Below are 55,858 nucleotides of genomic sequence, written 5' to 3' on the forward strand. Positions count from 1 at the left end.
GTCCTATTGGACCGCCTGATTTTCGAGAACGACTGAATCAGTCGGAAATCGCGGCCGACAGCTGCTCGATCTGCTCGCTCAGTTCCAGCCAGCGCTCTTCCAGGCTGTCGATCTCGTCGTTGCAGGCCTTGAGGCTGCGGCCCGTCTCGGCCATGTCGGCGGGCGAGATGGGCTGGCTCAGCAGGCCTTCGAGCCGCGTGCGCTCGGCCTGCAGCTGGGGCAGGCGCTTGTCCAACTGCTCCAGTTCCTTCTTGAACGGGCGGGTCTTTTCGGCCATCTGCTGGCGGGCCAGGGCGGCCAGGCGCCGTTGCTCGCGCTGGTCTCCGGCACTGGCGGCCGGCGGCGTGGGCGGGGCAGCGGGAGCCGGGGCCAGCGCAGCAGCCACGGGGGCCTGCACTGCAGGTGCAGCAGCTGCTGCGGGCTCCACCTGCGCTGCCGCCTTGCTGGTGGCCGCAGCCGCCTGTTCGGCCTTGCGGGCCTCTTCGCGCAGGCGGCGGGATTCTTCCAGCAGGTAGCGCTGGTAGTCGTCCAGGTCGCCGTCGAAGGGGCCGACCACGCCACGGCCGACCAGCCAGAAGTCCTCGCAGACCGAGCGCAGCAGCGCGCGGTCGTGGCTGACCAGCATGACGGTGCCGTCGAAGTCGTTGATCGCCATGGCCAGGGCCTCGCGCGTGGCCAGGTCCAGGTGGTTGGTGGGTTCGTCCAGCAGCAGCAGGTTGGGGCGCTGCCAGACGATCATGGCCAGCACCAGGCGGGCCTTTTCGCCGCCGCTCATGCTGCCCACGGCCTGCTTGACCATGTCGCCGCTGAAGTTGAACGTACCCAGGTAGCTGCGCAGATCCTGCTCGCGGGCCTGCGGGCCGGTGGCGCCGGTGTCCCGTGCCAGGCGGATCATGTGCTCCATGGGGTTCTCGCCGGGGCGCAGCACGTCCAGTTCCTGCTGGGCGAAGTAGCCGATGTTCAGGCCCTTGCCTTCGGTCACGGTGCCGGCCAGGGCCTTCATTTCGCGCGCAATGGTCTTGACCAGGGTGGACTTGCCCTGGCCGTTGGCGCCCAGGATGCCGATGCGCTGGCCCGCCAGCACCGAGCGGTTGACGCCGCGCAGGATGGTGGTCGCCTGGCCTTCGTCGTCCAGGTAGCCGAATGCGGCGTCCGTGATCGCCAGCATGGGGTTGGGCAGGTTGGCCGGCGGCTTGAACTCGAAGGTGAAATCGGCGCTGGCCAGCATGGGTGCGACCTTTTCCATGCGCTCGATCTGCTTGACGCGGCTTTGCGCCTGCTTGGCCTTGGAGGCCTTGGCCTTGAAACGGTCGATGAACTTCTGCAGGTGGGCGATCTTGTCCTGCTGGCGCTCGAACGAGGCCTGCTGCAGCAGGATCTGCTGGGCGCGCAGTTCCTCGAACTTGCTGTAGTTGCCGCCATAGCGCGTGACCTGCGCGTTTTCGATGTGCAGCGTGGTGTTGGTGATGGCGTCCAGGAATTCGCGGTCATGGCTGATCACGACCAGGGTGCCGGGGTAGCGCTTGAGCCAGGCTTCCAGCCAGACCAGGGCGTCCAGGTCCAAGTGGTTGGTGGGCTCGTCCAGCAGCAGCAGGTCGGAGGGGCACATCAGCGCGCGCGCCAGCTGCAGGCGCATGCGCCAGCCGCCGGAGAAGCTGTTGACGGGGTGCTCCAGCTCGGAGACCTTGAAGCCCAGACCCAGGATCAGGGCCTGGGCGCGCGGCACGGCATCGTGCGCGCCGGCGTCGGCCAGGTCCACGTGGGCGTGGGCAATGGCCATGCCGTCCTCGCTGGCCTCGGCGGCCGCGAGCTGGGCGTTGAGCTCGCTCAGGCGGGTGTCGCCGTCCAGCACGAACTGGGTGGCCGTCTCCGAGGTCTCGGGCATGTTCTGCGCGACCTGGCCCAGGCGCCATTGCGAAGGGATGGAGAACTCTCCACCGTCCTCGGCCAGGCTGCCGTTGAGCAGGGCGAACAGGCTGGACTTGCCGGCGCCATTGCGTCCGACAAGGCCGACTTTTTCACCGGGGTTGATGGAGACGGAGGTGCTGTCCAGCAGCACGCGGGTGCCGCGGCGCAGGGTAATGTTGCGAAGGCTGATCATGAATGGGCAGGATTATCCCAGCGATTGCGCCAGGACAGGATTGCCGCCCGCCATGCCCGTGCCCGGCCACGGTGCAAAGCCCTGGTACCAGGCCCTAGATCGGCTGTATGCCCACGCGCTGCATCATGGACTGGGTGAACTGGATCTCGCGCTCGAAACCCTTGGCATAGGCGTCGGCGCTGGTGATGGCGACCTTGCCGCCTTCCTGCTCCAGCAAGGCGATGACCCTGGGCTGCCTGAGCACCTCCTCCAGCGCCGTGCGCAGCCGCTGGACGATGGGCTCGGGCGTGGCGGCCGGCACGGACACGCCGCCCCAGGACGTGAGGTTGACGTTGGGCACACCTAGCTCGGCCAGGGTCTGCACCTGGGGCAGCTTGGCATTGCGCTGCGGCCCGGCAATGGCCAGCGGCACCAGCTTGCCCGCCAGCACCTGGGGATAGGCCACGGAAAACAGCGGGGCGCCGAAGGCCACCTGCTGGCCCAGCACGGCATTGACCAGCTCGGACGCGCCCTTGTAGGGCACATGGTTGACCTGAAGGCCCATGCTGGAGGCCAGCATTTCCACGCCCAGGTGCGATGGCGTGCCCACGCCGCCCGAGGCATAGTCCAGCGCGCCGGGTTTGGCCTTGGCGCGAGCGGCCAGGTCGTCCAACGTGCGCATGCCAGAGTCGGCATGCACGACGACCAGGATGTCCGAGCGCGACATGCCCAGCACATGGCGGAAGTCCTTGAACACGTCGTAGCCCGGGCTTTTGTACATGCGCATGGCGGCGGCCATGGGCGAGCCCGAGTACAGCAGGGTGTAGCCGTCCGCTGGCGCCTTGGCCACCTGGCGTGCGCCGATGTTGCCGCCTGCGCCGGCGCGGTTGTCTATCACCACGGGCTGGCCCAGCTGGGCCGACAGCGCCTCGGCCACGATGCGCGCGGCCGTGTCGGGGCTGGTGCCGGCCAGGTAGGGCACCACCCATTTGATGGGGCGCGTGGGCCAGGCGCTGTCGTGTGTGGTGGCTGTGGCGGCTGTGGTGGCCCAGGGCAGGCCTGCGGCAAGCGATGCGGCGCCCGCAGCGCGCAGGAATCGGCGTCGGTCCGGCCTTTGGGATGGATTGTCTTGCATGGCGTTGTCTCCTTGTCTTTTCGCTTCTATGCCGGCCGGCCTCAGGCGCCGGCCCGCTCCAGCAGTTCCTTGGCGATGGTGTTGCGCTGTATCTCGCTGGTGCCCGTGAGCACGCGGTACATGCGCAGCATGCGGAACAGGAATTCCACGCGCCGGCCCTGGACGATGCCTTCGCCGCCATGGATCTGCACGGCGCGGTCGGCAATGCGGAACGCCGTCTCCGAGCAGAACAGCTTGCTCATCGAGGCCTGGGCGCGCGCATCGATGCCGGCGTCGATGGCGCGGGCCGTCTGCACCATCAGTGCGCGCGCCGCCATCCATTCGGTGGCCATGTCGGCCAGCATGTGCTGTATGGATTGGAACTGGGCAATGCTGCGGCCGAATTGCTGGCGCCCCAGCGCATAGTCGCGCGCATCGCGCAGCGCCACCTGGGCCAGGCCCAGCATGGCCGGGCAGTGCAGCAGGCGGTTGACGGTGATGCGGCCCAGCGCCAGGGCCAGGCCCCGGCCCGGCTCGCCGATCAACTGGGCAGCGGGCACGCGGCAGCCGTCGAGCACGATGTCGCCCGTGCTGGACTGCCCGGCCATGGTCTTGTAGCCGCTGACTACCTGCACGCCCGGTGCATGCAGGTCCACGAAGAAGGCGCTGATCTCGCGCTGCGGGCTGCCCTCGGGCGCGGTCGAGGCCATGAGCACAGCCAAGTCGGCGAACGGCGAGCCCGAGATGAAGCGCTTGCGGCCGTGGAGCACGTAGTGGTCGCCTTCGAGCACGGCGCGCGTCTCCAGCGCGCCCGCGTCCGAGCCGGCCGCCGCCTCGGTCAGCGCAAAGCAGATGGATTTCTCGGCGCGTGCCACGGGCAGGATGAACTGCTCCATCTGCAAGGGCGTGGCCTTGCGGATCAGCGCGCCTATGCGCGGCGGGCCGCTGAGTTCGCCCAGCACATGGGGCGCGAAGGGCGAGCCCGTGGCGTAGATGGCCTCCTTGACCAGCACCTGGTCGAGCACGGTCAGGCCGGCGCCGCCCATGGCCTCGGGCAGGGTCATGCCGTAGAAGCCGCGCGCATGCGACAGCTTCCAGACCTGGCGCAGCAGCTCGGTGGAGGCGCTGTTTTCATGGTCCACGCCATGCGCGCGGGCGAGGTCCGCCAGTTCGCCGTGGATGAAGGCGTTGAGCGCGTCGATCAGGCCGGCCGCGCGCTCGGAGCCTTCAAAGGGCATTTCCAGCAGGGCGGCGTTGGCGGCGGGGAGAGTGTCCTTGGCGTTCATCTCAGTTCACCTTGCGGGCGTGGTTGGCCCAGTAGGGCGCCTGCACGGCGCGGCGCATGACCTTGCCGTTGGGGTTCTTGGGCAGTTGCTGTACGAATTCGATGTGGCGCGGGCGCTTGAAGCCGCCCAGGCGCTCGGCGCAGAAGCGGTCCAGCGCGGCGCTGTCGCCGGCCAGGCCGGGCTTGAGCACGATGTGGGCGGCCACGGCCTCGCCCCATTTGTCGTCGGGGATGGCGAACACGCAGGCATCGGCCACCGAGGCATGTTCGTAGAGCACGGACTCCACCTCGGACGGATAGACGTTGAAGCCGCCGCTGATGACCATGTCCTTCTTGCGGTCCACGATGTAGACAAAGCCCTGCTCGTCCATGCGGGCCAGATCGCCCGTGTGGTAGCGGCCGTTCCTGAGCACCTCGGCTGTCAGCTCGGGCGCGCGCCAGTAGCCTGCAAAGATATCGGCGCCGCTGACCACGATTTCGCCGATCTCGCCCTCGGGCACCGGGCGGCCCTCGTCGTCCAGCACCTCGACCAGGGATTCCAGGAAGGGCCGTCCGCAGGAAGCCAGCCGCTCGGGGCGCGATGCACGCGCCTGCAGGTGGTCCTGCACCGTCAGGCCGCAGACGCCGGAGGTGGTCTCGCCCGCACCGTAGCCCTGGGACAGGATGGGGCCGAACACGTCCATGGCCTGCAGGATGCGCGCGGGCGCCATGGGCGCTGCGCCGTAGCCCAGGCGCAGCAGGTCGGGCAGGGGGCGGTAGCGGCCGCCGATCTCGGCCAGCAGCATGTTGATCATGGTGGGCACCATGAAGGTATGGGTCACGCGCCGCGCCTGCATCTCGGCCATGAAGGCGCCCGGCTCGAAGCCCGAGAACAGGTGGATGGTGGCGCCCGTGCACAGCGCCGGCACCATCTGCATGCCCGAGGCGTGCGTGACCGGCCCCACCAGGCCCAGCACGTGGCCGGCCTGCATGCCTTCGCCGCGCATCAGGAATTTGCGCAGCTGGGCCAGGCGGTTGCCGAAGGTCTGCATGGCGGCCTTGAGCACGCCCGAGGAGCCCGAGGTGTAGTGCAGCACGGCCACTTCGTGCTCCTGCACGGCCACGGGCTGGAAGCGGTCGCTGGCGCGGGCGAGCAGGGCCTCGTAGCTTTCGCCGGCGGGGCCGTCCAGCAGCAGCAGGCGCACGTCGGCGGACTGCAGGTGCGGCTTGAAGGCCTCGGCGCGCGCTGCGGTGGTCACGATGACGGCGGCATCGCTGTTGGCTGCGATATCGCCCACTTCGCGCGGCGAAAGGCGTGCGTTGAAGGGCGCCTTGATGAGCCCGGCCTTGTAGCAGGCGATCTCGATCTCCACGATTTCCACGCAGTTGGGCAGGTAGATGCCCACGCGGTCGCCACGGGACAGGCCCAGCGCCGCCAGCGCATTGGCCAGCCGGTTGGAGCGCTGTTCCAGCTCGGCATAGCTGATGCTGCGGGCGGCGCTGGTCACGGCCGGCTGCGCGCCATGGGCCCTGCAACTGCGCGCGACCAGTTCGCCGACATTGAGGATAGGAAGGGAGTGGGAATGGGGATGGCCTGCGGTGGGCCGGGATGTCTCGTGCATGGCATTCCTTGGCTGAAGCCGCGCGTTTTGCGCGGCGTGCCATGCACTGTTCCAGAAGAGGCCTGGAGCGGGGAAATACCGTTTAGTGATTCAGGCGCATCAGAAAAATTGATGTCCAGATCAACCCTTGCGGTATTTGCTGATGGCCCGTGCCCAGACCCCTGCGGTCATGCCGTCATGCCTGCTGCCAGCGTGCCTGCCAGATGCCGGCCGTGATCAATTGCCGGGCCTGTGCCATCAGCGCCTGCTGAACCACCTGCAGTGCCGGGTCGCTGCTGCGGTTGGCCTGTACGGCCAGGAAGTAGCGGCGCAGCAGTTCGGGCGCCGTGACCTGGGCCACGATCCAGCCGTGCTGGATGGCCGTGGGCGCAGCCTTGGCTTCCTCGCGCAGCCAGGCGGGCGCATCGCTCAGCGAGCAGGCGGGCGTGAAGGTGAAGCCTGCGCCGCAGTGGTAGAGCGAGCGGATGACGCGGGCGGAATCGTGTTCGTGGACGATGTTCAGCCGCAGGTCCCGTGCGTCGGCCGCGGCCTCCACGGTCTGGCGGATGGAAAAGCGCCGCGATTGCAGCACCAGCGGCAGTTGGCAGGCGTGGGCAAAGTCCATGTGCGGCAGGCCGCTGTCCGGCGCGGGGCGCAGCAGCGGCGCCACGCTGCCATCGACATCCTGGCCGCAGATGTAGATGGATTCCTCGGCCATGGGCTGCACCTGCATGTCGTGCAGGCTGGCCGTGTCCACAAGAATGGCCAGGTCTGCGCGCCGGTCCAGCATGGCCTTTTGCACCATGAGGCTGAGGTCGTCGAGCACGAAGATGCGTATGCGCGGGTGGCTGTTGCGCAGGCTGGCGATCACGGGGCCGGCCAGCAGGCTGGTCAGCAAAAAGGGCAGGGCGATGGTGACCGAGCCTTCGGGGCCCTGGGGCAGGCGCTGTATGCGCTCGCGCATGGCATCGGCGTCGGACAGCAGCCGGCGTGCGTCCTCGTACAGCTGGGCGCCGGCCGGCGTGGGGGTCACGCCGGCGTGGCTGCGCTCCAGCAACTGGGCGCCCAGCTCGCTTTCCAGCTTTTTGATCTGCGCCGTGAGCGCGGGCTGGGCCACGTACAGCGAGTGCGCGGCGCGCGAGAGGCTGCCCGCCTCCAGCACCGCGATGAAGTAGCGCAGCGCCCGCAGGTCCATCTCAGCCCAGGGGGCGGTAGGTGGGGCGCAGGGCCTCGATGTCGCCCTCGGTCCAGGCGCGCAGCGCCTCCTGGGTGATCAGCAGCACCTGCTCGTCGCCCGAGCTGGTGTCCAGCCAGAACACGGGCAGGTCGGGAAAGGCGGCTTCGAAGAAGTCCTTTTCATTGCCGATTTCCAGCACGACCACGCCTTCCTTGGCCAGACGCGACGGCAGATCCAGCAGCAGGCGGCGGATGAAGTCCATGCCGTCGGCGCCGCCGGCCAGCGCCAGTTCGGGCTCGGCCTGGTATTCAGCGGGCAGGCGCGACATGCTGTCGGCGTTCACATAGGGCGGGTTGCACAGCACCAGGTCCCAGGGGCCGGGCAGGGCGGCCAGTCCGTCGCTCTCCAGCAATTGCACGCGCTCGGCGAGTTCATGGCGGTCCACGTTGATGCGCGCCACGGCCAGCGCGTCGGCCGAGATGTCGGCGCCCGTGACCTCGACCTCGGGCCAGGCCATGGCCGCCAGGCAGGCCAGGCTGCCGTTGCCGGTGCACAGGTCCAGCACGCGGCGCGTGCGGTCGGACAGCCAGCCGTCGATGCTGCCGTCGGCCAGCAGCTCGGCAATGAAGCTGCGCGGCACGATGGCGCGCTCGTCCACGTAGAAGGGCACGCCCTGCAGCCAGGCCTCGCGCGTGAGGTAGGCGGCGGGCTTGCGCGTTCGGATGCGCTCTGCAAAAAGCTCGGCCACTTCGGCCTGCTGCTGGGCACTGACGGCCTGGTCGGCCAGGGATTCGGGCGCGCCGGGCGCCAGTTCGCTGTCCAGCGGCAGGCCCAGCTTCCACAGCGTGAGCCAGGCCGCTTCGTCTTCGGCCGTGGCCGTGCCGTGGCCAAAGGCCACGCCGGCCGCCGTGAGCGCTGCGGCGCCCGAGGCCACGAGGTCGGCGATGGTGCTGCCCGAGATGGCGGGAATATTGGCAGGGGTGGGGGCGGATGTCATCGTCGGCTCCTTGGTCGCGTTCAGATGGCCTGCTGTCGCTGCAGCTCCTGGAGCGTGCGGCGGTAAATGTTCTTGATGGGCTCGATGTCGGCCACCACGATGTGCTCGTCGATCTTGTGGATGCTGGCGTTGGGCGGGCCCACTTCCACGACCTGGCTGCAGATCTGGGCGATGAAGCGGCCGTCGCTGGTGCCGCCCGTGGTGGACAGCTCGGTCTCCAGGCCGGTCTCGGCGCGGATGGCGGCCTGCACGGCATTCACCAGCGTGCCCGGCGTGGTCAGGAAGGGCTGGCCGCCAATGGTCCAGGCCAGCTCGTACTCCAGCCCGTGACGGTCCAGCACGGCGTGCACGCGCTGCTGCAGCGATTCGGCCGTGGACTCGGTGCAGAAGCGGAAGTTGAAGTCGATGGTCACATGGCCGGGGATGACGTTGGATGCGCCCGTGCCGCCATGCATGTTGCTGATCTGCCAGCTGGTGGGCGGGAAGAAGGCATTGCCCTCGTCCCAGCGCGTGGCGGCCAGCTCAGCCAGGGCCGGCAGGGCCTGGTGGATGGGGTTGCGCGCCAGCTGCGGGTAGGCGATGTGGCCCTGGATGCCCTTGACCGTGAGGCGCCCGCTCATGGTGCCCCGGCGGCCGTTCTTGATCATGTCGCCCGTGCGCTCCACCGAGGTGGGCTCGCCGACGATGCACCAGTCCAGGCGCTCGCCGCGCTCGCGCAGCAGCTCGACCACGACCTTGGTGCCGTCCACCGAGGGGCCTTCCTCGTCGCTGGTGAGCAGCAGGGCAATGTCGAAGGAGGGGGCCGGTGTCTCGGCCAGAAATTCCTCTAGCGCCACGACGAAGGCGGCGATGGAGGTCTTCATGTCACTGGCGCCGCGGCCGTACAGCTTGCCGTCGCGGTGCGTGGGCACGAAGGGCGGGCTGCTCCACTGCTCCAGCGGGCCGGTGGGCACCACGTCGGTATGACCGGCAAAGACCAGCACGGGCCGGTCGGCGCCTGTCCCGGAGCGCCGGGCCCAGAGGTTGCGCACGCGAAAGCTGTCGGGGCCGCTGTCGATGCGCTCGCAGGCAAAGCCCATGGGCTGCAGGGCATCGGCCAGGAGTTCAAGGCAGCCGGCGTCTTCGGGAGTGACGGAGGGCAGGCTGATCAGCTGCTCGGTCAGTTGCAGGGTGCGGGACATGGTGGGTGGAATCAAAAAACAAAAAAGTCGGAGGGCCGGCTGCCGCCAGCGTGCTCCGACATTGTGAACGCTGCGGGGCTGGCCGATCAGTTCGGCTTGACTTCCAGCATGATTTCCGTGAACGAGGGCATGTCGTCCTCGCCGGGGGTGGCCAGTTCGGCGAACTGACTGGACGGCGCGGCATGGCTGGCCTTGACCACGTCGTTTTCCAGGCGCCACATCAGGTTGGTGGGCGAATCGGCGAAGGCCAGGGCTTCGGCGCGGTCGATGCGGCCGGAGCGGACCAGCTGCGCCAGCGCCTCTTCAAAGGTCTGCGAGCCTTCGGCCATGGATTTTTCCATGGCCTCCTTGACGCCCGAGAAGTTGCCGCGCTCGATCAGGTCGGCGATCAGCTTGGTGTTGAGCATGACCTCGACGGCCGGCATGCGGCCGCCGTCCACGGTGCGCACCAGGCGCTGGGAGATCACGCCCTTGAGCGCTGCCGACAGCTCGCCCAGCATGGTGGGGCGGATTTCCTCGGGGAAGAAGGACAGGATGCGGTTGAGCGCGTGGTAGCTGTTGTTGGCGTGCAGCGTGGCCAGGCACAGGTGGCCCGACTGCGCAAAGCCCATGGCCGAGGACATGGTCTCGCGGTCGCGGATTTCGCCGATCAGGATCACGTCGGGGGCCTGGCGCAGCGCATTCTTGAGCGCGATCTGCAGCGATGCCGTGTCCGAGCCCACTTCGCGCTGGTTGACGATGGAGCGCTTGTTGCGGAACTGGTATTCGATGGGGTCCTCGATGGTGAGGATGTGGCCCGTGAGCTTTTCGTTGCGCGCATCGATCATCGAGGCCAGCGTCGTGCTCTTGCCCGAGCCCGTGGAGCCCACGACCAGCAGCAGGCCGCGCTTTTGCATGATCAGCTCGCCCAGCACGGGCGGCAGGTTCAGCGTGTCCATGGCCGGAATGTGCTGGGCGATGAAGCGGATCACCACGGCGCAGCTGCCGCGCTGGTGCATGGCGCTGACGCGAAAACGCCCCACGCCGCGCAGCGGCACGCCCATGTTGAGCTCGCCCGTTTCGTCCAGCTCCTGCAGGCGTTCGGCCGGCACGATCTCGGCCAGCAGGCTGCGCGGCGCGTCGGGCGGCAGCAGCTGGTTGTTGATGGGCACGCATTCGCCGTTGATCTTGATCAGCGCCGGCGCGTTGACCGCCAGGTAGACGTCGGACGCCTGCTTCTCGCCCATCAGACGCAAAATCCTCTCCATCGTGCCCATGTTTTCCCCCAAATTCGTGTACTGCCGCTGTTCTTGGATCGTCTGCACGCTCTTGTGACGTGAAACGGGCGTCCGCTGCCTGGTGGCCGGGGACGCCCTCGAGAGTATGCCTTGCTCCATCCCCTGAACAGGGGATGTTTTGGCGCCGCAACCACGCCTTTGGCGCGGTGCGGATGCGGATCAATCGCGCAGCAGGTCGTTCAGGCTCGTGGTGGAGCGGGTCTTGGCATCGACCTTCTTGACGATGATGGCGGCGTACATGCTGTAGCGGCCGTTGTCCTTGGGCAGGTTGCCCGACACCACCACCGAGCCGGCGGGCACGCGGCCATAGCTGGTCTCGCCGGTCGCACGGTCATAGATGGGGGTGGACTGGCCGATGTACACGCCCATGGAGATCACGGAGTTCTCTTCCACGATCACGCCTTCGACGATTTCGGAACGCGCGCCGATGAAGCAGTTGTCCTCGATGATGGTCGGGTTGGCCTGCAGCGGCTCCAGCACGCCGCCCAGGCCCACGCCGCCGGACAGGTGCACGTTCTTGCCGACCTGGGCGCAGGAGCCCACGGTGGCCCAGGTGTCAACCATGGTGCCTTCGTCCACATAGGCGCCGATGTTCACGTAGGAAGGCATCAGGATCGCGCCCTTGGCAACGAAGCTGCCGCGGCGGGCCACGGCCGGGGGCACCACGCGCACGCCGGTGGCGGCGATCTCGGCCTCGGTCATGCCGGCGAACTTGGTGGGGACCTTGTCGAAGAAGTTCAGGTCGCCGGACTGCATCAGCACGTTGTCCTTGAGGCGGAAGGACAGCAGCACGGCCTTCTTGATCCACTGGTGCACGGTCCACTGGCCCACGCCTTCGCGCGTGGCCACGCGCAGCTGGCCGTTGTTCAGGGCTTCGATCACGTGGTCCACGGCCTCGGTCACTTCCTTGGGGGCGGCAGCGGGGGAGAGGCTGGCACGGTTGTCCCAGGCGGTGTCGATGATGGATTGCAGCTGTTGCGTCATATGGCTTTGGTGATCAAAGGGTTTGTGAGGAAAGGGGAGCGCAGGGCTGTCTCAGCGCTGGCGCGATTCTATGAACTGTGCAATGCGCTGGGCGGCTTCCAGGCATTCTGCGGTCTCGGCCACCAGGGCCATGCGCACGCGCCCGGCGCCGGGGTTGCGGCCATTGGCCTCGCGCGCCAGGTAGCTGCCGGGCAGCACGGTCACGCCGGTGGCGGCATACAGCTCGCGTGCAAAGTCGGCGTCGTCCAGGCCCAGCGATTCGGGAATGCCGGCCCACAGGTAGAAGCTTGCGTCGGGCAGGCGCACATCCATCACGCGCGCCAGCACGGGCGTGACCTGGTTGAACTTCTCGCGGTACAGGCGGCGGTTTTCCTCGACATGGGCCTCGTCGCCCCAGGCCGCCACGCTGGCCGTCTGCACCACGGGGCTCATGGCACCGCCGTGGTAGGTGCGGTACAGCAAAAAGGCCTTGATCAGGGCCGCATCGCCCGCCACGAAACCGCTGCGCAGGCCGGGCACATTGCTGCGCTTGGACAGGCTGGTGAACATCAGCAGGTTTTTGTAATCCGTGCGGCCCAAGCGCTGCGCAGCTTCCAGGCCGCCCAGGGGGGCGGTGCCGTCGAAATAGATCTCGCTGTAGCACTCGTCGCTGGCAATCACGAAGCCGTAGCGGTCGGACAGCGCAAACAGCTTTTCCCACTCGGCCAGCGGCATCACGGCGCCCGTGGGGTTGCCGGGCGAGCACACGAAGATCAGCTGGGTCTTTTCCCACACGTCGGCGGGCACGCTGTCCCAGTCCACCGCGAAGTTGCGTGCGGCGTCGCTGGGCGCGTAGTACGGCTGGGCGCCGGCCAGCAGGGTGGCGCCTTCGTAGATTTGATAGAACGGGTTGGGGCAGATCACGCGCGCGCCGTCCTGGCTGGCATCCACCACCACCTGGGTGAAGGCAAACAGTGCCTCGCGCGAGCCGTTGACGGGCAGCACCTGGGTGGCGGCATCCAGGGCAATGCCATAGCGCTGGCGTGCCCACTGGGCGCAGGCCTCGCGCAGCGCGGGCTCGCCCGCCGTGGCGGGGTACTTGGCCAGGCCGCCGAGGTCGGCGCTCAGTGCCTGCTCGATGAACGCCGGCGTGGCATGGCGGGGCTCTCCGATGCCAAGGCTGATGGGGCGCACGCCCGCCGGTGGCTGGACCCCGGCGAACAGTTTGCGAAGACGCTCAAACGGGTAGGGCTGGAGTCGGGAGAGCAGGGGATTCATGGGCTCGCATTATGGATTGATGCGCTTTCGGCATGCCGTTGTCACAGGTGACTGCGGGTCTGCACGCTGGATTTTTTGCATTCTGTTACCTATTCTGGCATGGTCTCGACTGGGGCCATGCCATCTCGTGTGGCGGGGCCTCGTGAACGGTGAATTCCAGATACCAATGACTAGAGAGGCAATCAGCTATGCAGGCAGGCGCTGGCATGGAAAAAGTGGGGAACAGGCATCGTAAGCATACATCCGGCCCCGGGGCTGGCTTCCTTGTATGCGCCGTGTGGGCATTGGCGGGGCCGCCGCTGGCGTTGGTGGCCGGTTCGGCGGGCTTGGGGCCCTGGGTTTGGGGTGCCTTGCTGCTGTGGGCCGGACTGCTGCTGGGCGGCATGCACAGGCTCTGGTCGCGGGTGATCGGCGAGCGCGAATTGCTGCAGCAGGCCATGCAGGGCATCGCCCAGGGCGACCTGAGCCAGCGCGTGACCGTGGAGGCTGCCGCCTCGCAGGAGGGTGCCGGTGCTCTCCAGACGCCCAAGGCGCTGCTGGGAGGCATGGTCACCTCGCTGTCGGGCATGGTGGCCGATGTGCGCAGCAATGCGGCCCTGGTGGCGCAGGCCGGGCAGCAATTGGTGAACGAGCACCAGGCGCTGTCCGATCGCACCGAGCTGCAGGCCACCAACCTGGCCCAGACCGTGGTCAGCGTGGAACAGTTGAGCAGCGCCGTGCAGCACAACGCCGATGTGGTGGGCGTGGTCCATCACCAGGCCAGCGCCGTGCGCGGTGCCGCCGATGAAGGCGTGGTGGCCATGGGCCGCGCCGTGGAGTCGGTGGAGACCATTGAGAACAGTGCCGGGCGCATGCGGGAGATCATCGGCGTGATCGACGGCATTGCTTTCCAGACCAATATCCTCGCGCTCAATGCCGCCGTTGAGGCCGCACGGGCTGGCGAGCAGGGCCGGGGCTTTGCCGTGGTGGCCAGCGAGGTGCGCTCCCTGGCCGGCCGCTCGGCGGAGGCGGCGCGCGAGATTCGCCACCTGATTGGCGATGCGCTGACCCAGGTGGAGCACAGCACCGAGTTGATCCGCACGGCCGGGCGTGGCATGGAGCGCGTGACCGAAGGCATCCGCCAGGTGGCCGAGCACATGGGCGAGCTCTCGCAATCGACCGGCAGCCAGAGCACGGGCCTGGCCGAGATCAGCCGCGCCGTGCACCAGATCGACGAGATCACCCAGCACAACGCGCAGATGGTGGGCCACGCGCTGGACCAGGCACGCGCGCTGCAGCAGCGCGCGCAGATGCTGTCAGGGGCGGTGTCGCGCTTTCGGCTGCAGCAGGGCACGGCGGAGGAGGCCGTGGCCCTGGTCGAGTCGGCCCTGGGCCTGGCGCGGCGCGGCGTGGCCACCGAGGCACTGCTGGCCGCCGTGAACGACCCCGGCCAGCCCTTCCATGACCGCGATATGTACGTGTTCGCCCTGGCCGCCGACGGCAGCTACCGCGCCTTTGGCGGCAACCCTGCGCGTGTGGGCGTGCGCGTGCAGGAGCTGCCAGGCGTACGGGGTGAGCAGCTGCTGGCCGACATCATTGCCCAGGCCGAGCGCGGCCCAGGCTGGGTGGAGTACGACTTCAGAAACCCTGCCACGCAACAGGTACAGACCAAGATGTCCTTCGTCTGCAAGCATGGCGGGCTGTACTGGGGTTGCGGGGTCTACAAGAGCCTGGCGCTGGCTGCGTAGGCGGGTCTCGCTGCCCGCCCGCATCCACTCAATGCCCGTTGGGCGTTGAGGCGCCACCCGCACGCTGGGCGCGTGCGCGGGCCAGGATGGCTGCGATGGTGGCTTGCTTGCTGTCGGTCGCCAGTGGGGGCGCCGGGCAGGGCGTGGAAGGGCTGGCGTCGTCGGCCATTTCCTGCTCACCCAATGCAAGAGGCATCTGCGCCCGGGCGGCACCCAGGCGTTCGCGCTCCTGTTCACGCTCTCGGCGCAGCACATAGCGCTGTCGCGCATGCTCGGCCTGCTGGGGGCTCCAGGCAGACCAGCCTGTGGCCGGGCCGCTGGCATTGTGCAGTTCGATGCAATCGACCGGGCACACGGGAATGCAGAGTTCGCAGCCCGTGCAGTGGGCGGCGATCACCGTATGCATGAACTTGTTGGCGCCCAGGATGGCATCCGTGGGGCAGGCCTTGATGCACAGGGTGCAACCGATGCACCATGCCTCGTCGATCACGGCCACGGTGCGCGGGGCTTCCGTGCCGTGCTCGGCGCTCAGTGGGACAGCGGGCCGGCCCGTCAGTGCAGCCAGCCTCTCCACTCCCGCAGCGCCCCCGGGGGGGCACTGGTTGATGCCGGCCTCGCCCGAGGCCACGGCCTGGGCATAGCTGGCGCAGTCGGGGTAGCCGCAACGCGTGCACTGCGTCTGCGGCAGCGCCGCGTCTATGCGTGCTGCCAGATCGTCGCGGGCAAGGATTGCGAAGGCGGACATGGCGTGCCGGGCTTGCTCGGTGCTCAGCCTGCCTGCACCTTGGCACCGCGCTTGCGCGGCTGCTCGGTGGCCGAGGGCGCGTCATCGCTCAGGCTGCTGGTGTGACCTGCCGCGCTGGCGGCCGTGGCGCTTTCGGGCTGGTGGGCACTGATGAATTCGCGCACCTGCGGGTAGACGATCTCTCTCCAGCGCCTGCCGCTGAAAATCCCATAGTGTCCGGCGCCCGGCACTTCAAGGTGCTTACGCTGCTCTGCCGCGATGCCCGTGCACAGATCGTGCGCTGCACGCGTCTGGCCCGAGCCGGAGATGTCGTCCAGCTCGCCTTCGACGGTCAGCAGGGCGCTGCCCTTGATGTCCTGCGGGCGCACCAGCTCGGCCTGGCCTTCGGGCGAACGCACTTCCCAGGTGCCATGGACCAGCTTGTAGTCCTGGAACACCGTGGCGATGGTCTCAAGGTAGTAGTCGGCATCCATGTCGAGCACGGCGTTGTACTCGTCATAGAACTTGCGATGGTGCTCGGCGCTGGCGTCGTCACCCTTGATCAGGTCCTTGAAGTAGTCGTAGTGGCTATTGGCGTGGCGGTCCGGATTCATGGCCACGAAGCCCGAGTACTGCAGGAAGCCCGGGTACACGCGGCGGCCTACGCCCGGATAGCCTTCGGGCACGCGGTAGATCACGTTGTTCTCGAACCACTCGAAGCTGCGGTTCTGCGCCAGGTTGTTCACCGAGGTCGGCGAGCGGCGCGCATCGATGGGGCCGCCCATCATGGTCATGGACAGCGGAGGCGTCTCGCCACGGCTGGCCATCAGCGACACGGCAGCCAGCACCGGCACCGTGGGCTGGCACACGCTGACCACGTGGCACTGGCCGTACTTGCCCTGCAGGTAGCGGATGAACTCCTGCACATAGTTCACGTAGTCGTCGAGGTGGAACTCGCCATCGGCCAGGGGCACCAGGCGGGCGTTCTTCCAGTCGGTGATGTAGACCTTGTGGCCGCCCAGCATGCTTTGCACCGTATCGCGCAGCAGCGTGGCGTAGTGGCCCGACAGCGGCGCCACGATCAGCACCACGGGCTGGCTCAGCATGGTCTGCAGCGTATCGGTGTCGTCGGAGAAGCGCTTGAAGCGGCGCAGCTCGCAAAACGGCTTGTCCACTTCGACGCGCTCGCGGATGGTCACGTCAACGCCGCCCACATCCACACTGTGCAGGTTGAATTCGGGCTTCTCGTAATCCTTGCCAAGGCGGTAGAACAGATCGAACCCGGCGGCCATGCGCTGGGACATCGGACCTTGGCTCAGCAACGAGTGGGGGTTGCTGTAGAGCTTGGCTGCAGCTTGCGCGAAATCGGCAAAGGGCTCGACCATGGCGCGCTGGATTTCGTAGAGCTGATAGAGCATGGATACAAGGGGTTGTTTGGATATGTTGCAGTGCAATATATCAGCAGCAAGCTAAGAAAATTGGTAGTAAAACCCCTTTGATGCTGTCGCGTAAGTGATAGTTTTTACCGATAGGCCTGGGCGAGCGGCCGCCTCAGCCCTGGCCATCCTGCAATGCAGTCCCCCGCGCTAGGCGGCAAGCGCCGCCTCGGCCGGTTTGGTGCGCGCAAGCCGCATCACCTCTGAAGGCGGCAATTGCTTGAGCTGGTGATTGCTCCACACCTGGCGCCAGCGGCGCGCCCCCGCCAGCCCGTTGCGCAACCCCAACATATGCCGCGCGATGGAGTACCAGTGCGTGCCATGCGTGCGCGCCTCGCGCTCCATATACGCCACCATCTGCTCCTCGATGGACTCGCGCGTGTGCTCCACGCTCGCATCGCCGTAGTAAAGCGCATCCCACGAGGCCAGCCACCAGGGGTTGTGATAGGCCTCGCGGCCCACCATCACGCCATCGACCTGCTGCAGAAGCTCTTGCACCGTGGCATCGGCCTTGATGCCGCCGTTGATGGCAATGGTCAGTTCCGGAAAATCCTGCTTGAGCCGGGCCACGATCTCGTAGCGCAGCGGCGGGATCTCGCGATTTTCCTTGGGCGACAGGCCCTTGAGCCAGGCATTGCGGGCATGCACGATGAACACGCGGCAGCCCGCATCCGCCACCGTGCCCACGAAATCGCGCACGAACTCGTAGCTCTCATCCTTGTCGATGCCAATGCGGTGCTTCACCGTGACGGGCACATCCACCACATCCACCATCGCCTTCACGCAATCGGCCACCAGCGGGGCCTCATTCATCAGGCAGGCGCCAAACGCGCCGCGCTGTACTCGCTCGCTGGGGCAGCCGCAATTGAGGTTGATCTCGTCATACCCCCACTGCGCCCCCAGCCGCGCGGCCTGCGCCAGATCGGAAGGCTCGCTGCCACCGAGCTGCAGTGCCACCGGGTGTTCCTCGGCCTCGAAACGCAGATGCCGCGGCACATCACCGTGCAGCAGAGCGCCCGTCGTCACCATCTCTGTGTAGAGCAAGGTGTGGCGGCTCAGAAGTCGGTGCAGGTAGCGGCAATGTTTGTCGGTCCAGTCCATCATGGGCGCAACGGACATGCGCCACATGCTGGCAGGTGCTTGATTTTCTACGTTTGTCATTGATCTGATTGGGTTTTTTGCTCTGGCGTCGTTGCCGGACTCTTCGCCATCCAACCCCGTTTTTGCTGATTTTCTCGCTGGCTTTGCCACATCCTTCACCTGTAACAAAACAGATGGGAGCATCACTTCACGCAAGCGCGCACACGGCTTGCTTGCTCGCTTGCCTGCACCGCACAGATCCGGCTGATGGAGAACGGCACGTTCGTCCACCGCGAAAGCCAGACCTACCGTCGGAAAGTGCTGGCCAACGAGTGGCTGCGCAGGCGCGAGTACGAAATTGACCAGGAGCGCGCTTCCTGCCAGGCTGTGCACAAGAAAATTTCAGTGGGGGAGCCACTGCGGGATTATGTCAGTGCGGCCGAAAACGTGACTGAGTGGGGCCGTAGCAAAAAGGCCGACATCGCGCGCCTGCAGGCCTCTGGTCGGGCCGACCTACAGGCCACCAAGCTCACGGTGCAGGATCTGATGGGCTACACCAAGAAGCGGCGCACGGAAGGCGAGGCCGGCCCGGCCACCGTGCTCAATGACATGGTGTGGCTGCGCCAGGTCTTCCTGCATGCTTCGGCCGCGCGCGGCGTCGATGTGCCGCTGCAGGTGCTGGACCGTGCCAAGTCCGGGCTGCTGCGAACGCGTGTGATCGCCAAGCCGGCTCAGCGCTCGCGCCGGCTGCTGCCCGAGGAAGAGGCCAGGCTGCTGGAGCACTTCGCCAGCCGCGACGGCCGGGCATCATCCACGGGAAGGGGGACCGCAGGAAGGCCGACGACCACTACAGCGCCTGGGGCTGCGCCGCCTGCCATTCCTGGCTGGACCAAGGGCCTGCGCCCGCCGCGCGCAAGGAAACCACGTTCATGGCCGCGCATCTGCGCCAGGTCCTGGCATGGCGCGCGCTGGCCTACGCCCCGAACATCGATGCCCGCGACCGAGCCGCTGTGCTGTGGGCGCTGGGCCTGTTCAACGCCACGCCGATTCTGGATTTTTGAAAGAGGACCATCTTGGAAACCAAGGCCGCGCACACGAACCGCGACGACACGCAAAAGAAGAAGGTGGCACCGCTTGAGCTGCATGGACTGGCTGGCTGGCCAGCTGGAGGGCTGGCACGAGGAGGGGGCGCGACACAACAACCCGCGCCCCGCGGGCGTCATCCGCCCGGGCAGTGGCACCGACGTGCTGCTGCGGTTTCTACGCCAGGCACCCGGGCGCTGGTTTTTCCATTCCGAGCTGGTCCTGGCCCTGGGCCGCAGCAAGGGGGAGATCGATTGGGCGCTGCAGTACCTGGTGCGCGAGTGCCAGGTGGAAAGCCGGCTCACGGAGCTGCCGGCGCGCAAGCCAGTGCATCGCTACAGACAGAGAGAAGGATCGACAACATGACCACGACAACGGAACGCCAGCCCCAGGCGGGCGACATCTACGCATGCTGGGAGGCCGCCAGTTAGGTAGTACGCTAAAAGTTGATAGTTTTCAACAAATGAAACAAAACTATCATTTGTTAATTTTTGTTAACTTATCCCTATTTTGTATCTGATGATCATGCCGCTTGGGTGTGCACAGGGGGTTGCATGCTCGCTTGAAAACTTAGGGGCATGACGCCCCGTCGCGGAGATCATCAAATGGTAGGACTTGGTAAGCGTAGCGTTGCTTCGCTGGTTCTGAGCGTAGCGGTGTGTGGATCGGCATGGGGGCAGATGGTCATGCCGCCGGGGAGCAGCATTGATCTTGCTGGAGGCTCTTTCCAGCTTCCTTGCACGGCGGTCATCATGCAGGGCGAGTTGACTTTGGGTACGGGGAGTTTTGACACCGGCTCGTTCGCTTTCGACTCAGGGGCCACGGTTACTGGGACGGGGGGGCAATTGAACGTCAGTGGAGACCTTACGAGCACCGTCCCCTTGAATCTTGGGGCCAGCAGCGTAGTCCTGTCGGACAGCTGTGCGCCCGGTTCTGTCCTTCAGCTGAGTGGCAACATCGTCGTGAAAGATCTCACGCTGATCAGCACCACAGCCACCCCGCCCACCGTCGTCCTGCCGGCGGGCACCAACCTGACGGTTCTTGGAACGCTGACCCTGGGAACTCCTGGTCGGCCGGTCGTGCTGACTTCGTCTGGCCCTGGCACTGCCGTCGTCACGATGGGGCCTGGCGCCACGCTGTCGAATCCCAGCGGTAGCGCCGTACCTGGAAATGTGCAGATCGGGGCACCGGTGGTGACTTCTCCGGCAAGCATTCCCACGCTCAGTACCTATGGGCTGATGTTGATGAGCTTGATGCTTGGTGGCTTGGCTCTTCTTCGCCAACGCCGCGGCCGCACATCCTCCTGAATTGTTCATCCCTTCCCGGCATCCTGGGCCACAGGTTTGGTACAGGGTGCTCAAGTGCTTTTATCCCAACCGCAGTTGAACCATGTTCCGTAAAGAAACCACCATACCTTCTCGCCTGATTTTTGCTTTGTGTCTGAGCGCTGGCTTCCTCGCGCCTGTAGCGCACGCTGCTGATGTCAGCATCACCATGCCTCCAGGCGGCAATTTCATTATCAAAAATTCGGCGGGGGCCGAGCGCCTGCGTGTACAGAACACAGGTGAAGTGGTGGTTCCGGCTTTGCCGGCCGATACGGCCACTGGCAGTCAGCTGCTGTGTGTCGATGGCGTGACGGGACAACTGGTGCATTGCGCTCCAGGCATTGGCGCAGGAGCCACGGGTGCGACGGGGGCAACAGGACCCACGGGCGCCACAGGGGCTGTCGGTCCCGTAGGTCCGACAGGCGCCGGGGTGACGGGAGCCACGGGCTCGACAGGTGTTACTGGATCGACAGGCGTAACAGGTCCTACAGGCGCCACGGGTGTGACGGGAGCCACGGGTCAGACGGGTACCACAGGCGTGACAGGTGCGACAGGTCCGACAGGGGTGACTGGCGCTACTGGTGCCACCGGCCCTACGGGCAGCACTGGTGCGACGGGCCCGCAGGGTCCTCAGGGCATTCAGGGTGTGCAAGGTGTTACCGGCATGACGGGAGCATCAGGAGGTTTGGGAGCGACAGGGCCACAAGGTATCCAGGGCGTTCAAGGCGATACGGGGGCCACGGGCGCGACCGGGCCTGCTGGTCCTGCCGGCGGCGGCGTGACCTTGGTTGACGCCAACAATGTGACCCTGGGTAAGGTGGTGAGCGCGGCGCGGAATAACATCACCCTTGTGACCAGCACGGGCCACCTGATGGTGATGTCTTGGGATGGGACGCTTCCCAACTCTCAGATCTATTACAAAGGCACGGGCCCTGGCAACTGCTCAGGTGAAGGTTACTTGAATTCAGGCAGTCCCACGACGGCAAGCTCCATCTACGCCAAGACGGTTGTATGGTCGCTTTCGCTGGGCTCATTCATGGTGACCTCGGCGACACCTCAGTCCAACGGAACGGTCCTGGCCGTTATGCCGACAGGTATCACAGGGTTTGACAATTCGAGTTGCGGAACCTCTACCGGGGGCCAGTACGGCTGGCTGCTGCAGCCCGTTACGGCAGCTCAGATTGGCCTTCCCTCGCCGATCGTTGCGCCCTTGAGGCTGCAGTAGGCGCAAAAGCTAGTCTGTGATGGAAGCAGGGCCCGCAAATGCGGGCTTTGTTTTTTGCGCATCGCCAGGACTTCATGTGTGGATCGGCACAGGGCCGGCGTTCAGGGCGATTGTTTTGCTAGTACGCCTGCATGCCCTGCGACAGAGCATCTTCCTCAGGGTTGCGTTGCGTTATGCCGTCCCAAGCCTGTCAGCTTCGGGAGGATGAGCAAGGAACAGAAGCACACTCCCCAGTGGGAGCGCATCGAGCTGGACTACCGGGCCGGCATCAAGAGCCTTCGGCAGATCGCAGCAGAGCAGGGCATCAGCGAGGGAGCGATCCGCAAGCGCGCGAAGCGTGACGACTGGAGCCGGGACCTGTCGGAGCGCATCCAGGAGAAGGCCGAGCAGCTGGTACGCAAGGAGGCGGTACGCAGCGAGGTACGCGCGGAGCGTACTGCGTCCGAACGTGAGGTGGTGGACGCGAATGCGCAGGCTGTGGCCACGATTCGGCTAGCGCACAGGCGGGACATCCAGCGGGCGCGCAAGATCACCAATGCGCTGCTGGATGAGCTTGAGCAGATGGCGGACGCGGACACGGTGGGCTACCTGCAGGAGCTGGGCGAGATGTTGCGTTCGCCCGACGACAACGGCATGGACAAGCTGAACGACCTCTACCAGAAGGTCATCAGCCTGCCGGAGCGCTCCAAGACCATGAAGGTGCTGGCCGAGAGCTTGCGCATCGTGGTGGACATGGAGCGCCAGGCCTTCGGCATGAACGACAAGGACGCGGGCAAGGGGCCGAACGGCGGCGGCAACGTGGGCCACTTCGAGCTGCACTTCGTGGATGCGCCGGCACGGGAGAACGATCCGCGAGACGGGGAGGGGGCATGAGTCTGCTGTCCGCAAGCCTGCAGGCCGCGCACTTGGCCGATGAGGAGCCGGACTTCGCAGAGGACTACGAGGTAGACCGCTCGCGCGTTCGGGTCGAGTTCCCCTCGAAGCTGCGCGGCCTGTTCCAGCCCAAGCGCTTCAAGGTCATGTACGGCGGGCGCGGCGGCGCCAAGTCCTGGTCCGTGGCCATGGCCCTGCTGGTGATGGGCAGCAACCGCCCCCTGCGTATCCTGTGCGCGCGCGAGATCCAGAAGTCCATGCGGGACTCGGTGCACCGCCTGCTGTCCGACCAGATCGCGGCGTTGGACCTCCGCAAGTTCTGCCGCAGCGTGCAGGCTAGCGACGCACCGAACAAGCGCGATCAGGTCAAGGCGATCAGTCAGGAGATTGAGGTTTCCATGCATCTGTTGAATCAGGAGGTGCACCTAACGCTGGAAAAAGCGAAAACCCAGCGCCCATGACAACAAAAACGCGAACGAGTTCTTGATCGAAGATTTCAATGCGTTGCATATTGTTTCAGTTGACAATACTTGACACTTTTGGCGCATTACTGTGACTGTGCCGTGCGGTCTTGATGCCCAGCGGAGCTTGTTTGATGACTTTTTCACTTTCGCGATGGCTGGCCGGGGTTGGCTTGGCTTTTCTGCTGTCCTCCAACGCCGCTGCCCAGTGGTCCTATCCACCGGGCAGCTCTCTGGTTGTCCCGCCCGGGGGCGCCGTAGACCTGTCCTGCTCTGCGCTGGACATGCAGGGAACCTTGGATCTGGGCGGCGCGCTGACCGTCGATTCTTCGGCTACGTTCGCAAGTACCGCCGCCATAACCAACAGTGGTGGAACGCTGTCGGTGGGTGGTGACCTGCAGATCAACGGATCGCTGAATGCCGGCAACAACACGATCGAGCTGCGCGACGGCTGCGATCCGGGCAACACCAGCCAGCTAAGCGGCACCTTGGTCGTGCAGAACCTGACCATCAAGAGCAGTACGGGCCGCACCTTTGTGCTGCCTGTCGGGGCAAATATCACCGTGCTCGGTACGCTGACCGTCGAGGGTGTGCCTGGTCAGCCCGTGGTGCTCCAGGCTGCCAGTGGCACAGCGGTCATCAACCTGGGTCCTGGCGCAACGGTGGTGCGTACCAATGCGACGGTTCCGTCCACCGTGCAGATCGGTGCTGGTCCCAGCGTGTCTGCTGCAGCGATTCCCACGCTGAGCGAGTACGGGTTGATGCTCCTTTCTCTGCTCATGGCACTGGCGCTCTGGCGTCAGCGCCGCGCTGCACAACGTTAATCACTCCACATACAGACCATGAAAACCATGAAATTCACGCTGCGCTCTGTCTCTTTCGCTGCGGCCATCGTCTTGAGCGGCGCTGCAATGGCGGCTCCTGGCGGCGCCGACATCACCATCACACCGCCGGCCAATGGTGGATTCGTCATCAAGAACAATGCGGGCAATGCAGAGCGTTTCCGGGTCATGGAAACCGGCGATGTGTACCTGCCCAACCTGCCCAATACAACGGAAGCTGGCAGCGTGGCCTGCTATGACGACGCGACGGGGCGACTTGGCAAATGCGCAGCAGGTGCGATTGTGGGAAGTCCTGGTCCGACAGGAGCAACAGGAGCCACAGGACCAGCCGGCGTCACAGGAGCGACCGGCGCTACTGGACAAGCCGGTCCGACGGGGCCGACCGGTCCGATCGGCCTTGCAGGGCCGACAGGTCAGACAGGCGCCCAAGGCCCCATTGGTGCCACGGGCCTGCAAGGCCCGACAGGAGCCACGGGTGATATTGGCTTGCCTGGTCCCACAGGTCCCACCGGACCAGCAGGGGCTGGAGGAACTACTGCCACCTCAATGGCTGCTCACAATACCTCCGCTCCCGTAATTGCTGTCATTCTCGGCGGAACTAATATCCCCTTGCCAAATGAACAAAGCATTTCGAGTTTTAATTCTGATGGCACTAACACGGTATTTACAATTTTGTCCAGTGGCAGATATAGAATAAAATATTCTATTAAAATAACAAATAGTTTGCCTCTCTCTGCGAGAGTAATAGTTAACGGGGCGCAGGTTTCCTCTCTCACTGAAATTAATAATGCTGGTGTTTCCAAATTTGATGGAGAATCAATATTGAACATGGCTGCTGGAGATACCATGAGCCTCCAGTTCTTTGGAATGCTCGGAGCCGTTACTCTGCAATCTGGTGCCGGAGCTACTTTAATTGCCGAGAAGTTGAGCGATTAGAGTATTGAGATTTCTCATGAAAGCGAACTTTCGGGTTCGCTTTTTTGCGTCCAGGCGCCTTCTATGCCCAAAATCTGTCCAGAGTAGGCTGAAGTATGGTGAAAAGAAATGATTTCGAAAACACCAGACGCGTGGCTATCGTTGCAAGTGTTTGATTGGAAAGGATTTTTCTTTTGTGCCTATTTCGGTGGGTCGGAATTTTAATCCGTTGGTTGCGGCTCCATGAGCAGGTTGTATTTCCAGGCGGGTCTATGCTCCTTTCTTTTCAAAGGCTTCCGGGCTTGGTTGGTCCCCCCTTATCGGTCGGTACATGCAGACACCCGGATCTACGCACCATTAGAAGCGCAACTGAGCCAGCGATGCTGCAAAGTTGCTACGGAGGGTCACGGGCATACATCTAAGTTACTGTCAGATAATGATTTTCTTCAAGAATCAATCCAGTCCATCATGGGCGCCACGGACATGCGCCACATGCTGGCCGGTGCTTGATTTTCTACATTTGTCATTGATCTGATTGGGTTTTTTGCTCTGGCATCGTTGCCTGATTCTTCGCCATCCAACCCCGTTTTCCTTTTTGTTCAACTCTGAGCACTCAATGGGAATGGTCACCGCACACAAGCGGGCAGGCGGCTCGCTGGCTGACCGCCAGGCCTCCAAGCCCACGGTCCAGTTCGGAAGGTCAATCTCCAAAGAAAAAGCCCCTGGCGCGCACGCACCCCGGGGGCTTGAGGCGCCGCCTAGACTTGGCGCGCACCTCCTTGCTTGGTGTATCGGCTGCACGCCGCCTAACTTTTGGCCTTTTCGATCAGGAATTGCCTGTCGTTCTTGCCGTTGATCCAGTTCGGCGGCTTGCTGCGGCCGATCCGGGTAGCACCTGTCTCGGGGGGGGGCGCGGAATCTGGGCATGGCCACGAAGCTCTTCGCCTTGGAGCCGCTGGCAGGGAACACGTTCTGCTCGGTCAACTGGCAGTCTTGAATCAGGGCGCGAACCTCTTCCACCGCACCGGCCTTTTCTGTTTCCATCATTTCCGCGATGCGTGCATCCGGCTCGGCCTTCCAAGCGAGTGGCATCACTGACGCAAAAATCATCCATTGCGCGAGGCTGCTTGCTGTAACTGCTTGTAATTTAATGAGAAGACTTAAATGAATTTGATCTTCAATTGCGTGATGCTAGTAAATAATTACTATCTTCGCCAATGCCTTTCGATGTCATATTCTTGAGACTCATCGATCGACGCATCGAATAATGCAATTGGAGGCATGCCAAATGAATGCTGAAGAGAAACAAGAATCATTTGCACAGCAATCGCGGTTGCAGGCGTTGTTGATTGACCCGGAGGTGGAGGACTTTGCAGGGTTAAACCTGTTGCTTGGTCAGGCTGGATATGATCTGCGGATGGCAGCAAGCTCGCCAGAAGCATTGGCGGAGTTTTCTGGTGGACGAATTGACTTGTTGATATGCAATACGCATGTGCTTGACAAGGATGGCGGACAGTGGTTGGAGAGCCTTGTTGGACAGTTTCCTGACCTGTTTGTGATTTTTCTTTCGGAATACGGCAGAACTGTGATTCCGAAAGGCATTGGTCGTTTGATGGGTTTGTACCGTCACATAGTAAAACCTTGGAATAGTGAGCAATTTTTGGATGCTATTGATCAATTAAACGATCAGAAAATCACACGCCATGAGAATATCCGTCTGGATCAGAAAAATAAAGCGCTGACGAAGGAGCTGGCAGAATTAAATGCAACTGTTGAGCTTACTGCCCATGAGCATGACGACGAACTGTTGGAGGCGCATAGGAAGCTTAAGAAGAATTTCGTCGCAGCTATTCGGATGTTTTCCAATCTTCTTGAGTGGCGGGGCGGGCTGCTTGCAGGGCATTCTAGACGCGTTGCGGATCTGACCCGCCGAACCGCAAATATCATGCAGCTAAGCGAAGAAGATCAGCAGAATTCTTTTGTTGCTGCGCTCATTCATGATATTGCCCATATTACTCTTGCCGATGGGATGTTGAACAAGCCTGTCCCAAGCTTGAGTCATGAAGAGCTGGAAAAATATAGGAATCACAGCAGCTTGGGAGAACAGTTGCTTCTGCCGATAGATGATGCGCACCCGGTCGCTACTCTCGTCAGGTCCCACCATGAGCGATTCGACGGGGCAGGTTTCCCTGATGGCCTGAAAGGGAAGGATATTCCAATAGGAGCTCGGATAATAGCGGTTGCTGATTTTTACGATGACCTGATGATAGGGCATTTAAGCAGCAAGCCCCTAAATTGTGCAGAGGCAAGAACCCTCATTTCGCATGGCAGAGGAACACAATTTGATCCAGAGGTTGTCGATGCTTTCTTGCAGACTTTGATACAGGCAACCCCCGTTGCCGACCCAGCCCCACTTTATGTTCCCTGTTCGGAGCTCCGGCCAGGAATGATTTTGGCTCAAGACTTCGTATCGAGGGAAGGTTTGGTATTGCTTACGGCAGGTCGAGTTTTGACGACAGACTTGATACGCAGAATGCAATTGCGTGTTGATCTTGGCCGGAAATTGCCGATTCGTGCCATGGCCTCGGCTGTTTGATGATTTTTGAGATTTTGTAATTGTTTTGGTATTGATTTGATCAAGTTGTTAATGGTTTTCGCTCTCTGCTCGTCTTGAAGAATTTCAGCAGAATTTCACCGTTGGATGTAATCGCTTGTTTTTCTGATATATCAGCTATATGTGAAGGTGGTACTTCTGTGGAATATAGTTTGCTGTTGCTTATTCTGTATAAAATTCTCTTATCTCCGACTATGAATTCATCTCCTTCAATCAGTCCTATATACCGGCCATTTTTGGTATAGGCTTTCCACCATCCGCCTTCTATCATTTTATGCCTCGCGATACTATGGTTTATTGTTGACGCCCAACACGTCAATGCTTAAGGATGAAATGCTAATCTGAGAGTTGTGCGATTTTGCAAGCGATGCAAAATTTGACAAAGTAATTGATGTTGATAATCCATTATCAGATTCTCATCGAACGAGAGTGACATTCACATATGTGGGCGGTTTGGTGGGTAACTTTTGATCAAAGTATTCACACGCTGCATGCGTTCAAAAAAAGAGGACCCTGGTTCCCCGGGGTCAAGCCATGGCTGCTGGCGGCAGGAGTCCTGCGTGATTTACCTGCCCACGCCCTTGCCCAGCGACAGTATTTCGCTCGCATGGACGATGGCCTGGGCAATCTCCTCCACCGAGCTGCGCCGGCTCATGGCCTGGGCGCGGATCATGTCGTAGGCCTGGTCTTCGTTGATCTGGTGGGTCTGCATGAGGATGGCCTTGGCTTCGGCCACGCGGCGCTGGCCCAGCAGCTTGGCCTGGAGCTTGGCGATGCGCTGCTGCTGCTGGCGTGATTCCTTGTGGTTTCTGCGCGCCAGCACCAATGTGGACAGCAGGCCGAAGGAGCGGATGGGCGAGGGCAGGATGGCTTGCACCTGCAGCTCCAGCACGGCGGAGACGATGGTGGGGTTCTCGTAGTTGACCACGGCGATGGCGGTGGGCGGGCTCTCTCCCTCGCCTTGGGTCCAGGCGTAGTTCAACTGCAGGTGATCGGGTCGCACGGCCAGGAATACCACGTCCGTGCCCTCGGGCAGGCAGGGCTGGGGCGGCCAGATGGCCTGGACCTGGCAGCCTATGCGCTGCAGTTGCTGGGCCAGCAGTCGGCCGTCCGCGTCGTCGGGGTGGACGACGGCAATGCGCAGCTGGCGCAGTTCCTTCAGTTGGGGCGAGGTGGCACGCAGCAGCGGTTTTCTTTCCAGCAGCGGCCGGCCTGTGGCAGCGCTGCCGGTGTCCTTGTTCGGGGCGGCATCCACGCTCAGGTCTCCAGGGCGCCGAGGCTGGCGGTCCAGTCGCCCAGGGAGTGGGTGACCAGGTAGGGGTCGGGCGAGACGGCCCGGGTGGCCTGGCGCACGATGGTGAAGCCGCCCTGTGCATTGGCGCGGCCCACGCGCGGGTGCAGCCAGGTGTGGTGGTTGTCGGGATCCAGCCGGATGCGGCCCTGGGGCGCGTCGAATTCGCTGCCCAGCAGATGGGGCAGCAGCTCGCCTATGCGGTCACTGCCGGCCTGGCGGAAGGCATTGGCGAACAGGTGCATCTGAAAGTAGGCGGCCTCCCAGCACAGGTTGGGCCGGCAGTCGTCGCCCAGGCGCTGGCGCAGCCGGGCCAGGCAGCGCGCATTGGCGGGCGAATCGATGGACTGGAAGTAGGGCGCGGCCGTGAAGTGGCCGGCCGCCACATCGGCGCCCATCTGGGCGATCTCGGCCTCGGAGGTGGTGAGGCTGGCAATCGGCATGGTCTGCGGGTTGAAGCCTGCGTCGGCATAGGCGCGGTAGAGGCTGGCCGTGGAGTCGCCGACCACGGTGGAGAAGATGAAGTCCGGCTGCCTGGCGCGGATGTCCTGCATGATGGCCGCGTAGTCGCGCTCGGTGGCATCCAGCGGCAGGTAGTGTTCACCGAGCTTGCCGCTGCCCGGGTGCTGCATGACCAGCTCGCCCATGATGCGGTTGGACTCGTAGGGATAGATGTAGTCCGAGCCGATGAGGTAGACCCGCGCGCCGAAGCTGCTGGTCATGTAGTCGGCCAGTTGCACGCTGTTCTGGTTGGGCGCGGCGCCCGTGTAGATGACGTTGCCCGAGAACTCGAAGCCTTCGTAGAGCGTGGGATAGAACAGCAGCTTGTTCCATTTCTCGATGATGGGGATGACGGCCTTGCGGCTGCTGGACATGTAGCAGCCGAAGATGACGTTGATGCCGTCGCGCACGATGAGTTGCTCGGCCAGGGCCGCATAGCGGGCCGGCGTGGAGGCCGGGTCGTAGCGCACTGCCACCAGTTCACGCCCCAGCAGGCCGCCCGCCTCGTTGATTTCGTCGATGGCCAGCTGCGCGCCCTGCAGCTGGGACTGGCCGATGGTCGATGTGGTGCCGGTGGCCGAGTAAAGAATGCCGACTCTGACGGGGTCGTTCATGGGTTCCTTCTGTGCCAGGTGCTGGCGTGCGTTCTTTGCAGGCTTCAGGTTAATCGAGATTTCCGTGGCGCTTGCCGTGGTCAGCGGCCGGCTGCGAGCCTTGCGCCCATCTGGGACAGCCGCCTTGGCAGATGCCGTGCGTCGTCGGCAATGCCGTAGTTGCGCCCGCCAAAGATATGGCGCACATAGCCGTCTGCCTGGCTGTCCACGGCCAGGCAACTGATGCGTATGCCTGCGGCGCGGGCCTGCTGCACGGCGTGGCGCGCGTCTTCGATCAGATAGCGATCGTCATGCACGTCGATGTCGGCGGGTGCGCCGTCGGTGATCACCAGCAGATGGCGCTGGCCAGCAGGCTCGGCGGCCAGCAGGCTGCTGGCGTGGCGCAGGGCGGCGCCCAAGCGGGTGGAATGGCGGCCCTGCAGCGATTGCAACCGGGCGGATGCCTCATCGGCAAAGGGTTGGCCGAAGTCCAGCAGGCGCAGGTATCGGACTTCGGCGCGCGTGTTGGACGAGAAGGCGTGGATGGCCAGGCGGTCCACGCCGGTTCTGTGGCCTGCGCGCGATTCGGCCAGCATGAGGGCCGCCTGTTTCTCCAGCTCCAGCAATCTGGCGCCGTGGGGGCCGGGCGTGTTGACCGATTCGGAAGCGTCCATCAGCACGAGCACACTGGTGGGGCGCGGGCCTTTGCCGGCCCGCATGAAAAGGCGAGGTTCCGGTCGCAGGTTCAGGCGGCGGTCCACCTGGACCTCGATGGCGGCATTGAAGTCCAGGTCATCGCCTTCCCACTGGCGGCGCAGGCGCTGGCGCCGGTCCAGCTGGCGTGCGGGCGGCAGCGGCAGGGGCGGCAGTGTCTGTCTGCCGGCCTGGGAGCCTTTGCCGGCCAAAGCCTCGGCCTGCCATGCGGGCAGGGTGTCGATGACGGTGCACCAGTCCGTCTTCAGGCGCTCCGACCTGCGGTCCCATTCGGGATAGCTGTGGCGCGACAGCTCCAGCCCTGGGTTCAGCTCCAGCGACTGCCCTTCCTGGGCATCGGACTGCTGTCCTGCGCCGGCCGATGGAGGCGGAGCCGCGCGCGCAGCGGACTGCTGCAGCGCGAGTGTGTCTTCCTCGCCCTGAGGCGAGTCCGGATGCTGCCAGAGATAGCTGTTGTCATCACGGTAGATGCTGGGCACGGCATGGTGCTGCGGGTCCATGCGCACGCGCATCTGTCCCAGGTCGTTGGCCAGGATGGAGGCAATGGCCCGGAATGCGGCGTAGTCCTCCAGCCCGTGGCGCGTGGCGGTGTTCTCGAACAGGTCACGGGCCTTGTGGATCCAGTGGTTGCCGTCCATGCGCTCTGGCCACAGCAGCATGCGGTCCAGCCGGGCCATGAAGGCGGCAAAGCCCAGGTCGGATGGGTCGGGCTCGGGCGCGATGCAGGCATCGAACCAGCGGCGCACGCCGGGGTGCTGCAGGCACAGCAGCCGCTCCACGCGCGCATCTTCCAGCGCGCCCACCACGGCCTGGCCCATGGGCTTGAGGGCGCTGCTGTCCTGGCGGGCGGGCGAAAAGCGCAGATGGGCTGCGGCATGGGCCATTGTTGCTGCGTTCAGGTGTGCCTGCATGGGCAAGTTGGCGGGAATCAGCAGCCGGGCAGGCTGGCTGATCAGCACGGCGCGCGGCGGCAGGGCGTGGGCCTGGCCTGGCGCCGGGGCACTGGCCGGCATCCTGGCCAGCGCCTGCACGGCGACAGGCTGGCGTGCCAGGCCGCTGGCCAGCAGGCCCAGCGTGTGCAGCAGACGGGACTCTTCGGGCAAGGCAACGGAGATGATGGCCATGGCGCGCGGCCCTCAGGCGCCGAACTCTGCTTCGACCAGCTGGCGCAGCGCGGCGGCGGTGTCGGGGTCGTCGGTCAGGGCGCTGGTGATGGTCATGTCGCAGCTGTCATGCACCGGCATGCCGTCGCGCATTAGCAGGCCCGCGTAGATCAGCATGCGGGTGGAGGCGCCTTCGTCCAGGCCCCGGTGGCGCAGTTCGCGCGTGCTGCGCGCCAGGCTGACCAGGCTGCGAGCGGTGGCCGGGGCAATGCCGGTCTCGTGGGCCACGATGTCCGCCTCGATCTCGGGCGCCGGGTAGTCGAAGTCCAGCGCCGCGAAGCGCTGGCGGGTCGATGGCTTCATGTCCTTGGCGCTGCTCTGGTAGCCGGGGTTGTAGGAAACCACCAGTTGGAAGTCGGGGTGCGCGTGGACCACCTCGCCCTTCTTGTCCAGCGGCAGGGCGCGGCGCGCATCGGTCAGCGGGTGGATGACGACGGTGGTGTCCTGGCGGGCCTCCACCACTTCGTCCAGGTAGCAGATGCCGCCGTGGCGCACGGCCAGGGTCAGCGGACCGTCGTGCCAGGCCGTGCCGTCGGCATCCAGCAGGTAGCGGCCCACCAGGTCGGAGGCCGTCATGTCCTCGTTGCAGGCCAGCGTGACCAGGGGGCGCTTGAGCGCCCACGCCATGTACTCCACAAAGCGCGTCTTGCCGCAGCCCGTGGGGCCCTTGAGGATGAGCGGCATTCGGTGCTGGTAGGCCTGGCGGTAGAGCTGGACCTCGCGGCCCGAGGGGCGGTAGAAGGGTTCTTCCTCGATGCGGTAGGCCGCCAGCGGGTCGGCGGCCTGGTTGGCAGGAGCGTGCAGCGGGCCTGTGGTTGTTGTCGTGCTCATCTTCACTCTTCACCTTTCCGTGTTCATGGGCGGGCCTGCCCCCAGGCCTGCAGGCTGCGGAGGCAGGACGCTGTCAGCGGTGCCTGGGCGCCTCGTGCGGAATGCCTTCGATGGGGCATTCGGGCGTGCCCACGGTGGTGCGCGTGAAGGACTCCACCATCTCGCGCGTGCCCTCGGGGTCGTTGACCCACTGGCTGTAGAAGTTGTAGGGGCAGGCGGCCACGCCCTTGTCCCCGTCGCCGGAGTTGATGGTGCCGGTATAGCCCCGGTGCACCAGCTTGAACAAATGGTTCTGAGACTGGCCGTTCTTGCGCGCATCGCGGATCAGGTGCTTGGACAGTTCGGCGTACTGGATGCCCATTTCCTCCTCGCCGGTCTCGCCCAGGGTGCGGCCGTCGAAGCCGATGATGGCCGAGTGCCCGAAGTACGAGTACACGCCGTCGAAGCCCGCCGCATTGGCCACGGCCACATAGCAGTTGTTCATGAAGGCCATGGCCTTGGAGACCATGATCTGCTGCTCCTTGGCCGGGTACATGTAGCCCTGGCAGCGCACGACGAGCTCGGCGCCACGCATGGCGCAGTCGCGCCAGATCTCGGGGTAGTTGCCGTCGTCGCAGATGATGAGGCTGATCTTCAGGCCCTTGGGGCCTTCGCTCACATAGGTGCAGTCGCCCGGGTACCAGCCCTCGATGGGCACCCAGGGCATGATCTTGCGGTACTTCTGCACGATCTCGCCCTGGTTGTTCATGAGGATGAGGGTGTTGTACGGCGCCTTGTTGGGGTGCTCCTCATGGCGCTCGCCCGTCAGCGAGAACACGCCCCAGACGTTGGCCCTGCGGCAGGCGTCGGCGAAGATTTCGGTCTCTTCCCCCGGGATGGCGCTGGCCGTGTCGTACATCTCCTTGGCGTCGTACATGATGCCGTGCGTGGAGTACTCGGGGAAGATCACCAGGTCCATGCCCGGCAGGCCGCGCTTCATGCCCACCAGCATGTCGGCGATCTTGCGGCAGTTGTCCAGCACCTCGGCCTTGGTGTGCAGGCGTGGCATCTTGTAGTTGACTACCGCCACGCCGACGCAATCGTTGCTGCTGGAAATATCTCCGTGTCTCATGCTGCTGCTCCTGAAGGGGTTGAGGGGGCGGCGTGCGGCATCGCAGCCCCCTTCGATTCCCGGCCAACAAAAAAAGGCCCGAACCGCTCCGGTTCAGGGAGCGGTTCGGGCCTTGTTGCCCGACATCGGCGCTGGCAGCTTTGGCAGCGGATGTCGTCTTGTCGGTGATGCGGGAATGAATCGGGGCGATGCCTTATCGCCGTGCATGCATTGTTGCCATGCACCCGCGCCGCGCATATACGTCATATGCCGGTTGTGGCGGGCGCGAGGCCGTGGTATTTCCCGCGCGCGCTCTTCGCCCTGGTTCCTCAGAAGGACCCGAACATGGTGCCGAGCGTGATCACCAGCACCAGGGCCAGCAGGGGCGCGCCTATGGTCATGATGGCGATGTTGCCGTACGACTGGCGGTGCGTGAGGCCGCAGATGGACAGCAGCGTGATGATGGCGCCGCTGTGCGGCAGGGTGTCGAAGCAGCCGGCCGCCATCACCGCCACGCGGTGCAGCAGCTCGGGGCTGATGCCCAACTGGGCGGCCATGGCCAGGTAGTCCTTGCCCAGCGTGGACAGGGCAATCGACAGGCCGCCGGACGACGACCCCGTGATGCCGGCCAGCACGTTCATGGCCACGGCCTCGGAGATCAGCGGGTTGTGGGGTGCGACGTTGAGCACGGCCTCGCGGATGATGGCAAAGCCCGCCAGCCCCGCGATGACCGCGCCGTAGCCCACTTCCGAGGCCGTGTTGAAGATGGGCAGCATGGAGCCCAGCACGCCCTTGTTCACCGACTCCTTGAGATTGCGCCAGCGGCCCAGGCCCAGCAGCACCAGTGCGGCGCAGGCCACGGCCAGGGCCATGATCAGCGCCCACAGGCCCGTCTGCTTGGCAGGGTCCACGGCAGGAAAGCGTTCCTTCAGAAAGCCGAAATCCATCTGCGGGAACACGCCGTAGGTGAGCAGCGCATTGACCGCGATCACCAGCACCAGCGGCAGCAGGGCCAGCAGCAGCGGCAGGTCCCGGCGGCTGTGCAGGGCGGGATCGCTTTCTTCATGCAGGCCCTGCTCGACGGCATCGTCATGGTCGCCGTAGCCTTCGCCGGCCACGCGCGCCTTGGCCGCGCGCGACTGCAGCCACCACAGGCCCAGGGCCAGCATGGTCATGCCGCCGATGATGCCCAGACCCGGCGCCGCGAACACATTGGTGCCGTAGTAGGGAATGGGAATGGCGTTCTGGATGGACGGCGTGCCCGGCAGCGCCGTCATGGTGAAGGTGAACGAGCCCAGCGCGATGGTGGGCGGTATCAGCCGCTTGGGCACATGGGCCGCGCGGAACAGCGACTTGGCAATCGGATAGATGGCAAAGGCCACCACGAACAGCGACACGCCGCCATAGGTGAGCACGGCGCAGGCCAGAACCACCGTGAGGATGGCGTGCTTCTCGCCCAGCACGCGCATGATCCAGTGCGATATCGCGGTGGCTGCGCCCGAGTCCGCCATCAACTGGCCGAACAGCGCGCCCAGCAGGAACACCGGGAAGAACTGCAGCATGTAGTTGCCCAGGGCGCCCATGAAGGTGCTGGTGTACAGCGGCAGCATGTGGCCCAGGTCGCCGGACAGCAGCACGGCCACGGCGGCCATCAGGGGTGCCAGCAGCAGCACGGAGATGCCTCGGTAGGCCAGGAACATCAGTCCCGCCAATGAAATCACGATTGCCAGGGTACTCAAATCGTCTCCAGTCCAGTGGTTCTAGTCAAAAAGACAGAATAAATGCGGATGGGTGACAATTTGTCGTAATTGGCGTGCTTTGTAGATGATTTGGCGCAATATATCGCCACGTTTACCCGGCCTGTGCGCCGCTGCGCGACTGCAGCCGCAGTCTCAAGGGCGTGGATGGCCGCAGCGTGACCTGCAGCACAGGGCGAGGGGCGCCGGCACCTTCGGGCACGCTCAGCCGCAGGCGCTGCAGCACCATGGCTGCCACCACCGTCATCTCCGTGCTGGCCAGGTGCTGGCCCAGGCATACGCGCGGGCCGGTGCCAAAGGGCATCCAGCTGCCGCGCGGCGCGGCAGGGGCTCCGTCCTTGTCGGCATCGGCGAAACGCTGCGGCTGAAAGGCATCGGGTTGCGGGAACCAGCGCGCATCGCGTTGCATGAGGCCAGGCGCAATCATGAACAGGGTTCGTGCGGGCAGGCGCCACGGACCCAGCTGCACAGGCCTTGTGCAACGCCGGCTGATGAGCACGGGCGCGGCCGGGTACAGGCGCATGGCTTCCTGGAGGCTCCAGCCCAACCGGCGCAGCGCGGGCAGGTCCTGCGCCGTGGGCGTGCGGCCCTGCAGTTGTTCGTGGATCTCGTCGGCCACCTGCTGCTGCGCCTCGGGATGGGTGGCCATGCACCAGGACCACCAGGTCAGGCTGCTGGCCACGGTTTCGTGACCTGCCAGAAAGGCCGTCATGCACTCATCGCGCACGGCCTGCAGTGTCCAGGCCTGGGCGTCGCCCCGGTGCAGGCGCAGCAGGCGGCTGAGCAGATCCTCGGGCCAGTCTGCCTCGGCCTGCGCCAGCCGGAGCCGGACCTGCCGGTCGATGAAGCCGCGCAGCCAGGCAAGCGCCCGGCGCTTGCTGCGCTTCCATGGCATGGCATCGGGCCAGCGCAGGGGCCAATAGAACTCGCTGTTGGCGGCATGGCTGACTTCGCGGATGGCCTGCTCCGCGGAGCGCGCATCCTCGCCGATGGCGCCGGAGAACATCAGCCGCATGATCACATCCATGGCCAGGGCGGTCAGCGCCTGTTCCATGGGAAAGTCCTCGGACTGCTGCGGCCAGGCCTGCAGCGCGGCCTGCGCGGCTGCGGCCAGGGCCGGTATCTGGGCCTGCACGGCCTTGGGGGAGAAAGCCGGCAACAGGGCCTGCCGCTTGCTGCGCCAGGGCTGGCCTTCGCTGACCAGCACGCTGTGGCCGTGCAGTTGGGCAAAGACCGAGATGCCGTGCTCCCAGCGCACCAGCGCATCGTGCTGGCCCACCAGCAGTTCGCGCACCAGTTCGGGATCCGTGACGACGACCTGGTGCTCTGGCCAGATGCGCAGATGGATGGCATCGCCGTGCTCGCTACGCCATTGCGCCAGCGTACCCAGCAGGTCGCGCGACATGCGGCGCAGCAGGCCCCAGCCCATGAACCCCGGTGCCGGGCCGGGTGGCCAGGCCGTGGAGGCCGTCTGCTCGGGTTGCTCGGGTTGCGGCGGTTGTGCGGATTGCGGCGCTTGCGTGGCGAAGGGGCAGGAGGCCGCATTCGACGGCGCCGGTGTGCAGGTATCTTGCGTGGGATTCGGGCGGTTCATGTTCCCATGCTCGCTGGTCACGCCGCCCGTGGTCTTGAACGAAAGCGTCATGGGATCGGCGGGCGGCAAGGCCTACACTGCGCCTCCATGGATGCCGTCGTGATGCCCGGAGCCGAAGCCGCAATCGAAGCCTGTACGCCCAGTGCCTTTGCTGCCTGTCCCCCTCTGGATGCCAGGGGCGCACGCTGGGCAGGCCAGGGGCGGCAGCCGCACTCCATGCTGTATCCCGCGCCAGCGGGGCTGCATGGTGCGGTGGTGGCCGTCGTCTGTCGCGATACGCGGGGCGTGGTCCTGGACGATGCGCAGCGGCTGTCGCATTTTCCCGCCACCCCCATGGTCTGCCTGTCCTGGTACCAGGACATGGCCGCAGGCCTGGTGGGCGTGCACGGCTGCGAGCCCTTTGAGGCATCCGTCATGCTTTCTGGCAGCCAGACCGCGCCCACGGCCAGCTGGGCCAGCGGGCCGGGCCGTGGCGGCATGGTTTGCCTGCACCTGGATGCCGCGCTGCAGCTGTTCGGCCCCGGCGTGCTGCAGGCGCAGGATGGCTTTGTCGCGGCATCCGGGGTGCTGGGGCCGTCCTGGTCCGCGCTGTGCCAGGCCCTGCTGCATGCGCAGGACGATGCCGGCACCCTGGACGCGTTGCAGCGCCACCTGGCGCCGCGCTGGCGCGAGGTCCGGGGGAGCGCCCTGCAGGAGCTGCCCTCATTGCGCGAGCATGGGCGCCACTGGGTGGCCTGGCTGGGAATGCAGGCGCTGCAATGGCAAAGAACGCTGGGCGCGCGCCAGGTGGAGCGGCGCATCAAGCAGTTCAGCGGCCGCTCCCTGCGGCAGTGGCAGGGCATGGTGCGCACGGAAAGCCTGTTCCATGCGGCGCGGCGCCACCATGAACAGGGACAGGCGCTGGACTGGGCCGCGCTGGCGCTGGATGAGGGCTTCTCCGACCAGGCCCATATGTGCCGCGCCGTGCGCCAGATCACGGGGTTTTCGCCGGGGGAGTTTGCGCGGCGCTTCGAGCACGATGAATCGTTCTGGATGTATCGGCTCTGGGTTTGACCCGGGGGTCTGCTCCGCTTGCGTGTCCGTCACGCTACAGCATTTTTTGCATGGTAGAAAACGCGGGGGCTGCAAGCCGTTTCCCTGTGAAAACAGGTCCCGAATGCCGCTGTAAAACCCTAAGTCTTCTACAAGACTTAAAAAATGTGGCGGGTTCCGCTTAGAATTTTGTATTGTGGGATCGCATTGCAGAAAACGCCGGGGCAGCATGCTGGCGCGACGGGGCATTGCGTGACGGTCCTACTGCCTCAGGCTGCACCGGCCCCGTTTCCCCTAGCGGATGCCCGGTTCGACGGCCTGCGGCGCGACCCCTACCTTTTCACTACCTGAGACAAGAGATGAGCACGCAGCAACCCACCATCATCTACACCCTGACCGATGAGGCTCCGCGCCTTGCCACCAGTGCCTTCCTGCCTGTGGTGCGCGCCTTTGCCGCACCCGTCGGCGTGAATGTCGAGACCGCCGACATCTCCGTGGCCCACCGCATCCTGGGTGAGTTCTCCGAATTCCTGGCCGAAGACCAGCGCGTGGCCCACACCTTGTCCGAGCTCGGCAAGAAGACGCTGGAGCCCGATGTCAACATCATCAAGCTGCCCAACATCAGCGCCTCCGTGGCCCAGCTGACGGCTGCCATCAAGGAGCTGCAGGGCAAGGGCTACGCACTGCCCGACTACCCCGAGAATCCGACCAACGACCAGGAAAAGGACATCAAGGCACGCTACGGCAAGTGCCTGGGCTCGGCCGTGAACCCCGTGCTGCGCGAGGGCAACTCCGACCGCCGCGCTCCTGCCGCCGTCAAGAACTACGCCAAGAAGCACCCCCACTCCATGGGCGAGTGGAAGCAGTGGTCGCAAACCCATGTCTCGCACATGGAGCACGGCGACTTCTACCACGGCGAAAAGTCGATCACGCTGGACGCCGCACGCGACGTCAAGATGGAGCTGACCACCAAGAGCGGCAAGACCGTGGTGCTCAAGTCCAAGGTGGCACTGAAGGCCGGCGAGATCATCGACTCCATGTTCATGAGCAAGAAGGCGCTGTGCGACTTCTATGAAAAGGAACTGGACGACTGCCGCGACGCCGGCATCCTGTTCTCGCTGCACGTCAAGGCCACGATGATGAAGGTCTCGCACCCCATCGTGTTCGGCCACTGCGTGAGGATCTACTACAAGGAAGCCTTCGAGAAGCACGGCAAGCTGTTCGACGAGCTGGGCGTGAACGTCAACAACGGCATGTCCACGCTGTACGAGAAGATCGAGACGCTGCCCGCCTCGCTGCGCGAAGAGATCATCCGTGACCTGCACGCCTGCCAGGAACACCGTCCCGCGCTGGCCATGGTGGACTCGGCCAAGGGCATCACCAACTTCCACTCGCCCAACGACGTGATCGTTGACGCGTCCATGCCCGCCATGATCCGCCAGGGCGGCAAGATGTGGGGCGCCGACGGCAAGCCCTACGACTGCAAGGCCGTGATGCCTGAGTCCACCTTTGCCCGCATCTACCAGGAGATGATCAACTTCTGCAAGTGGCACGGCAACTTCGACCCCAAGACCATGGGCACCGTGCCCAACGTGGGCCTGATGGCGCAAAAGGCCGAAGAGTACGGCTCGCACGACAAGACCTTCGAGATCGAGGAAGACGGCGTTGCCAACATCGTCGATCTGGCCACCGGCGAAGTGCTGATGAGCCAGAACGTGGAGCAGGGCGACATCTGGCGCATGTGCCAGGTCAAGGACGCTCCCATCCGCGACTGGGTCAAGCTGGCCGTCACGCGTGCCCGCAACTCCGGCATGCCTGCCGTGTTCTGGCTGGACCCCTATCGTCCGCACGAGGCCGAGCTGATCAAGAAGGTCAACACCTACCTGAAGGACTACGACACCACGGGTCTGGAAATCCACATCCTGTCCCAGGTCCGCGCCATGCGCTACACGCTGGAGCGCGTGGCCCGCGGCCTGGACACCATCTCGGTGACCGGCAACATCCTGCGCGACTACCTGACCGACCTGTTCCCCATCATGGAACTGGGCACCTCGGCCAAGATGCTGTCCATCGTGCCCCTGATGGCCGGCGGCGGCATGTACGAAACGGGTGCTGGCGGCTCGGCTCCCAAGCACGTGCAGCAGCTGGTGGAAGAAAACCACCTGCGCTGGGATTCGCTGGGCGAGTTCCTGGCACTGGCCGTGTCGCTGGAAGACCTGGGCATCAAGAACGACAACGCCCGCGCCAAGCTGCTGGCCAAGACGCTGGATGAAGCCACGGGCAAGCTGCTGGACGAAGACAAGTCGCCTTCGCGCCGCACCGGCGAGCTGGACAACCGTGGCAGCCAGTTCTACATCGCCCTGTACTGGGCACAGGCCCTGGCGGCGCAGACGGAAGATGCCGAACTGGCCTCCAAGTTCGCTTCGCTGGCCAAGCAACTGGCCGACAACGAGTCCAAGATCATCGAAGAGCTGCGCGCCGTGCAGGGCAAGGCCGTGGACATCGGTGGCTACTACATGCCCGACGTGGCCAAGATGGATGCCGTGATGCGCCCCAGCGCCACGTTCAACGCAGCCATCGACGCGCTGCTGTAAGCCACTGTGCCGGGGCCGGGCCCCGGCAGGCTTCAGCCATGACCGGCCGACCCGCAAGGGCGGCCGGTTTTTTCATGCTTGCAACGGCAGGAAAGAAAACCGCAGGCGAAAAAAAACCGGCCCAGAGAGCCGGTTTTTGGAAGCTGCGCCGTGATCAGTAGCGACCGCCGCCGTGGCCGCCATTGCCATAGCCGACGTCCGAACGCTTGCCGGCGTAACCCTGCGGGCTGTAGCCACCGGAGCTGCGGCCTTCTTCACGGGGACGGGCCAGGTTCACGACGATCGAGCGTCCGTCCACGGACATGCCGTGCAGGCCGGTGATGGCGGCCTGGGCGACTTCGGCAGAAGCCATTTCCACAAAGCCGAAGCCCTTGGAGCGGCCGGTTTCGCGGTCCATCATGACCTTGGCGGAGGCCACGTTGCCGAACTCGGCAAAGTTGCTTTCCAGGCTGGAGTCGGTCACGGAGTAGGGCAGATTGCCCACGTAGATTTTGGTGGTCATAGGAAAACCTCTTCGATTGGATGTGCGCAAAAGGGCGCACCGTTGGCATGCATGCGGCGGACTGTGCAATCCGCGGCGGTGAATGGGTGGGAGGGCGGCAGGCGGGCCGTCAGCACGCAGGCGGATGCTGCATGCAGGTCTGGAGCCAGCCCTGGGTGACGGCAAACAGCCGTGCTGCTTCGCGGGAGGCGAACGCCTTGTCGAAACGGAATACGCGGCAGTAGCTGCCGTTGCCTTGGGAGCGATGGACCGCGAAGGAGGCGCGGAAGCGGCCGCAGTCGGTCGGGTGTGTCGAGGGCGAGACGACGTACTTGCCCATGGGAATGCCAGTGTTTGAAATGTGGTTCAGTCAGGTTCGCAGCCTTGAACAGGCCTGCGTGAGCATCTGGGAACTCGGTTGGCTGCAGCTCTACAGACCAACTGTGCGACAAAGGTCGCAAGAGACATCCTGCGGGGAGCGGCGGACAGCCGTTGTGCAGGGAAGGGAAGTGGGCGGCTCAAGCGCTTGGCCTCAACAACGGAGCTGACTATAACCTGTTGTGTATTTAGGCGCAACTTAATATTCTTTTTAATTGTAAAACAGTGCGTGGCCACCGATTTTGTTATGTTATAACGTAACTGTTTTGATGCAGGGCAAGGTCGCTGCCCGCCCTTTTTGACCAGGAAACCACCATGTCCCACTCCCTGACCACCAAGCAACAACGCGTGCTCGACACGCTGCGCCAGGCCGGCGCGCCGCTGACGGCCTATGCGCTGCTCGACCAGTTGCGGGACCACGGTTTGACGGCCCCTACCCAGGTCTACCGCGCGCTGGACAAGCTGGCCGAGCAGGGCGTGGTCCATCGCCTGGAGTCGCTGAATGCCTATGTCTGCTGCTCGCATCCGGACGAGGGCAGCCATGATTTCTCGGCCTTTGCGATCTGCGACAGCTGCGGCCAGGTCGATGAGTTCGTGGACGATGCACTCAACCGCTGCCTGGGCAGCTGGGCGCATGGCAATGCCTTTGCGCTGGCCCATTCGAACATCGAGCTGCATGGCAAGTGCTCCGCCTGCACCGCGCTCCCCGCCTGAGACCCCTTCCTGCGCATGCGGCCGCAGTGCCCGCCGCGCGATCCCTGTCCCTGTTCGAGAGATTCCATGATGCATACCGTAGCGCCGGTTCAGCCGCCGCATGCCCGATTGCCTGTGACCGTGCTGTCGGGCTTTCTGGGCGCGGGCAAGACCACCTTGCTCAACCACATCCTGCACAACCGCGAAGGGCGGCGCGTGGCCGTCATCGTCAATGACATGTCCGAGGTCAACATCGACGCGGCCCTGGTGCGCGATGGCGGGGCCGACCTGTCGCGCACCGACGAAAAGCTGGTGGAGATGAGCAATGGCTGCATCTGCTGCACGCTGCGCGAGGACCTGCTGCTGGAGGTGGCGCGGCTGGCGGGCGAGGGCCGCTTCGACCAGCTGGTCATCGAGTCCACGGGCATCTCCGAGCCGCTGCCGGTGGCCGAGACCTTCACCTTCGCGGGCGAGGACGGACGCAGCCTGGGCGATGTGGCGCGGCTGGACACCATGGTGACCGTGGTCGACGCCTTCAACTTCCTGCACGACTATGGCTCGCGCGACAGCCTGCGCTCGCGCGGCGAATCGCTGGGCGAGGAGGACCGCCGCACCGTGGTCGATCTGCTGATCGAGCAGGTGGAGTTCTGCGATGTGATCGTGCTCAACAAGATCGACCTGGTCACCGAGGAGGACTGCACGCGGCTGATGGCCATCCTGCGCGGGCTCAACCCGCGTGCCAGGCTGGAGATCGCCTCCTTCGGCCAGCTGCCGCTGGATCGCGTGCTCGATACCGGGCTGTTCGATTTCGAGGAGGCCTCCAGGGCGCCGGGCTGGCTGCAGCAGTTGCGTGGCACGCACCAGCCCGAGACGGAGGCCTATGGCGTTGCCAGCTTTGTCTACCGAGCCCGCCGCCCCTTTCATCCCCGGCGCTTCTTCGGCCTGGTGCAAAGTGAATGGCCGGGAGTGGTGCGCTCCAAGGGATTTTTCTGGCTGGCCAGCCATCCGGCGCTGGCCGGCTCCTGGTCGCAGGCCGGCGCCGTGGCGCGCCATGGCCCGGCCGGCCACTGGTGGGCCGCCGTGGAGGCCGAGCGCTGGCCGCGCGACCCCGAAAGCGTGAAGCGCATCCTGGACAAATGGGTCGATGGCGTGGGCGACGCGCGCCAGGAACTGGTGCTGATCGGCATGGGCATGGACGAGGACGCGCTGCGCGCCCGCCTGGACGAGTGCCTGCTGACCGATGCAGAAATGGCCCTGGGCCCGCAGGCCTGGGCGCAATGGGACAACCCGTTTCCCGACTGGAATTGAACGAATACCGCGCCGGCCTGGGTCGGCGCGGCCACTGGAGCCCCGAATGCCTGCACCTCTTCCCGATGTTTCCCTGACCGATCCCGCGCCCAGCCTCAGCCCGCTGCAATGGGTGGGCATGCAGGGCATAGACCTGCCCGTGACCGTGGCCGAGCCCGGCTACTGGCGCGAGCTGCATGCGCGTGCCGATGTGCAGGTCGATCTTCCTGCGGCCCATGTCAAGGGCATACACATGTCCCGGCTGTACCGGCAACTGGACAGCCTGGCCGAGGAATCCGCGCTGTCTGCCCTGGCGCTGCGCCATGCGCTGCAGGCCATGATCGACAGCCACCTCGACTGCCAAAGCCGCAGCGCCCGAATGCGCCTGTCGCTGGACCTGCTGGCCCAGCGGCCCGCCCTGGTCACCCACGATCTGTCGGGCTGGAAGTCCTATCCCGTGCGCCTGGACGCCACGCTGGCGCAGGGCGTGTTCCAGCTGCGGCTGCAGGTGGGCGTGGGCTATTCCTCGACCTGCCCCTGCTCGGCGGCACTGTCGCGCCAGTTGCTGGAGCATGGCTTTTTGCAGGCCTTTGCGGGCGAGCCACTGGTGGAGCCGGACCAGGTGGCCTCCTGGCTGCGCCGGCATGGCACGCTGGCCACGGCACACAGCCAGCGCAGCGAGGCCCAGGTCAGCGTGGACCTGGCCTGTGATGCGCCCGACCTCGGCATCCTGCCCCTGATCGCCCGGGTGGAGCAGGCGCTGGGCACGCCCGTGCAGACGGCCGTCAAGCGCGCCGACGAGCAGGCCTTTGCCGCGCTCAACGGCCGCAACCTGATGTTTGTCGAGGATGCGGCGCGCCGCATACAGGCCGCGCTGGAAGGCATCTACGCCCGGCCGCGCGTGCATGTGCGCCACATGGAGAGCCTGCATCCGCACGATGCCGTGGCCTGGGCATGACCGGCGAGCCGGCACCCGTTTCTCTACAACCCAAGGAGTTTTCCATGCAAGTTCTCTCGTCCCTCAAGGAAGCCAAGCTGCGCCATCGAGACTGCCAGGTGGTGCGCCGGCGCGGCCGCATCTACGTCATCTGCAAGAGCAACCCGCGCTTCAAGGCCCGCCAGGGCGGCGCAAAGAACAGGCGCAAGGGATGATCCGCAAGAACCCGCGCGGCGACCTGCCGCGCATCCATGCCAGCGCCTTCGTGGACCCCACGGCCATCCTGTGCGGACTGGTGGTCGTGGAGGAGAACGTCTTCATCGGCCCCTATGCGGTGATCCGTGCCGACGAGATGGATGCGGACGGCCACATCGACCCCATCGTGATCGGTGCGCACTCCAACATCCAGGACGGGGTGGTGATCCACTCCAAGTCCGGCGCGCGCGTCAGCGTGGGGCAGCACACCTCGATCGCCCATCGCGCCATCGTCCACGGGCCCTGCACCGTGGGCAATGGCGTGTTCATCGGCTTCAACAGCGTGTTGTTCAACTGCGTGGTCGATGACGGCTGCGTGGTGCGCTACAACGCCGTGGTCGATGGATGCCACCTGCCGCCGGGCTTCTACGTGCCATCCACTGCGCGCATAGGCCCGGAGACCGACCTGTCCACGCTGGCCCAGGTGCCCGCCGACGCCAGCGATTTCTCCGAGGACGTGGTCCGCACCAACAACGAATTGGTGCGCGGCTACAAGGCCATCCACAATGAGTTCTAGAACAAAGCACCCCCTGAGCGGCTACGCCGCTTCCCCCTCTCTCGCTGCGCGGGAGGGGGACGACACCCTCGGTGCGGGGCTGCCCTTCCTCGGTGTCCCTGGGCTGGGGTGCGCCAGTCTCGTGGAACGTGGACGGTTGGTAGTGCGCAGTGACGTGAATCACTGAGACAAGAAAGGGCTGCATGTCCGATTCCGCTGACCTCAAGAACCTGGGGCTGAAGGCCACGCTGGCGCGACTGTGGGTACTGGACATCTTTCGCCACGGGGACCAGCGGCATCTGGCGGCGGAGGAGGTCTATCGCCAGCTGCATGACCAGGGCCGGGGTACCAGCCTGGCCACGGTCTACCGCGTGCTGGCGCAGCTGGAGCAGGCCGGCATGCTGCGCCAGCAGCGCTTTGCGGCGGGCAAGGCGGTCTATGAACTCGACGACGGCGAGCACCATGACCACCTGATCTGCACGCGCTGCGGCCTGGTGCAGGAGTTCCACGATGCGGTGATCGAGCAGCGCCAGAAGCTGCTGGCGCGCTCGCATGGCTTTGCCATCGTGGAGCACTCGCACATTCTCTACGGGCGCTGCATCAAGCCCGACTGCGAGCGGCTGGCGGGCCGGCCGGAGGCTAGCTCTCCTTGAGGCTGCGCTGCGCACGCTCGCAGATGCGGCGCGTGGCGGGCACGGGCGATTCCTCGAGCCATTGCGCGCACAGGGCGCGCACCCAGTCGGGCCGGCTCTTGGCCGCGTCGTTGAGCCAGTTGGCCACCGAGTCCTGCACATAGGGCGAGGCATCGGCGCGCAGCCGCTGCAAAAGGGGCAGGGCGATCTCCGGCTGCTGCTTGAGTGCCTTGATATGGCTGCACCAGACGCCGCGCGGCCGCAAGGCCTCGCTGGCGAAGCGGCGCAGGCGGTCGGAGGGCCGCCTTGTCCACCGAGACAACTCGGCCACGGCCTGCGGCAGGTCGCTGGCCAGATGTGGGCGCACGCCCATCCACGACCATTCGCGCACGCCGAAATGCGAGTCATCGGCCAGCGGCTGCAGCAGTTCCAGGCGCTGGCTCAGGGTCAGGCCCGGCTGCGCACCGGCCATGAAGCAGGCCCAGCCGCGCACCGTGTCAGAGCGGTGCGTGAGGCAGCGCTGCCAGCCGGCCTGGCCCAGCGCCTGCCACAGCAGGCCGCCAATGCACTCCATGCGTTTGAGAATGCCAAGCTGGCCCAGCGCCTGCGCCGTGTCCTCCAGTTGCGGCCACGCGTCGGGAAAGACGGCCTGCAGCAGCCGGGCCTGGTCCACGGCCAGGCTTTCGGTCAGCGTGGCGGTCTCGATCTCGCCCAGGGACAGGGCCTGCAGCAGTTCGGGAGTGATATCGACTTTGCGGTTGGCGCCCTTGCGCCGGGGGGTGGGCGCCGTCATTCGCTGGCCTCCACGCCTGCGGCGGCCTTGGCCAGCAGCTTTCCCAACTGGCCGCGTTCGGCGGGCGACAGGTTGGAAAACAGGCCGGCGATCCATTGGCTGTGCCGGGCAAACAGCTTGCGCGCCAGCTGGCGGCCCTTGGCGGTGAGCTGCACGCGCAGCGCGCGGCGGTCGTCCGGGTCGGGCAGGCGCTCGGCCAGGGCCTCGCGTTCCAGGCCGTCCAGCAGGCCGGTCACGGTGGCGCGGGTGATGCCGGCCTGCTCTGCCAGGTGGTTGGGCGCCAGCCCTTCGCTGGCGGATTCCAGCAGGAACAGCAGCACGAAGCGCCCTTCGGACAGGCCATGGGGCGCCAGCAGCGCGGCGCAGTCACGGTCGATGCGCGCAGCCAGGGACAGGGTCTGGAAGCACAGCCGCATGCTGTCCACGTCGTCCAGCTTGCGGCGTTCGGCTTGGGCCAGCAGGGCCTGGTATTTCTGTTCGAGTTGCATGCGGCAAGCATACAGTATGGTGGCTAACCATGTGGCTGGGCCTCCAGGCAAGCAGTGGCCTGTGCGCGATGGCTGCGCTTGCGGCGCAGCCTGCGCACGCCTATGAGCACGCCCGTGGCGCTCATCAGCAGGCCGCCCAGGCTGAAGGCCAGCAGCAGCCCATCCCATAGCGGCCGGCGCTGCAGCAGCGGCAGCCAGTCCCAGCTGTGCAGCATGGCGAACAGCCAGCGCTTGAGGCGCTGGGTGCCGTCCAGCCGGCCCAGCACCTGGCCCGTGTGCGGGTCGATGTGCACCCAGCTGGCCGCAGCATCGCCAAAGACCACGCGCAGCACGGGCAGGGGCTTGTCATGGCCGCCCATCATGGTGTGCTCGGCGCGCTCATACCAGTACAGGTCGTGCGCGGTCAGCCATTCGCTGCGCAGCACGGGGGCGTCGATCAGCACGGCCGCGCGGTCCAGCAGGGCCTCGCGCGAATGGGCCACGGGCGCGGCGCTGGCGCTGTCCAGCACCAGGGGCGTACCGGCTGCGGGCTGGGCCAGCACCTCGGTGCGGCCTGCGGTGCGCAGCCAACGCAGTTCGCGCACGGGGCCGCCCGCTGTGGCAATCAGCGACTGCGGCGTGGCGTCGTCCCCGGTCAGGCGCAGCGGGCCCTGCTGCCACCGGGCCATGTGCAGTGGCGGCGTGCCCGTGTCGAACAGACGCCAGGGGTTCATGGACATCAGGCCGCTGAAGATCCAGGCCAGCGTGGTCAGCGCAAACAGCAGGCCCGCCACATGGTGCCAGCGCATGGCGCGGCCCGGGTAGGGCGTGCGCCGGCCGCTGCGGTAGGGCTGCCTGAACCGCCAGCGCATCACCCCGACCACGGTGCCGGTGATGGCCACGGCAATGCCGACCAGCGACAGCACGTTGACGATGTCGGCCCAGGCGCCGTCAAAGGCATTGCCCCGGAACATGTACAGCCAGTGCAGCCAGGCGCCCAGGTAGTTCCAGCCGCGCTCGGTGCGCGTGGCATCGCGCACCACCTCGGCCGTGCGGCCGGAGATGTAGAGCAGCGTGCCCTGGGCATCGTCCAGTTGCACGCGGTGCAGGGGGCGGTGGATGTCCAGCGCGCGCGAGTGGCTGAAGGCATCCTCATCCACCGTGCCCAGGTAGTGCAGGCCCGTGCCGTCCCCCGCGAAGGCGCGGGCGCTGGCCAGGGCCTGCGCCTCACTGGTGGCGGGCAGCACCTGGCCGCTGGCCGCATCAATGGCCACGGGCTGGCGCCGCCCCTCGGGCGTGGCCAGGTAGCTGGCACGGCCGGCGCTGCCGGCATGCAGGCGCAGATCCTTGAGCGGGCCGTCGATGCCGGCCGCGCGCAGCGCCTCGGCGGGCGCGAGCAGGGCGGCGTTGCCATCGAGCGGGGGCAGGTGGCGCAGCCGTTCGGCCTCGGTGAGCTTGGGGTAGCCCACGTACATCATCACCATGCCCGAGACAAACCACAGCGCAAAGAACAGGCACACGGCAATGCCCAGCCAGCGGTGCAGCAGGAACAGCCAGCGTTTGAGGTGAAGGCGCATGGCGCGGCCCTCGCTCAGAACGCCACGCGCAGCGTGATATCGGCCGTGCGCGGCGCCCCCAGGTAGGCCATGGTGCTGGTCAGGCTGGCGGCGTAGACACGATCGGTGGCATTGCGCAGCCGTGCAACCACGGTCATGCGCGGGTCGATGCGGTAGCTCAGGCCCAGGTCCAGCAGCGTGTAGGCGGGCCAGGACAGGGTATTGGCCGCATCGGCATAGATGCCTCCCACGCGGCGCAGCCCGGCGTTGACCTCCAGGGCCGGCGTGATGCGGTAGCTGGTCCAGAGGTTAAGCACGCTGGCGGGCGTGTTCGTGGGCCGCTTGCCGGCCAGGGACACGCCGCCTTGCTGGTAGTTGTCATAGCGCGCGTCCACATGGCTCCAGTTGCCCTGGACCGACCAGCGCGGCGTGGGCGCCAGGCCCATGGACAGCTCCACCCCGCGCGAGGACTGCTGGCCCACCAGCACCGTGCGCGTGCTGTCCTGCGGGTCCTGGGTGGAGATGTTGCGGCGCGTGATGTGATAGACCGCCAGCGCCGCCGTTCCCTTGCCCTGCCAGAACGACAGCTTGCTGCCCGCCTCCACCTGGCGGCCCGTGGTCAGCCCGGTGTTGTTGATGGCGTCGGCAAACGAGGCGCCCATCAGCATGCCCGACGGCGGATCGGCCGCCGTGGAGAACTGCGCGTAGAGATTGGCCTCGGGCGTGGCATCCCAGACCAGGCCCACGCGCCCGGTCGTCGGGCTATAGCTGCGGCTGTAGCTGGCGGGCAGCGCGGGCGTTACATCGCGCCGGTTGGTCAGGTCCACATCGATGCGTTCATGGCGCAGGGCGGTCAGCAGGTGCAGGGCCGGGGTGAGGGCCGTGCGGTTTTCCAGGTACAGGGCGGTGGTGGTGACCTTGTTGTCGCGGTCAGGTCTGAAGCCGGGCGCCATGCCGGGAATGTCGTAGAAGTTCTCTGTCGTGAAATCGTAGGGATTGACCGTGCTCACCGTGCCAGACAGGCTGTTCGGAAAGCGTGTCTGCCGGTTCACGCTCACGTCCAGGCCAAAGGCCCATTCGCTGCGCCGGCCGGCCAGCTCGCCCAGGTAGCTGCCTTCGATGCGGTCGCCCACCATGCGCTGGTCATGGCGCTGCAGCAGCGCGGCCGAGCGCACCACCGCGCTGTTGTCGGGCGTGAAGCGGTAGGTCTCCACGTTGCGGTAGTCGCGCAGCGCGTCATAGGCGTAGAAGGTGTTGCTCAGCTTGAGCCGGTCGCTTGCCCGCCATTCGGTGATGGAGCGCAGCCACTGCACGCGCTGGGCGTACAGGCCGTCGGCGCTGTTGTAGTTCTTGCCGAGGGTGGCCTCGTCAATGCGCGCCTGGCCGCGCAGCGGGTTGAGCAGCGGCGTTCCCCAGTACGGGCGGTCCACGCGCTCATGCTGGGCTTCGTAGGCCAGGGTGTGCGTGAGGCCGCCACCCAGGTCGGACAGCAGCGAGGCCGCCAGCTGCGTGGAGCGCGATTGCGTGCCGCCCACCCAGCTGCCAGCATCGCGGTGGTTGAGGTCCAGGCGCAGGTAATGGGTCGTGCCCTGGCTGTCGGTGGCATCGCCCAGGCGGCGGTTCAGCCCGACGGAGGCTTCCTTGAGCCCGTAGCTGCCCAGGCGCAGCTGGCCTTCGGTGAAGCTGTCGCGCTGGGCCAGCTTGGTGATGTAGTTCAGCGTGCCGCCCACGCCGCCTGCGCCGTAGAGAAAGCCGGAAGCGCCGCCAATGGCCTCGACCCGGTCGTAGATCCAGCTGTCCACGGGCCGGGCCGCAATGGAGTACTGCAGGTTGATGCCGTTGAACAGCTGGCTGACCGACCCCGTGCCGAAGCCCCGGTAGCTGATGCCTATGTTGCCGGGCGGGCTGTAGGCCGTGACGCCCGGAATGGAGCGCAGGATCTCCTGCGTGTCCTGGGCGCCACGCGCCTCGATGGCGGCGCGGTCCACGATGTGCACCGAGGCCGGTGTCTCGCGCGCCGTCAGGCCCAGGCGGCTGGCCGTGCCCACGGTCTTGTTCAGCGGCAGCAGTCCGTTGGCGTCGGCCGTGGCCTGGTCGGAGACTTCGACGGCGGGCAGTGCCGCCTCGGCCAGGGCCTGCGCGTGCGCGGCAGGTGCCCATGCGGCGCCCAGCGCGCAGCACAGCGCCGTGGCCAGGGGATGGAGACGAAAGGCGTGCGTGGACGCGCGCACCGGCGCCGCCATCGCGGGGAAAAGGGAAGAATTCACGAACTGACTCCGGGTCTTGCACCGCGCATGCGGCGCAGTCCTGGGCCACAGGCGCGGCACAGGCGGGCCGGGCGCGCATCAGCAGGCCCGGCGGCGATTCAAGAGAACACGGCAGTCAGCGGGGGAGGGCCGCGCGCCGGCAGCGGCGCGCGTGTGACGGAGGCAATGTGCGCCGCCACCAGCGGCAGCAGCGCGTGGGCCAGCGGTTGCTGGTGGGGCACGGCCATCGCCGGCAGGGCCGGCGGCGGTGCGCCAGCGGGCAGGCACATGGGGCAGTCAAGCTGGTGGTGGCCCATGCCCGGGGCTGCGCTGTCGCCCAGCGCCACCAGCTTGACGTCGCCGCTGGCCGTGCAGACCAGCTCGAATCCCTGGGGATGGACCAGGGGCGATGCCACGGCAACGCCCAGCGTCACGGCAAACCAGGCCAATATCAGCCGGGTGAGCCAGAACGAGGAGCGAAGCGCTTGCATGGGGCGTGATTATGGCTTGGGGGCTGTAGTCGGTGTGAACAGACTGCCGCCCAGCTTGACGCCAGCCTTCAGGCCGCGCTTGGCGAACCAGCCCTGGTTCATCTCCAGCACATAGCGCACGGGCTTGGCCGAGCAGTGCGAGTCCTCGGTCATGGGCTTCATGTCTGCCAGGTTCACGATGGTGCCGTCATCCGCCACGAAGGCGGCGGTCAGCGGCAGCAGGGTGTTGCGCATCCAGAAGCACTGCACGGCAGGCACCTCGAAGACGAAGATCATGCCCTCCTGCTGGGGCATTTCCTGGCGGAACATCAGGCCGATGGCGCGCTCGCGGTCCGAGGCGGCCACCTGGGCATCGATGCGGTGGATTCCGGCCGTCAACTCCACGCGGCGCAGATTCATCTGGGGGCTGCCCTGGGGCTGTGCGCCTGCCGATACGGCGGCGCCAGCCAGGCAGGCGGCCATGAGCAACCGCTGCAGCGCGCGGCGGGAAAGGGATGTGTGGAGGGGTGTCGAAGGCTTCGTCATCTTGCACATTCTGTCGCAGGGGGCGCGTGGCCGGACGCAAAAATCGGCCTGGCCGGGCCATCATGGCCGGGCTGGCGGCAAAAAGCCCGCAGTGCATTGCTGACTTGCGGGCTTTTTTGAGGGGATGCCGGCTGGCATCCCGGGGCATGGATCAGGCCACGGCCTTGTGTGCCTTCTTCGTGGAGCGCTTGGCGTGCTTCTTGCCGGAGTGCTTGCCGCTCTTGGCGACCTTGGCCTTCTTGGCTGTGTGAGCGGGAGCAGCTGCGGAAGCGGCCGTGGGAGCCGACATCGGCGCTTCGGGTGCTGCGGCGGCCTGTGCGAAGGCGCCTGCGGCAAACGAACCGGCGATCAGGACAGCGAGGAGTTTTTTCATATATGCCATTTCCTAGAAAAGCGGTAGAAGCCAAGTTGAATCAGACAACGGTGCGAAATTCTTGATGCACCGCACATGCTCAACGCGCTTACTGTATCGCCGTTGACAGGAGGGCGGCCCGATTGTCGTTAGAATTTTCTGCACCAAATTCGTGCCCGATCCGGGCATTCACTCTTGCCTCGTGCACCAGCCAACGGAGACCCGTCCCCATGAACCGCTTCCAGCACATCCAGGTGCCGGCCGAGGGCCAGAAGATCACTGTCAACGCCGACATGTCGTTGAACGTGCCAGACCAGCCCATCATTCCTTTCATTGAAGGCGACGGCACCGGCGTGGACATCACGCCCGTGATGATCAAGGTGGTGGATGCCGCCGTGGCCAGGGCCTATGGCGGCAAGCGCAAGATCCAGTGGATGGAGGTCTTCGCGGGCGAGAAATCCACGCGCATCTACGGCCCCGATGTCTGGCTGCCCGAGGAAACCATGCAGGCCCTGCGCGAGTACGTGGTCTCCATCAAGGGCCCGCTGACCACGCCCGTGGGCGGCGGCATCCGCTCGCTGAACGTGGCGCTGCGCCAGGAGCTGGACCTCTACGTCTGCCTGCGCCCCGTGCAGTACTTCAAGGGCGTGCCCTCGCCGCTGAAGGAGCCCGAGAAGACCAACATGGTCATCTTCCGCGAGAACTCCGAGGACATCTACGCGGGCATCGAGTACGAGGCGCGCAGCGACAACGCCAAGAAGCTCATCGACTTCCTGGTCAAGGAAATGGGCGTCAAGAAGATCCGCTTCCCCGAGACCTCGGGCATCGGCGTCAAGCCCGTGTCCATCGAGGGCACGGAGCGCCTGGTGCGCAAGGCCATCCAGTACGCGATCGACAATGACAAGCCCAGCGTGACCCTGGTCCACAAGGGCAACATCATGAAGTTCACCGAAGGGGGCTTCCGCGACTGGGGCTACGCGCTGGCCGCGCGCGAGTTCGGCGCCCAGCCCATCGACGGCGGACCCTGGCTCAAGTTCAAGAACCCGCGCACGGGCCGCGACATCGTCATCAAGGACTCCATTGCCGACGCCTTCCTGCAGCAGATCCTGCTGCGCCCGGCCGAGTACTCGGTGGTGGCCACGCTCAACCTCAACGGCGACTACATCTCGGACGCGCTGGCCGCCCAGGTCGGCGGCATCGGCATTGCGCCCGGCGCCAACATGTCCGACTCCGTGGCCTGCTTCGAGGCCACGCACGGCACGGCCCCCAAGTACGCGGGCAAGGACTATGTGAACCCGGGCTCCGAAATCCTCTCGGCCGAGATGATGCTGCGCCACATGGGCTGGCGCGAGGCGGCCGACCTGGTCATCAGCGCGCTGGAAAAGGCCATCCAGAGCAAGCAGGTGACCTACGACTTCGCCCGCCTGATGGACGGCGCCACCCAGGTGTCGTGCTCTGGTTTTGGCGAGGTGATGATCTCCAAGATGGATTGACGGGCGCCTGCGCTCCATGAAAAAACCGCGCCAGGGCGCGGTTTTTCTTTGGTGGTCGTTGACGGATCAGCTCTTGGGCAGCGCACAGCCATCGGGCCCGCAATCCTCGCCTTGGGGCGCGGTCTGCTCGCCGGCGGTGATGGCCGCAACCTGCTGCACCCACTCGCCCAGTTGCTGCGCCCAGCCATCGGCATCTCCCAGCCAGGGACCGATGTCGATGCGCTGGATGGCGCGCTGGCCCGGCTGCTCTGCCTCGGGGTGGTCGAACTCCAGCGCGAAGGTCGGGAAACCCTGGCCTTGTGCCAGCTCCAGCCATTCGCGCGACTGGGCGATATGGGCTTGGGTTGCGGCGCCCGAAAGGCGCTGGAAGGCGTCAGTGAAGGCCGCCACGTCCAGGCCCAGGTCCCGGGCCAGTTCCAGCAGCACGGCCGGATCGCTGATGCGCCGGCCTTCGACATAGTGGGCCTGCTGCTGGCGCGCCAGCATGTCCAGGCCCCGGCCCGCCAGTTCCTCGGCGGCCAGCAGCGCCGTGGTGGGCGGTTCGGAGTCCAGCACGGCGCCCAGGTCGTTGAGCAGGCCGTCGAAGTAGGCCGTGCCGAAGGGCTGGCCCGTCATCTCGGCAATGCGCTGGTCGTGCGGCATCACGTGGCCGCGCCAGTCGGCCGTGATGGTGCGGGTGTGGGCGCCCGTGAGCATGCCGCCGCCATGCCACTGCAGGGTGACGCCGGGCACGCTGCGCGCGGCCTTGACCAGGGGCGCGGCGGCATAGCACCAGCCGCACAGCGGGTCGAAGATGTAGTGGAGGACAAAGGGCGGCTGCGCGGTCGTGGTCATGGCAGGAGCGGGCTGTGATGAAGGCGCCCACTGTAGCGGCTATTGGCTTGCCCGTGACGGGGCAGGGCCGCAGGCAGAATGGGCGACTGCCGCCGTGCAGCCACCGTGCTGCCATCGCCGATCCCGTCTGCATTGCCATGCGCCTCAAATCCACGCCGCCTCCGTCCGATCCATCCGCTTCCTCCGCCCCGGCCGCCGAGCCCAGCGTCCAGTCCGTCGCCCGGCGCGGCATGCTGGGTTTTCTGCTGTTCTGGCTGCTGGTCATGGGCGTGCTGTACTGGGCCATGCAGATGTACCTGAAGCCGGCCGGCGTCAAGGTCCAGGCCGATGGCACCGTGACCATTGCGCGTGACCGCGACGGGCATTTCCGCGTGGAAGGGGCCGTCAACGGGCAGCCCGTCATGTTCCTTGTGGACACGGGCGCCAGCATGGTCGGCGTGACCGAGCCGCTGGCCGAGCGCGCAGGCCTGGACGGCGGCGAGCCGGTTCGCTTTCGCACCGCCAATGGCGAGCGCGACGGCCGCATGGTGGTGGCCGAGCAGGTGCGCGTGGCATCTCTGGTGGTCAGCGGCCTGCGCGTGGGCACGGGCTATACCGGCAGCACGGACAGGGATGCGCTGCTGGGCCAGAACTTCCTGCGCCAGTTCGATGTGGAAATACGCGGCGACCGCATGCTGATCCATCCGCGCGGCAGCGGGTCTTCGCCCAAGCGGTAGGTACGTAAGCAACTAAGTAACTAACTAGCTAAGCAAGGGAGAGGGACATGACAAACAACGCCTTTCGCACCGACAGGCGCAGATGGCTGCAGACGGGCGCAGCCCTGGCGGCGCTGGGCTGCACGGCCTGTGCCAGCGTGGGGCAGGGCGGTGCCTCTTCCACCGGCGCCGGCACCGGCACCGGCCTGGCCGAAGACCTGGGCGAACGCCTGGACCAGGGCGTGCAGAGCGGAGAACTGGCGAAGCTGCATGCCGTCGTCGTGATGCGCCACGGCCGGCTGGCGCTGGAGCGCTATTTCGAGGGCGAGGACGAACGCTGGGGCGAGCTGCTGGGCAAGGTGGCCTTCAACGCCGACTCCCTGCACGATGTGCGCTCGGTCAGCAAGAGCGTCGTCGGCCTGCTGTACGGCATGGCCCTGGCCGAGGGCAAGGTGCCCGCGCTGGACACGCCCCTGGTCCAGGCCTTTCCCGCCTACAGCGATCTGGCGGCTGATGAGGGCCGGCGCGCCATCCTGGTCTCCCATGCCCTGGGCATGACCATGGGCCTGCAATGGGACGAGGACCTTCCGTATTCCGACCCGCGCAACAGCGAAATCGCCATGGAGCGCAGCAGCGACCGCTACCGCTACGTGCTGGAGCAGCCCATCGTCGCCCCGCCCGGCGAACGCTGGTGCTACAGCGGCGGGGCGACGGCCCTGCTGGGCCATCTGATCGCGCAGGGCAGCGGCATGCCGCTGCTGGACTATGCGCGGCACAAGCTGTTTGCTCCGCTGGGCATCGACAAGGCCGAGTGGACGCCTGGCACCAACGGCGAGGCGGCCGCCGCCTC

Annotated in this window: 50 protein-coding genes (1 of these 50 cut by a window edge); 19 read left to right on the plus strand and 31 right to left on the minus strand. The window is 65.6% G+C overall.

Annotation, left to right across the window (positions count from 1 at the left end):
* Window positions 1–37: 37 nt before the first annotated feature.
* The 10 genes from BW39_RS11240 to dapC form a co-directional block, all read right to left on the minus strand.
* Window positions 38–2,101, minus strand: coding sequence for an ABC-F family ATP-binding cassette domain-containing protein (locus BW39_RS11240; protein WP_043821772.1), 2,064 nt, complete (start codon window positions 2,099–2,101; stop codon window positions 38–40).
* A 94-nt stretch (window positions 2,102–2,195) separates the two neighbouring features.
* Window positions 2,196–3,215, minus strand: a complete 1,020-nt coding sequence (locus BW39_RS11245; protein ID WP_013802547.1) for a tripartite tricarboxylate transporter substrate binding protein — start codon at window positions 3,213–3,215, stop codon at window positions 2,196–2,198.
* Window positions 3,216–3,256: 41 nt separating this feature from the next.
* Complete coding sequence (locus BW39_RS11250; protein ID WP_043821773.1) at window positions 3,257–4,480, minus strand: acyl-CoA dehydrogenase family protein; 1,224 nt, start codon at window positions 4,478–4,480, stop codon at window positions 3,257–3,259.
* A gap of 1 nt (window position 4,481) precedes the next feature.
* On the minus strand, window positions 4,482–6,080 hold the full coding sequence (locus BW39_RS11255) for an AMP-binding protein (RefSeq protein WP_043821774.1): 1,599 nt from the start codon (window positions 6,078–6,080) through the stop codon (window positions 4,482–4,484).
* A gap of 175 nt (window positions 6,081–6,255) precedes the next feature.
* The gene (locus tag BW39_RS11260) at window positions 6,256–7,254 is read right to left on the minus strand and encodes a LysR family transcriptional regulator (RefSeq protein WP_043821775.1); all 999 of its coding nucleotides are present in this window, start codon (window positions 7,252–7,254) and stop codon (window positions 6,256–6,258) included.
* Between the two features lies 1 nt (window position 7,255).
* On the minus strand, window positions 7,256–8,233 hold the full coding sequence (prmB, locus tag BW39_RS11265; RefSeq protein WP_013802545.1) for a 50S ribosomal protein L3 N(5)-glutamine methyltransferase: 978 nt from the start codon (window positions 8,231–8,233) through the stop codon (window positions 7,256–7,258).
* A gap of 20 nt (window positions 8,234–8,253) precedes the next feature.
* Window positions 8,254–9,414, minus strand: coding sequence for a succinyl-diaminopimelate desuccinylase (gene dapE / locus BW39_RS11270; RefSeq protein ID WP_043821776.1), 1,161 nt, complete (start codon window positions 9,412–9,414; stop codon window positions 8,254–8,256).
* Between the two features lie 86 nt (window positions 9,415–9,500).
* Complete coding sequence (locus tag BW39_RS11275; protein ID WP_012205449.1) at window positions 9,501–10,670, minus strand: PilT/PilU family type 4a pilus ATPase; 1,170 nt, start codon at window positions 10,668–10,670, stop codon at window positions 9,501–9,503.
* Between the two features lie 180 nt (window positions 10,671–10,850).
* Window positions 10,851–11,675, minus strand: coding sequence for a 2,3,4,5-tetrahydropyridine-2,6-dicarboxylate N-succinyltransferase (gene dapD / locus BW39_RS11280; protein WP_012205450.1), 825 nt, complete (start codon window positions 11,673–11,675; stop codon window positions 10,851–10,853).
* Window positions 11,676–11,726: 51 nt separating this feature from the next.
* Window positions 11,727–12,932, minus strand: a complete 1,206-nt coding sequence (gene dapC / locus BW39_RS11285) for a succinyldiaminopimelate transaminase (protein WP_043821777.1) — start codon at window positions 12,930–12,932, stop codon at window positions 11,727–11,729.
* Window positions 12,933–13,120: 188 nt separating this feature from the next.
* Here dapC and BW39_RS11290 point away from each other — a divergent pair, with 188 nt between their 5' ends.
* Window positions 13,121–14,659: a methyl-accepting chemotaxis protein gene (locus BW39_RS11290; protein ID WP_043821778.1), complete on the plus strand. Its 1,539-nt coding sequence runs from the start codon at window positions 13,121–13,123 to the stop codon at window positions 14,657–14,659.
* A 28-nt stretch (window positions 14,660–14,687) separates the two neighbouring features.
* On the opposite strand, the gene rsxB is transcribed toward BW39_RS11290, so the two are convergent.
* From rsxB to dusA, 3 genes are all read right to left on the minus strand, one after another.
* The gene (gene rsxB, locus BW39_RS11295) at window positions 14,688–15,404 is read right to left on the minus strand and encodes an electron transport complex subunit RsxB (protein ID WP_043821779.1); all 717 of its coding nucleotides are present in this window, start codon (window positions 15,402–15,404) and stop codon (window positions 14,688–14,690) included.
* 23 nt (window positions 15,405–15,427) lie between these two features.
* The gene (locus BW39_RS11300) at window positions 15,428–16,801 is read right to left on the minus strand and encodes a polyhydroxyalkanoate depolymerase (protein ID WP_043821780.1); all 1,374 of its coding nucleotides are present in this window, start codon (window positions 16,799–16,801) and stop codon (window positions 15,428–15,430) included.
* A gap of 168 nt (window positions 16,802–16,969) precedes the next feature.
* On the minus strand, window positions 16,970–17,980 hold the full coding sequence (gene dusA, locus BW39_RS11305) for a tRNA dihydrouridine(20/20a) synthase DusA (RefSeq protein ID WP_081816183.1): 1,011 nt from the start codon (window positions 17,978–17,980) through the stop codon (window positions 16,970–16,972).
* Window positions 17,981–18,166: 186 nt separating this feature from the next.
* On the opposite strand from dusA, the gene BW39_RS31950 reads away from it, so the two are divergent.
* The 6 genes from BW39_RS31950 to BW39_RS32235 all read left to right on the plus strand — a co-directional run bounded on the left by BW39_RS31950 (window position 18,167) and on the right by BW39_RS32235 (window position 24,644).
* The gene (locus tag BW39_RS31950; protein WP_235264193.1) at window positions 18,167–19,348 is read left to right on the plus strand and encodes a hypothetical protein; all 1,182 of its coding nucleotides are present in this window, start codon (window positions 18,167–18,169) and stop codon (window positions 19,346–19,348) included.
* A 212-nt stretch (window positions 19,349–19,560) separates the two neighbouring features.
* Window positions 19,561–20,289: an IPTL-CTERM sorting domain-containing protein gene (locus BW39_RS11320; RefSeq protein ID WP_235264194.1), complete on the plus strand. Its 729-nt coding sequence runs from the start codon at window positions 19,561–19,563 to the stop codon at window positions 20,287–20,289.
* Between the two features lie 1,447 nt (window positions 20,290–21,736).
* Window positions 21,737–22,405 carry a hypothetical protein gene (locus BW39_RS11325; protein WP_043821784.1) on the plus strand — a complete coding sequence of 223 codons (669 nt, stop codon included), beginning with the start codon at window positions 21,737–21,739 and terminating at the stop codon, window positions 22,403–22,405.
* Window positions 22,402–22,866 (plus strand): phage terminase large subunit, encoded by a 465-nt coding sequence (locus BW39_RS11330; protein ID WP_043821785.1) that lies wholly within the window; start codon window positions 22,402–22,404, stop codon window positions 22,864–22,866. The genes BW39_RS11325 and BW39_RS11330 overlap by 4 nt, the downstream gene beginning before the upstream one ends.
* A gap of 134 nt (window positions 22,867–23,000) precedes the next feature.
* On the plus strand, window positions 23,001–23,690 hold the full coding sequence (locus BW39_RS11335) for an IPTL-CTERM sorting domain-containing protein (protein WP_043821787.1): 690 nt from the start codon (window positions 23,001–23,003) through the stop codon (window positions 23,688–23,690).
* Window positions 23,691–23,708: 18 nt separating this feature from the next.
* Window positions 23,709–24,644 carry a BclA C-terminal domain-containing protein gene (locus BW39_RS32235; RefSeq protein ID WP_081816184.1) on the plus strand — a complete coding sequence of 312 codons (936 nt, stop codon included), beginning with the start codon at window positions 23,709–23,711 and terminating at the stop codon, window positions 24,642–24,644.
* 432 nt (window positions 24,645–25,076) lie between these two features.
* Here BW39_RS32235 and BW39_RS32240 read toward each other — a convergent pair whose 3' ends face one another.
* A complete protein-coding gene (locus BW39_RS32240; protein WP_326923861.1) occupies window positions 25,077–25,715 on the minus strand; it encodes a hypothetical protein in 639 nt (212 codons plus the stop codon).
* Between the two features lie 196 nt (window positions 25,716–25,911).
* Between BW39_RS32240 and BW39_RS30290 the strand changes: the two genes are divergently transcribed.
* Complete coding sequence (locus tag BW39_RS30290) at window positions 25,912–27,219, plus strand: HD domain-containing phosphohydrolase (RefSeq protein ID WP_081816185.1); 1,308 nt, start codon at window positions 25,912–25,914, stop codon at window positions 27,217–27,219.
* Between the two features lie 583 nt (window positions 27,220–27,802).
* Here the strand turns inward: BW39_RS30290 and BW39_RS11345 are convergent.
* The 7 genes from BW39_RS11345 to BW39_RS11375 all read right to left on the minus strand — a co-directional run bounded on the left by BW39_RS11345 (window position 27,803) and on the right by BW39_RS11375 (window position 36,771).
* Window positions 27,803–28,492 carry an ANTAR domain-containing response regulator gene (locus BW39_RS11345; protein ID WP_043821791.1) on the minus strand — a complete coding sequence of 230 codons (690 nt, stop codon included), beginning with the start codon at window positions 28,490–28,492 and terminating at the stop codon, window positions 27,803–27,805.
* A gap of 2 nt (window positions 28,493–28,494) precedes the next feature.
* The gene (locus BW39_RS11350; RefSeq protein WP_043821793.1) at window positions 28,495–29,643 is read right to left on the minus strand and encodes a transporter substrate-binding domain-containing protein; all 1,149 of its coding nucleotides are present in this window, start codon (window positions 29,641–29,643) and stop codon (window positions 28,495–28,497) included.
* 80 nt (window positions 29,644–29,723) lie between these two features.
* The gene (locus BW39_RS11355) at window positions 29,724–31,460 is read right to left on the minus strand and encodes a nitric oxide reductase activation protein NorD (RefSeq protein ID WP_043821795.1); all 1,737 of its coding nucleotides are present in this window, start codon (window positions 31,458–31,460) and stop codon (window positions 29,724–29,726) included.
* A 12-nt stretch (window positions 31,461–31,472) separates the two neighbouring features.
* A complete protein-coding gene (locus BW39_RS11360; protein ID WP_016454627.1) occupies window positions 31,473–32,330 on the minus strand; it encodes a CbbQ/NirQ/NorQ/GpvN family protein in 858 nt (285 codons plus the stop codon).
* Window positions 32,331–32,403: 73 nt separating this feature from the next.
* A complete protein-coding gene (locus BW39_RS11365) occupies window positions 32,404–33,441 on the minus strand; it encodes an aliphatic amidase (protein ID WP_043791758.1) in 1,038 nt (345 codons plus the stop codon).
* A 308-nt stretch (window positions 33,442–33,749) separates the two neighbouring features.
* A complete protein-coding gene (locus tag BW39_RS11370) occupies window positions 33,750–35,159 on the minus strand; it encodes a GntP family permease (RefSeq protein ID WP_034393326.1) in 1,410 nt (469 codons plus the stop codon).
* A 112-nt stretch (window positions 35,160–35,271) separates the two neighbouring features.
* The gene (locus BW39_RS11375; RefSeq protein ID WP_052155321.1) at window positions 35,272–36,771 is read right to left on the minus strand and encodes a cytochrome P450; all 1,500 of its coding nucleotides are present in this window, start codon (window positions 36,769–36,771) and stop codon (window positions 35,272–35,274) included.
* Between the two features lie 102 nt (window positions 36,772–36,873).
* On the opposite strand from BW39_RS11375, the gene BW39_RS11380 reads away from it, so the two are divergent.
* Window positions 36,874–37,824, plus strand: a complete 951-nt coding sequence (locus tag BW39_RS11380) for a helix-turn-helix domain-containing protein (RefSeq protein ID WP_043821840.1) — start codon at window positions 36,874–36,876, stop codon at window positions 37,822–37,824.
* A 338-nt stretch (window positions 37,825–38,162) separates the two neighbouring features.
* Window positions 38,163–40,397 carry an NADP-dependent isocitrate dehydrogenase gene (locus BW39_RS11385; RefSeq protein WP_013802520.1) on the plus strand — a complete coding sequence of 745 codons (2,235 nt, stop codon included), beginning with the start codon at window positions 38,163–38,165 and terminating at the stop codon, window positions 40,395–40,397.
* A gap of 154 nt (window positions 40,398–40,551) precedes the next feature.
* On the opposite strand, the gene BW39_RS11390 is transcribed toward BW39_RS11385, so the two are convergent.
* Both BW39_RS11390 and BW39_RS11395 read right to left on the minus strand, forming a co-directional pair.
* A complete protein-coding gene (locus tag BW39_RS11390) occupies window positions 40,552–40,899 on the minus strand; it encodes an RNA recognition motif domain-containing protein (protein WP_012205474.1) in 348 nt (115 codons plus the stop codon).
* 109 nt (window positions 40,900–41,008) lie between these two features.
* Window positions 41,009–41,218, minus strand: a complete 210-nt coding sequence (locus tag BW39_RS11395) for a hypothetical protein (RefSeq protein WP_012205475.1) — start codon at window positions 41,216–41,218, stop codon at window positions 41,009–41,011.
* 353 nt (window positions 41,219–41,571) lie between these two features.
* Here BW39_RS11395 and BW39_RS11400 point away from each other — a divergent pair, with 353 nt between their 5' ends.
* From BW39_RS11400 to fur, 6 genes are all read left to right on the plus strand, one after another.
* Window positions 41,572–41,970 carry a Fur family transcriptional regulator gene (locus tag BW39_RS11400; protein ID WP_051940745.1) on the plus strand — a complete coding sequence of 133 codons (399 nt, stop codon included), beginning with the start codon at window positions 41,572–41,574 and terminating at the stop codon, window positions 41,968–41,970.
* A 66-nt stretch (window positions 41,971–42,036) separates the two neighbouring features.
* Window positions 42,037–43,257, plus strand: coding sequence for a zinc metallochaperone GTPase ZigA (zigA, locus tag BW39_RS11405; RefSeq protein ID WP_043821798.1), 1,221 nt, complete (start codon window positions 42,037–42,039; stop codon window positions 43,255–43,257).
* Between the two features lie 46 nt (window positions 43,258–43,303).
* A complete protein-coding gene (folE2, locus tag BW39_RS11410) occupies window positions 43,304–44,194 on the plus strand; it encodes a GTP cyclohydrolase FolE2 (protein ID WP_043821799.1) in 891 nt (296 codons plus the stop codon).
* A 44-nt stretch (window positions 44,195–44,238) separates the two neighbouring features.
* On the plus strand, window positions 44,239–44,388 hold the full coding sequence (ykgO, locus tag BW39_RS11415) for a type B 50S ribosomal protein L36 (RefSeq protein WP_013802515.1): 150 nt from the start codon (window positions 44,239–44,241) through the stop codon (window positions 44,386–44,388).
* On the plus strand, window positions 44,385–44,945 hold the full coding sequence (locus tag BW39_RS11420) for a gamma carbonic anhydrase family protein (protein ID WP_013802514.1): 561 nt from the start codon (window positions 44,385–44,387) through the stop codon (window positions 44,943–44,945). Before ykgO ends, BW39_RS11420 begins: the two co-directional genes overlap by 4 nt.
* 182 nt (window positions 44,946–45,127) lie before the next feature.
* On the plus strand, window positions 45,128–45,577 hold the full coding sequence (gene fur / locus BW39_RS11425; protein ID WP_043821801.1) for a ferric iron uptake transcriptional regulator: 450 nt from the start codon (window positions 45,128–45,130) through the stop codon (window positions 45,575–45,577).
* Here the strand turns inward: fur and BW39_RS11430 are convergent.
* The 7 genes from BW39_RS11430 to BW39_RS11460 form a co-directional block, all read right to left on the minus strand.
* Window positions 45,564–46,349 carry a DNA alkylation repair protein gene (locus BW39_RS11430; RefSeq protein WP_043821803.1) on the minus strand — a complete coding sequence of 262 codons (786 nt, stop codon included), beginning with the start codon at window positions 46,347–46,349 and terminating at the stop codon, window positions 45,564–45,566. The genes fur and BW39_RS11430 overlap by 14 nt on opposite strands.
* Window positions 46,346–46,837: a MarR family winged helix-turn-helix transcriptional regulator gene (locus tag BW39_RS11435; RefSeq protein ID WP_043821805.1), complete on the minus strand. Its 492-nt coding sequence runs from the start codon at window positions 46,835–46,837 to the stop codon at window positions 46,346–46,348. Before BW39_RS11435 ends, BW39_RS11430 begins: the two co-directional genes overlap by 4 nt.
* Before the next feature lie 23 nt (window positions 46,838–46,860).
* Window positions 46,861–48,393 carry a PepSY domain-containing protein gene (locus tag BW39_RS11440; protein ID WP_043821807.1) on the minus strand — a complete coding sequence of 511 codons (1,533 nt, stop codon included), beginning with the start codon at window positions 48,391–48,393 and terminating at the stop codon, window positions 46,861–46,863.
* A gap of 14 nt (window positions 48,394–48,407) precedes the next feature.
* On the minus strand, window positions 48,408–50,615 hold the full coding sequence (locus BW39_RS11445) for a TonB-dependent receptor (protein WP_043821809.1): 2,208 nt from the start codon (window positions 50,613–50,615) through the stop codon (window positions 48,408–48,410).
* Window positions 50,616–50,737: 122 nt separating this feature from the next.
* On the minus strand, window positions 50,738–51,109 hold the full coding sequence (locus tag BW39_RS11450) for a DUF2946 family protein (protein ID WP_043821811.1): 372 nt from the start codon (window positions 51,107–51,109) through the stop codon (window positions 50,738–50,740).
* Window positions 51,110–51,118: 9 nt separating this feature from the next.
* Window positions 51,119–51,571, minus strand: coding sequence for a DUF192 domain-containing protein (locus BW39_RS11455; protein ID WP_043821812.1), 453 nt, complete (start codon window positions 51,569–51,571; stop codon window positions 51,119–51,121).
* A gap of 214 nt (window positions 51,572–51,785) precedes the next feature.
* Window positions 51,786–52,007 carry a hypothetical protein gene (locus BW39_RS11460; protein WP_012205488.1) on the minus strand — a complete coding sequence of 74 codons (222 nt, stop codon included), beginning with the start codon at window positions 52,005–52,007 and terminating at the stop codon, window positions 51,786–51,788.
* A 209-nt stretch (window positions 52,008–52,216) separates the two neighbouring features.
* Between BW39_RS11460 and icd the strand changes: the two genes are divergently transcribed.
* Window positions 52,217–53,479 (plus strand): NADP-dependent isocitrate dehydrogenase, encoded by a 1,263-nt coding sequence (gene icd, locus BW39_RS11465; RefSeq protein ID WP_012205489.1) that lies wholly within the window; start codon window positions 52,217–52,219, stop codon window positions 53,477–53,479.
* A gap of 66 nt (window positions 53,480–53,545) precedes the next feature.
* Here the strand turns inward: icd and BW39_RS11470 are convergent, their stop codons facing one another.
* On the minus strand, window positions 53,546–54,313 hold the full coding sequence (locus tag BW39_RS11470; protein ID WP_043821814.1) for a DsbA family protein: 768 nt from the start codon (window positions 54,311–54,313) through the stop codon (window positions 53,546–53,548).
* A gap of 137 nt (window positions 54,314–54,450) precedes the next feature.
* Between BW39_RS11470 and BW39_RS11475 the strand changes: the two genes are divergently transcribed.
* Complete coding sequence (locus tag BW39_RS11475) at window positions 54,451–55,029, plus strand: retropepsin-like aspartic protease family protein (RefSeq protein WP_235264196.1); 579 nt, start codon at window positions 54,451–54,453, stop codon at window positions 55,027–55,029.
* A 47-nt stretch (window positions 55,030–55,076) separates the two neighbouring features.
* Window positions 55,077–55,858, plus strand: partial view of a serine hydrolase domain-containing protein gene (locus tag BW39_RS11480; RefSeq protein WP_043821817.1) — the 5' portion only. Its footprint extends 343 nt past the window's final position; the window shows 782 of its 1,125 coding nt (coding positions 1–782); it begins with the start codon at window positions 55,077–55,079; its stop codon lies beyond the right edge, outside the window.

This window comes from Delftia sp. RIT313, assembly GCF_000632165.1.
In the GTDB taxonomy this organism is placed as follows: Bacteria; Pseudomonadota; Gammaproteobacteria; order Burkholderiales; family Burkholderiaceae_C; genus Comamonas; species Comamonas acidovorans.

What these genes read in the sequence shown, in the direction of transcription:
- rsxB (WP_043821779.1), bottom strand. Translation starts at nt 15,404, where the DNA reads ATGTCCGCCTTCGCAATCCTTGCCCGCGACGATCTGGCAGCACGCATA.
- BW39_RS11460 (WP_012205488.1), bottom strand. Translation starts at nt 52,007, where the DNA reads ATGAAAAAACTCCTCGCTGTCCTGATCGCCGGTTCGTTTGCCGCAGGC.
- BW39_RS11375 (WP_052155321.1), bottom strand. Translation starts at nt 36,771, where the DNA reads ATGAACCGCCCGAATCCCACGCAAGATACCTGCACACCGGCGCCGTCG.
- BW39_RS11335 (WP_043821787.1), top strand. Translation starts at nt 23,001, where the DNA reads ATGACTTTTTCACTTTCGCGATGGCTGGCCGGGGTTGGCTTGGCTTTT.
- BW39_RS11360 (WP_016454627.1), bottom strand. Translation starts at nt 32,330, where the DNA reads ATGAGCACGACAACAACCACAGGCCCGCTGCACGCTCCTGCCAACCAG.
- dapE (WP_043821776.1), bottom strand. Translation starts at nt 9,414, where the DNA reads ATGTCCCGCACCCTGCAACTGACCGAGCAGCTGATCAGCCTGCCCTCC.
- BW39_RS11260 (WP_043821775.1), bottom strand. Translation starts at nt 7,254, where the DNA reads ATGGACCTGCGGGCGCTGCGCTACTTCATCGCGGTGCTGGAGGCGGGC.
- BW39_RS11430 (WP_043821803.1), bottom strand. Translation starts at nt 46,349, where the DNA reads ATGACGGCGCCCACCCCCCGGCGCAAGGGCGCCAACCGCAAAGTCGAT.
- BW39_RS11390 (WP_012205474.1), bottom strand. Translation starts at nt 40,899, where the DNA reads ATGACCACCAAAATCTACGTGGGCAATCTGCCCTACTCCGTGACCGAC.
- BW39_RS32240 (WP_326923861.1), bottom strand. Translation starts at nt 25,715, where the DNA reads ATGCCACTCGCTTGGAAGGCCGAGCCGGATGCACGCATCGCGGAAATG.
- BW39_RS11330 (WP_043821785.1), top strand. Translation starts at nt 22,402, where the DNA reads ATGAGTCTGCTGTCCGCAAGCCTGCAGGCCGCGCACTTGGCCGATGAG.
- icd (WP_012205489.1), top strand. Translation starts at nt 52,217, where the DNA reads ATGAACCGCTTCCAGCACATCCAGGTGCCGGCCGAGGGCCAGAAGATC.
- BW39_RS11355 (WP_043821795.1), bottom strand. Translation starts at nt 31,460, where the DNA reads ATGGCCATCATCTCCGTTGCCTTGCCCGAAGAGTCCCGTCTGCTGCAC.
- BW39_RS11395 (WP_012205475.1), bottom strand. Translation starts at nt 41,218, where the DNA reads ATGGGCAAGTACGTCGTCTCGCCCTCGACACACCCGACCGACTGCGGC.
- BW39_RS11245 (WP_013802547.1), bottom strand. Translation starts at nt 3,215, where the DNA reads ATGCAAGACAATCCATCCCAAAGGCCGGACCGACGCCGATTCCTGCGC.
- ykgO (WP_013802515.1), top strand. Translation starts at nt 44,239, where the DNA reads ATGCAAGTTCTCTCGTCCCTCAAGGAAGCCAAGCTGCGCCATCGAGAC.
- dapC (WP_043821777.1), bottom strand. Translation starts at nt 12,932, where the DNA reads ATGAATCCCCTGCTCTCCCGACTCCAGCCCTACCCGTTTGAGCGTCTT.
- BW39_RS11450 (WP_043821811.1), bottom strand. Translation starts at nt 51,109, where the DNA reads ATGCAAGCGCTTCGCTCCTCGTTCTGGCTCACCCGGCTGATATTGGCC.
- BW39_RS11350 (WP_043821793.1), bottom strand. Translation starts at nt 29,643, where the DNA reads ATGAACGACCCCGTCAGAGTCGGCATTCTTTACTCGGCCACCGGCACC.
- BW39_RS11290 (WP_043821778.1), top strand. Translation starts at nt 13,121, where the DNA reads ATGCAGGCAGGCGCTGGCATGGAAAAAGTGGGGAACAGGCATCGTAAG.
- BW39_RS11400 (WP_051940745.1), top strand. Translation starts at nt 41,572, where the DNA reads ATGTCCCACTCCCTGACCACCAAGCAACAACGCGTGCTCGACACGCTG.
- BW39_RS11275 (WP_012205449.1), bottom strand. Translation starts at nt 10,670, where the DNA reads ATGGGCACGATGGAGAGGATTTTGCGTCTGATGGGCGAGAAGCAGGCG.
- BW39_RS11250 (WP_043821773.1), bottom strand. Translation starts at nt 4,480, where the DNA reads ATGAACGCCAAGGACACTCTCCCCGCCGCCAACGCCGCCCTGCTGGAA.
- zigA (WP_043821798.1), top strand. Translation starts at nt 42,037, where the DNA reads ATGATGCATACCGTAGCGCCGGTTCAGCCGCCGCATGCCCGATTGCCT.
- BW39_RS11420 (WP_013802514.1), top strand. Translation starts at nt 44,385, where the DNA reads ATGATCCGCAAGAACCCGCGCGGCGACCTGCCGCGCATCCATGCCAGC.
- folE2 (WP_043821799.1), top strand. Translation starts at nt 43,304, where the DNA reads ATGCCTGCACCTCTTCCCGATGTTTCCCTGACCGATCCCGCGCCCAGC.
- BW39_RS11475 (WP_235264196.1), top strand. Translation starts at nt 54,451, where the DNA reads ATGCGCCTCAAATCCACGCCGCCTCCGTCCGATCCATCCGCTTCCTCC.
- BW39_RS11365 (WP_043791758.1), bottom strand. Translation starts at nt 33,441, where the DNA reads ATGAGACACGGAGATATTTCCAGCAGCAACGATTGCGTCGGCGTGGCG.
- BW39_RS11455 (WP_043821812.1), bottom strand. Translation starts at nt 51,571, where the DNA reads ATGGCCGCCTGCCTGGCTGGCGCCGCCGTATCGGCAGGCGCACAGCCC.
- dusA (WP_081816183.1), bottom strand. Translation starts at nt 17,980, where the DNA reads ATGACAAACGTAGAAAATCAAGCACCTGCCAGCATGTGGCGCATGTCC.
- BW39_RS32235 (WP_081816184.1), top strand. Translation starts at nt 23,709, where the DNA reads ATGAAAACCATGAAATTCACGCTGCGCTCTGTCTCTTTCGCTGCGGCC.
- BW39_RS11445 (WP_043821809.1), bottom strand. Translation starts at nt 50,615, where the DNA reads ATGGCGGCGCCGGTGCGCGCGTCCACGCACGCCTTTCGTCTCCATCCC.
- BW39_RS11320 (WP_235264194.1), top strand. Translation starts at nt 19,561, where the DNA reads ATGACGCCCCGTCGCGGAGATCATCAAATGGTAGGACTTGGTAAGCGT.
- BW39_RS11380 (WP_043821840.1), top strand. Translation starts at nt 36,874, where the DNA reads ATGCCCGGAGCCGAAGCCGCAATCGAAGCCTGTACGCCCAGTGCCTTT.
- BW39_RS11255 (WP_043821774.1), bottom strand. Translation starts at nt 6,080, where the DNA reads ATGCACGAGACATCCCGGCCCACCGCAGGCCATCCCCATTCCCACTCC.
- BW39_RS30290 (WP_081816185.1), top strand. Translation starts at nt 25,912, where the DNA reads ATGAATGCTGAAGAGAAACAAGAATCATTTGCACAGCAATCGCGGTTG.
- prmB (WP_013802545.1), bottom strand. Translation starts at nt 8,233, where the DNA reads ATGACATCCGCCCCCACCCCTGCCAATATTCCCGCCATCTCGGGCAGC.
- BW39_RS11325 (WP_043821784.1), top strand. Translation starts at nt 21,737, where the DNA reads ATGAGCAAGGAACAGAAGCACACTCCCCAGTGGGAGCGCATCGAGCTG.
- BW39_RS11300 (WP_043821780.1), bottom strand. Translation starts at nt 16,801, where the DNA reads ATGCTCTATCAGCTCTACGAAATCCAGCGCGCCATGGTCGAGCCCTTT.
- dapD (WP_012205450.1), bottom strand. Translation starts at nt 11,675, where the DNA reads ATGACGCAACAGCTGCAATCCATCATCGACACCGCCTGGGACAACCGT.
- BW39_RS11385 (WP_013802520.1), top strand. Translation starts at nt 38,163, where the DNA reads ATGAGCACGCAGCAACCCACCATCATCTACACCCTGACCGATGAGGCT.
- BW39_RS11240 (WP_043821772.1), bottom strand. Translation starts at nt 2,101, where the DNA reads ATGATCAGCCTTCGCAACATTACCCTGCGCCGCGGCACCCGCGTGCTG.
- fur (WP_043821801.1), top strand. Translation starts at nt 45,128, where the DNA reads ATGTCCGATTCCGCTGACCTCAAGAACCTGGGGCTGAAGGCCACGCTG.
- BW39_RS11440 (WP_043821807.1), bottom strand. Translation starts at nt 48,393, where the DNA reads ATGCGCCTTCACCTCAAACGCTGGCTGTTCCTGCTGCACCGCTGGCTG.
- BW39_RS11435 (WP_043821805.1), bottom strand. Translation starts at nt 46,837, where the DNA reads ATGCAACTCGAACAGAAATACCAGGCCCTGCTGGCCCAAGCCGAACGC.
- BW39_RS11470 (WP_043821814.1), bottom strand. Translation starts at nt 54,313, where the DNA reads ATGACCACGACCGCGCAGCCGCCCTTTGTCCTCCACTACATCTTCGAC.
- BW39_RS31950 (WP_235264193.1), top strand. Translation starts at nt 18,167, where the DNA reads ATGGAGAACGGCACGTTCGTCCACCGCGAAAGCCAGACCTACCGTCGG.